This window comes from Klebsiella sp. CN_Kp097, assembly GCF_040064495.1.
Lineage (GTDB): Bacteria > Pseudomonadota > Gammaproteobacteria > Enterobacterales > Enterobacteriaceae > Klebsiella > Klebsiella aerogenes.
In genome coordinates this window covers 57672-115342 of the sequence record NZ_JBEAIL010000033.1, presented here as the reverse complement: position 1 = coordinate 115342, position 57671 = coordinate 57672, and the positions used below count along the sequence as shown (strand labels likewise).

At 58.3% G+C, this 57671-nt stretch carries 55 protein-coding genes (2 of these 55 cut by a window edge); 29 read left to right on the top strand and 26 right to left on the bottom strand.

The window, feature by feature from the left end; all coding sequences use genetic code 11:
* Positions 1-47, bottom strand: partial view of a lytic murein transglycosylase B gene (mltB, locus tag ABLV07_RS24240; protein WP_020078114.1) — the start only. 1033 nt of this gene lie to the left of the window's left edge; 47 of the gene's 1080 nt are visible here — the first part of the coding sequence; it begins with the start codon at positions 45-47; the stop codon falls past the left edge of the window.
* Between the two features lie 276 nt (positions 48-323).
* On the opposite strand from mltB, the gene ABLV07_RS24235 reads away from it, so the two are divergent.
* From ABLV07_RS24235 to gutQ, 7 genes are all read left to right on the top strand, one after another.
* Entirely contained in the window at positions 324-887 is a 564-nt protein-coding gene (locus ABLV07_RS24235; protein ID WP_020078113.1) for a PTS glucitol/sorbitol transporter subunit IIC, read from the top strand.
* Positions 884-1855, top strand: coding sequence for a PTS glucitol/sorbitol transporter subunit IIB (locus ABLV07_RS24230; protein WP_108684098.1), 972 nt, complete (start codon positions 884-886; stop codon positions 1853-1855). Before ABLV07_RS24235 ends, ABLV07_RS24230 begins: the two co-directional genes overlap by 4 nt.
* 13 nt (positions 1856-1868) lie before the next feature.
* Positions 1869-2231, top strand: a complete 363-nt coding sequence (gene srlB / locus ABLV07_RS24225; RefSeq protein ID WP_108684097.1) for a PTS glucitol/sorbitol transporter subunit IIA — start codon at positions 1869-1871, stop codon at positions 2229-2231.
* 12 nt (positions 2232-2243) lie between these two features.
* Positions 2244-3023, top strand: coding sequence for a sorbitol-6-phosphate dehydrogenase (srlD, locus tag ABLV07_RS24220; RefSeq protein WP_157195206.1), 780 nt, complete (start codon positions 2244-2246; stop codon positions 3021-3023).
* Between the two features lie 124 nt (positions 3024-3147).
* Entirely contained in the window at positions 3148-3507 is a 360-nt protein-coding gene (gene gutM / locus ABLV07_RS24215) for a transcriptional regulator GutM (protein WP_157195205.1), read from the top strand.
* A gap of 67 nt (positions 3508-3574) precedes the next feature.
* Entirely contained in the window at positions 3575-4348 is a 774-nt protein-coding gene (locus ABLV07_RS24210; RefSeq protein WP_015370044.1) for a DNA-binding transcriptional repressor, read from the top strand.
* Positions 4341-5306, top strand: a complete 966-nt coding sequence (gene gutQ, locus ABLV07_RS24205) for an arabinose-5-phosphate isomerase GutQ (protein ID WP_020078109.1) — start codon at positions 4341-4343, stop codon at positions 5304-5306. Before ABLV07_RS24210 ends, gutQ begins: the two co-directional genes overlap by 8 nt.
* Here gutQ and norR read toward each other — a convergent pair.
* Positions 5269-6819, bottom strand: coding sequence for a nitric oxide reductase transcriptional regulator NorR (gene norR, locus ABLV07_RS24200; RefSeq protein WP_032708959.1), 1551 nt, complete (start codon positions 6817-6819; stop codon positions 5269-5271). The two genes, gutQ and norR, sit on opposite strands and share 38 nt — an antisense overlap.
* A 187-nt stretch (positions 6820-7006) precedes the next feature.
* Here norR and norV point away from each other — a divergent pair, with 187 nt between their 5' ends.
* A complete protein-coding gene (gene norV / locus ABLV07_RS24195; RefSeq protein ID WP_045361350.1) occupies positions 7007-8455 on the top strand; it encodes an anaerobic nitric oxide reductase flavorubredoxin in 1449 nt (482 codons plus the stop codon).
* A complete protein-coding gene (gene norW, locus ABLV07_RS24190; RefSeq protein ID WP_032712394.1) occupies positions 8452-9585 on the top strand; it encodes an NADH:flavorubredoxin reductase NorW in 1134 nt (377 codons plus the stop codon). The genes norV and norW overlap by 4 nt, the downstream gene beginning before the upstream one ends.
* Positions 9586-9681: 96 nt before the next feature.
* On the opposite strand, the gene ABLV07_RS24185 is transcribed toward norW, so the two are convergent.
* The 4 genes from ABLV07_RS24185 to ABLV07_RS24170 form a co-directional block, all read right to left on the bottom strand.
* Positions 9682-10695, bottom strand: a complete 1014-nt coding sequence (locus ABLV07_RS24185) for a HoxN/HupN/NixA family nickel/cobalt transporter (RefSeq protein ID WP_046883390.1) — start codon at positions 10693-10695, stop codon at positions 9682-9684.
* Position 10696: 1 nt separating this feature from the next.
* The gene (gene hypF / locus ABLV07_RS24180) at positions 10697-12925 is read right to left on the bottom strand and encodes a carbamoyltransferase HypF (protein WP_348853861.1); all 2229 of its coding nucleotides are present in this window, start codon (positions 12923-12925) and stop codon (positions 10697-10699) included.
* Positions 12926-12933: 8 nt separating this feature from the next.
* On the bottom strand, positions 12934-13461 hold the full coding sequence (gene hydN, locus ABLV07_RS24175) for an electron transport protein HydN (RefSeq protein WP_015370036.1): 528 nt from the start codon (positions 13459-13461) through the stop codon (positions 12934-12936).
* 134 nt (positions 13462-13595) lie between these two features.
* Complete coding sequence (locus ABLV07_RS24170) at positions 13596-14609, bottom strand: LacI family DNA-binding transcriptional regulator (RefSeq protein ID WP_015703256.1); 1014 nt, start codon at positions 14607-14609, stop codon at positions 13596-13598.
* Positions 14610-14876: 267 nt separating this feature from the next.
* Here ABLV07_RS24170 and ascF point away from each other — a divergent pair, with 267 nt between their 5' ends.
* Entirely contained in the window at positions 14877-16313 is a 1437-nt protein-coding gene (gene ascF / locus ABLV07_RS24165) for a PTS cellobiose/arbutin/salicin transporter subunit IIBC (protein WP_326142047.1), read from the top strand.
* 26 nt (positions 16314-16339) lie between these two features.
* Entirely contained in the window at positions 16340-17764 is a 1425-nt protein-coding gene (locus ABLV07_RS24160; protein ID WP_348853859.1) for a 6-phospho-beta-glucosidase, read from the top strand.
* Between the two features lie 451 nt (positions 17765-18215).
* On the opposite strand, the gene hycI is transcribed toward ABLV07_RS24160, so the two are convergent.
* From hycI to hycA, 9 genes are all read right to left on the bottom strand, one after another.
* Positions 18216-18707: a hydrogenase maturation peptidase HycI gene (hycI, locus tag ABLV07_RS24155; RefSeq protein WP_020078101.1), complete on the bottom strand. Its 492-nt coding sequence runs from the start codon at positions 18705-18707 to the stop codon at positions 18216-18218.
* Positions 18700-19110, bottom strand: coding sequence for a formate hydrogenlyase maturation HycH family protein (locus ABLV07_RS24150; RefSeq protein WP_015370031.1), 411 nt, complete (start codon positions 19108-19110; stop codon positions 18700-18702). The genes hycI and ABLV07_RS24150 overlap by 8 nt, the downstream gene beginning before the upstream one ends.
* Positions 19107-19874, bottom strand: a complete 768-nt coding sequence (locus ABLV07_RS24145; protein WP_015703259.1) for an NADH-quinone oxidoreductase subunit B family protein — start codon at positions 19872-19874, stop codon at positions 19107-19109. Before ABLV07_RS24145 ends, ABLV07_RS24150 begins: the two co-directional genes overlap by 4 nt.
* Positions 19874-20416: a formate hydrogenlyase complex iron-sulfur subunit gene (locus ABLV07_RS24140; RefSeq protein ID WP_015370029.1), complete on the bottom strand. Its 543-nt coding sequence runs from the start codon at positions 20414-20416 to the stop codon at positions 19874-19876. The genes ABLV07_RS24145 and ABLV07_RS24140 overlap by 1 nt, the downstream gene beginning before the upstream one ends.
* Before the next feature lie 9 nt (positions 20417-20425).
* Complete coding sequence (gene hycE / locus ABLV07_RS24135; protein WP_015370028.1) at positions 20426-22135, bottom strand: formate hydrogenlyase subunit HycE; 1710 nt, start codon at positions 22133-22135, stop codon at positions 20426-20428.
* A gap of 16 nt (positions 22136-22151) precedes the next feature.
* Positions 22152-23075, bottom strand: coding sequence for a respiratory chain complex I subunit 1 family protein (locus tag ABLV07_RS24130; protein ID WP_032708971.1), 924 nt, complete (start codon positions 23073-23075; stop codon positions 22152-22154).
* Between the two features lie 2 nt (positions 23076-23077).
* Positions 23078-24904: a formate hydrogenlyase subunit 3 gene (gene hycC, locus ABLV07_RS24125; RefSeq protein ID WP_032712401.1), complete on the bottom strand. Its 1827-nt coding sequence runs from the start codon at positions 24902-24904 to the stop codon at positions 23078-23080.
* Positions 24901-25509 carry a 4Fe-4S dicluster domain-containing protein gene (locus tag ABLV07_RS24120; protein WP_015370025.1) on the bottom strand — a complete coding sequence of 203 codons (609 nt, stop codon included), beginning with the start codon at positions 25507-25509 and terminating at the stop codon, positions 24901-24903. The genes hycC and ABLV07_RS24120 overlap by 4 nt, the downstream gene beginning before the upstream one ends.
* Before the next feature lie 82 nt (positions 25510-25591).
* Positions 25592-26041, bottom strand: coding sequence for a formate hydrogenlyase regulator HycA (gene hycA / locus ABLV07_RS24115; protein WP_015703262.1), 450 nt, complete (start codon positions 26039-26041; stop codon positions 25592-25594).
* 212 nt (positions 26042-26253) lie between these two features.
* Between hycA and hypA the strand changes: the two genes are divergently transcribed.
* The 10 genes from hypA to ABLV07_RS24065 all read left to right on the top strand — a co-directional run bounded on the left by hypA (position 26254) and on the right by ABLV07_RS24065 (position 35813).
* Positions 26254-26598 carry a hydrogenase maturation nickel metallochaperone HypA gene (gene hypA, locus ABLV07_RS24110; protein WP_015370023.1) on the top strand — a complete coding sequence of 115 codons (345 nt, stop codon included), beginning with the start codon at positions 26254-26256 and terminating at the stop codon, positions 26596-26598.
* A gap of 6 nt (positions 26599-26604) precedes the next feature.
* Entirely contained in the window at positions 26605-27477 is an 873-nt protein-coding gene (gene hypB, locus ABLV07_RS24105) for a hydrogenase nickel incorporation protein HypB (protein WP_015370022.1), read from the top strand.
* Positions 27468-27740, top strand: coding sequence for a HypC/HybG/HupF family hydrogenase formation chaperone (locus ABLV07_RS24100; RefSeq protein WP_015370021.1), 273 nt, complete (start codon positions 27468-27470; stop codon positions 27738-27740). The genes hypB and ABLV07_RS24100 overlap by 10 nt, the downstream gene beginning before the upstream one ends.
* Positions 27740-28861 (top strand): hydrogenase formation protein HypD, encoded by a 1122-nt coding sequence (hypD, locus tag ABLV07_RS24095; protein ID WP_015703265.1) that lies wholly within the window; start codon positions 27740-27742, stop codon positions 28859-28861. The genes ABLV07_RS24100 and hypD overlap by 1 nt, the downstream gene beginning before the upstream one ends.
* Positions 28858-29868 carry a hydrogenase expression/formation protein HypE gene (gene hypE, locus ABLV07_RS24090; protein WP_032715700.1) on the top strand — a complete coding sequence of 337 codons (1011 nt, stop codon included), beginning with the start codon at positions 28858-28860 and terminating at the stop codon, positions 29866-29868. The genes hypD and hypE overlap by 4 nt, the downstream gene beginning before the upstream one ends.
* Positions 29869-30006: 138 nt before the next feature.
* On the top strand, positions 30007-32079 hold the full coding sequence (gene flhA / locus ABLV07_RS24085; RefSeq protein WP_348853856.1) for a formate hydrogenlyase transcriptional activator FlhA: 2073 nt from the start codon (positions 30007-30009) through the stop codon (positions 32077-32079).
* A 305-nt stretch (positions 32080-32384) separates the two neighbouring features.
* Entirely contained in the window at positions 32385-33302 is a 918-nt protein-coding gene (locus tag ABLV07_RS24080; protein WP_015370017.1) for a metal ABC transporter substrate-binding protein, read from the top strand.
* Positions 33299-34120, top strand: a complete 822-nt coding sequence (locus ABLV07_RS24075) for a manganese/iron ABC transporter ATP-binding protein (RefSeq protein WP_047740375.1) — start codon at positions 33299-33301, stop codon at positions 34118-34120. Before ABLV07_RS24080 ends, ABLV07_RS24075 begins: the two co-directional genes overlap by 4 nt.
* Positions 34117-34965, top strand: a complete 849-nt coding sequence (gene sitC, locus ABLV07_RS24070) for an iron/manganese ABC transporter permease subunit SitC (RefSeq protein WP_015370015.1) — start codon at positions 34117-34119, stop codon at positions 34963-34965. The genes ABLV07_RS24075 and sitC overlap by 4 nt, the downstream gene beginning before the upstream one ends.
* A complete protein-coding gene (locus tag ABLV07_RS24065; protein ID WP_020078092.1) occupies positions 34959-35813 on the top strand; it encodes a metal ABC transporter permease in 855 nt (284 codons plus the stop codon). The genes sitC and ABLV07_RS24065 overlap by 7 nt, the downstream gene beginning before the upstream one ends.
* A 490-nt stretch (positions 35814-36303) precedes the next feature.
* On the opposite strand, the gene ABLV07_RS24060 is transcribed toward ABLV07_RS24065, so the two are convergent.
* Positions 36304-36645, bottom strand: a complete 342-nt coding sequence (locus tag ABLV07_RS24060) for a nitrous oxide-stimulated promoter family protein (protein ID WP_015370013.1) — start codon at positions 36643-36645, stop codon at positions 36304-36306.
* Between the two features lie 60 nt (positions 36646-36705).
* The gene (locus tag ABLV07_RS24055) at positions 36706-37593 is read right to left on the bottom strand and encodes a LysR family transcriptional regulator (RefSeq protein WP_116326755.1); all 888 of its coding nucleotides are present in this window, start codon (positions 37591-37593) and stop codon (positions 36706-36708) included.
* Between the two features lie 183 nt (positions 37594-37776).
* Here ABLV07_RS24055 and ABLV07_RS24050 point away from each other — a divergent pair, with 183 nt between their 5' ends.
* Both ABLV07_RS24050 and ABLV07_RS24045 read left to right on the top strand, forming a co-directional pair.
* Positions 37777-38718 (top strand): AEC family transporter, encoded by a 942-nt coding sequence (locus tag ABLV07_RS24050; RefSeq protein ID WP_230250039.1) that lies wholly within the window; start codon positions 37777-37779, stop codon positions 38716-38718.
* Positions 38719-38753: 35 nt separating this feature from the next.
* On the top strand, positions 38754-40463 hold the full coding sequence (locus tag ABLV07_RS24045) for a thiamine pyrophosphate-requiring protein (protein WP_348853854.1): 1710 nt from the start codon (positions 38754-38756) through the stop codon (positions 40461-40463).
* A 15-nt stretch (positions 40464-40478) separates the two neighbouring features.
* On the opposite strand, the gene ABLV07_RS24040 is transcribed toward ABLV07_RS24045, so the two are convergent.
* Positions 40479-40772, bottom strand: coding sequence for a SelT/SelW/SelH family protein (locus ABLV07_RS24040; RefSeq protein WP_015703275.1), 294 nt, complete (start codon positions 40770-40772; stop codon positions 40479-40481).
* A gap of 323 nt (positions 40773-41095) precedes the next feature.
* Here ABLV07_RS24040 and ABLV07_RS24035 point away from each other — a divergent pair, with 323 nt between their 5' ends.
* The 6 genes from ABLV07_RS24035 (at position 41096) to mutS (ending at position 49876) form a co-directional block, all read left to right on the top strand.
* A complete protein-coding gene (locus ABLV07_RS24035; protein ID WP_230250031.1) occupies positions 41096-43447 on the top strand; it encodes a TonB-dependent receptor in 2352 nt (783 codons plus the stop codon).
* A 73-nt stretch (positions 43448-43520) separates the two neighbouring features.
* Entirely contained in the window at positions 43521-44552 is a 1032-nt protein-coding gene (locus ABLV07_RS24030) for a hemin-degrading factor (RefSeq protein ID WP_015370007.1), read from the top strand.
* Positions 44549-45367, top strand: coding sequence for a hemin ABC transporter substrate-binding protein (locus tag ABLV07_RS24025; RefSeq protein WP_042895296.1), 819 nt, complete (start codon positions 44549-44551; stop codon positions 45365-45367). The genes ABLV07_RS24030 and ABLV07_RS24025 overlap by 4 nt, the downstream gene beginning before the upstream one ends.
* Complete coding sequence (locus ABLV07_RS24020; protein WP_047053751.1) at positions 45367-46362, top strand: iron ABC transporter permease; 996 nt, start codon at positions 45367-45369, stop codon at positions 46360-46362. Before ABLV07_RS24025 ends, ABLV07_RS24020 begins: the two co-directional genes overlap by 1 nt.
* Positions 46355-47134, top strand: coding sequence for a heme ABC transporter ATP-binding protein (locus tag ABLV07_RS24015; RefSeq protein ID WP_126027811.1), 780 nt, complete (start codon positions 46355-46357; stop codon positions 47132-47134). The genes ABLV07_RS24020 and ABLV07_RS24015 overlap by 8 nt, the downstream gene beginning before the upstream one ends.
* A gap of 180 nt (positions 47135-47314) precedes the next feature.
* On the top strand, positions 47315-49876 hold the full coding sequence (gene mutS / locus ABLV07_RS24010) for a DNA mismatch repair protein MutS (RefSeq protein WP_348853853.1): 2562 nt from the start codon (positions 47315-47317) through the stop codon (positions 49874-49876).
* 56 nt (positions 49877-49932) lie between these two features.
* On the opposite strand, the gene ABLV07_RS24005 is transcribed toward mutS, so the two are convergent.
* The 8 genes from ABLV07_RS24005 to ABLV07_RS23970 form a co-directional block, all read right to left on the bottom strand.
* Positions 49933-51075, bottom strand: a complete 1143-nt coding sequence (locus tag ABLV07_RS24005) for a type 1 fimbrial protein (protein ID WP_015703282.1) — start codon at positions 51073-51075, stop codon at positions 49933-49935.
* Positions 51076-51096: 21 nt separating this feature from the next.
* A complete protein-coding gene (locus ABLV07_RS24000; RefSeq protein WP_015370001.1) occupies positions 51097-51648 on the bottom strand; it encodes a fimbrial protein in 552 nt (183 codons plus the stop codon).
* Between the two features lie 23 nt (positions 51649-51671).
* On the bottom strand, positions 51672-52223 hold the full coding sequence (locus ABLV07_RS23995; protein WP_015703284.1) for a fimbrial protein: 552 nt from the start codon (positions 52221-52223) through the stop codon (positions 51672-51674).
* The gene (locus ABLV07_RS23990) at positions 52223-54814 is read right to left on the bottom strand and encodes a fimbria/pilus outer membrane usher protein (RefSeq protein WP_348853851.1); all 2592 of its coding nucleotides are present in this window, start codon (positions 54812-54814) and stop codon (positions 52223-52225) included. The genes ABLV07_RS23995 and ABLV07_RS23990 overlap by 1 nt, the downstream gene beginning before the upstream one ends.
* A 38-nt stretch (positions 54815-54852) precedes the next feature.
* Positions 54853-55539 (bottom strand): fimbria/pilus periplasmic chaperone, encoded by a 687-nt coding sequence (locus ABLV07_RS23985; protein ID WP_063446408.1) that lies wholly within the window; start codon positions 55537-55539, stop codon positions 54853-54855.
* Between the two features lie 49 nt (positions 55540-55588).
* Positions 55589-56125, bottom strand: coding sequence for a hypothetical protein (locus tag ABLV07_RS23980; RefSeq protein WP_015703287.1), 537 nt, complete (start codon positions 56123-56125; stop codon positions 55589-55591).
* A gap of 413 nt (positions 56126-56538) precedes the next feature.
* Complete coding sequence (locus tag ABLV07_RS23975; protein ID WP_032715717.1) at positions 56539-56775, bottom strand: non-oxidative hydroxyarylic acid decarboxylases subunit D; 237 nt, start codon at positions 56773-56775, stop codon at positions 56539-56541.
* A 10-nt stretch (positions 56776-56785) separates the two neighbouring features.
* Positions 56786-57671 carry the 3' portion of a non-oxidative hydroxyarylic acid decarboxylases subunit C gene (locus tag ABLV07_RS23970; RefSeq protein ID WP_042895308.1) on the bottom strand. It continues 542 nt past the right edge of the window, so only the last 886 of its 1428 coding nucleotides appear in the window; the start codon falls outside the window, past its right edge — the gene reads right to left on this strand; the stop codon is at positions 56786-56788.

Here is a 57671-nt window from a genome sequence, read left to right as displayed (position 1 = left end):
AGAAGTGCACATAAAGGGAGTAAAGCCAGATAGCGACGCTTCAACATGGGAATTCCATTTAACAAAATCGGCAAAGGGTAATTATGGTAAAGCATGCGCCCGCCAACAAGGAAGCGGCAATACATTTGCAGACAAAATAGTTCTTTTTTTGCACGTTCTCCGCATTCGATCCGCACGTTAATTTTTTCACTCATCGCGCACAAACTTTCAAAATAAAATATTTATCTTTCATTTTGCGATCAATTTAACACTTTTAAACCTTTCAAAGTGATTAAAATCAGCCTCCAGTTAGCAAGAAAAATAACACGCTGAAGGAGAGAACAATGATTGAAATCGTTACCCACGGCGCTGAGTGGTTCATCGGCCTGTTTCAGAAAGGCGGCGAGGTGTTTACCGGTATGGTGACCGGGATCCTGCCGCTGCTGATAAGCCTGCTGGTGATCATGAACGCGCTGATCAACTTTATCGGCCAACAGCGGATCGAAAAGCTGGCGCAGCGCTGCGCCGGCAACCCGCTTACCCGTTACCTGCTGTTGCCCTGCATCGGTACCTTTGTCTTCTGCAACCCCATGACCTTAAGCCTTGGCCGCTTTATGCCGGAGAAATACAAACCGAGCTACTACGCGGCGGCCTCCTATAGCTGTCATTCGATGAACGGGCTGTTTCCGCACATCAACCCCGGCGAGCTGTTTGTCTATCTCGGTATCGCCAACGGCCTCACCACGCTGGGCCTGCCGCTTGGCCCGCTGGCGGTGAGCTACCTGCTGGTTGGCCTGGTAACCAACTTCTTCCGCGGCTGGGTCACCGACCTGACCACCTCTATTTTCGAAAGAAAAATGGCGATTCAACTTGACCAGAAAGTGCATCTGTCAGGAGCGACATCATGACCCGTATTCATATTGAAAAAGGAACCGGCGGTTGGGGCGGCCCGCTTGAACTCGACGTTGTTGAGGGCAAAAAGATTGTCTATATCACCGCAGGCACCCGCCCGGCGATCGTCGATACGCTCGCCAGCCTGACCGGCTGGCAGGCGGTTGATGGATTTAAAGAAGGTGAACCGGCGGAAAGCGAAATTGGCATCGCTATTATTGACTGCGGCGGCACCCTGCGCTGCGGCCTCTACCCGAAGCGCCGTATTCCGACCATCAACATCCACGCCACCGGTAAATCCGGGCCGCTGGCGCAGTATATCGTCGAAGATATTTACGTCTCCGGAGTAAAAGAAGAGAACATCAAACTGCTGGAAGATAGCGGCGAGACGGCAGTGCAACCACTCCCCGCCGCGGGCCGCGATTACGATGCTAGCAAGAAGATTACCGAACAGAGCGACGGCCTGCTGGCTAAGGTCGGGATGGGGATGGGTTCGGTGGTCGCGGTGCTGTTCCAGGCCGGGCGCGACACCATTGATACGGTGCTGAAAACCATTCTGCCGTTTATGGCCTTCGTCTCGGCGCTGATCGGCATCATCATGGCCTCCGGCATCGGCGACTGGATTGCCCACGGCCTGGCGCCGCTCGCCAGCCATCCGCTGGGGCTGGTGACGCTGGCGCTGATCTGCTCCTTTCCGTTGTTATCGCCGTTTCTCGGCCCCGGCGCGGTGATAGCCCAGGTGATCGGCGTGCTGATTGGCGTCCAGATCGGCCTTGGCAACATTCCACCGCATCTCGCCCTGCCCGCGCTGTTTGCCATTAATGCCCAGGCCGCCTGCGATTTTATCCCGGTAGGCCTGTCGCTGGCCGAAGCCCGTCAGGATACCGTACGCGTCGGCGTGCCGTCGGTGCTGGTCAGCCGCTTCCTCACCGGCGCGCCAACCGTGCTGATCGCGTGGTTCGTTTCCGGATTTATTTACCAATAAGAGGTTCCTGAAGATGACCGTCATTTACCACACCACTATTACCCGTATCGGCGCCAGCGCGGCGACAGCGCTGGAAGAACAGATGCTCATTACCTTCCGCGAGGGCGCCCCGGCGGATATCGAAGAGTATTGCTTTATTCACAGCCACGGCGAGCTGTGCGGCGAGCTGCGCCCGGGCGCAGAGCTACAGCTCGGCGACAGGCGTTATCCGGTGACCGCCGTCGGCGAGGTCGCCGAGCAAAACCTGCGCGAGCTGGGCCACATCACCCTGCGCTTTGACGGCCATCGTCAGGCGGAGTTTCCCGGAACCGTTCACGTCGCGGGCCCGGTACCGGACGCCATCGCGACCGGCTGTGTACTGAAATTTGTTGCTTAGAAGGAGAGAAAGATGAATCAGGTTGCTGTTGTCATTGGTGGCGGACAAACCTTAGGAGAGTTTCTGTGCCGCGGTCTGGCCGCCGAGGGCTACCGCGTGGCGGTGGTCGATATCCAAAGTGAAAAAGCCAGCCGCGTCGCCCAGGAGATCAACGCTGAATATGGCGAAGGTACGGCATACGGCTTCGGCGCCGACGCCACCAGCGAAGCCAGCGTCACGGCGCTGGCTCACGGCGTGGATGTGATTTTCACGCGCGTCGATCTCCTGGTCTACAGCGCCGGTATCGCTAAGGCCGCCTTTATTAGCGACTTCGCGCTGGGCGATTTTGACCGCTCGCTGCAGGTCAACCTGGTGGGCTATTTCCTCTGCGCCCGCGAGTTCTCACGGCTGATGATCCGCGATGGCATTAAAGGTCGCATCATTCAGATCAACTCGAAATCCGGCAAAGTCGGCAGTAAGCATAACTCAGGCTATAGCGCGGCGAAGTTCGGCGGCGTCGGGCTGACCCAGTCGCTGGCGCTGGATCTGGCGGAATACGGCATTACCGTGCATTCGCTGATGCTCGGCAATCTGTTGAAATCACCGATGTTCCAGTCGCTGCTGCCGCAGTACGCCACCAAGCTCGGCATTGATGAGAGCGAAGTCGAGCAGTACTACATCGATAAGGTGCCGTTGAAACGCGGCTGCGATTACCAGGATGTGCTGAACGTGTTGATGTTCTACGCCAGCCCGCAGGCATCGTACTGCACCGGGCAGTCGATTAACGTCACCGGCGGCCAGGTGATGTTTTAAAAGGTTCCCGGATGGCGCTGCGCTTATCCGGGCAACAAAACTGTAGGTCGGGTAAGGCGTTAGCCGCCACCCGACAAAAAACGGTACCCGGGTTGTACCCGGCATCACACCTTCAGGAGACATTATGGTTACCGCACTCATTACCGTCGCCGCTATTGCCTGGCTTTGCCAACTGGCGTTCGGCGGCTGGCAGATCCGCCGCTTCAATCACGCCTTTGATAGCCTTTGCCAGCAGGGCCGCGTCGGCGTCGGCCGCTCCTCCGGGCGCTTTAAACCGCGCGCGATTGTCGCTATCGCCGTCGATGAAAACGATCGTATTTGCGATACGCTGTTGATGAAGGGACTCACCGTCTTCGCCAGTCCGCAAAAAATCCCCACGCTTAGCGGTAAACATCTCGAGGAATTGCAGCCTGATGTGATCTTTCCCAATGATCCGCTCTGTCAGAATGCACTATCATTAGCGCTTAATCCGAAACATGCATAATTTCGTTGTGAAAGTTAATATCTTGCGAAATTATCACTTCGAAACTTAAACGCAGGATACAACGCCTATGAAACCACGTCAGCGCCAGGCAGCCATTCTCGAGTACCTGCAATCGCAGGGCAAATGCTCGGTCGAAGAGCTGGCGCAACACTTCGACACCACCGGCACCACAATCCGCAAGGATCTGGTGATTCTGGAGAATGCCGGGACCGTCATCCGCACCTACGGCGGCGTAGTGTTAAATAAAGACGAGGCCGACCCGCCTATCGACCACAAGACGCTGATCAACACCCACAAGAAAGCGCAGATTGCCGAGGCCGCCGTGCGATACATCCACGATGGCGATTCACTTATCCTCGACGCCGGCAGCACCGTGCTGCAGATGGTGCCGTTGCTGAGCCGCTTCAATAACATCACGGTGATGACCAACAGCCTGCATATCGTCAACGCGCTTTCCGAGCTCGATAACGAGCAGACCATCCTGATGCCGGGCGGCACCTTCCGTAAAAAATCGGCCTCTTTTCACGGCCAACTGGCGGAAAACGCCTTCGAACAATTCAGCTTCGACAAGCTGTTTATGGGCACCGACGGCATTGATCTGGTCGCGGGCGTCACCACCTTTAACGAGGTCTATACCGTAAGTAAGGCGATGTGCAACGCCGCCCGCGAAGTGATCCTGATGGCCGACTCATCCAAGTTTGGCCGTAAAAGTCCCAACATTGTCTGCGGTCTTGAACGCGTGGATAAATTGATTACCGATGCCGATATTGACCCTGAATTCCAGCGGGCGCTGGAAGCCAAAGGTATTGAAGTCATTATTACTGGAGAACATCATGAGTAACTTTTTGTTAGAGGCCGGACGCCAGACCCTGATGCTTGAGCTGCAGGAGGCGAGCCGCCTGCCGGAACGCCTGGGCGACGACTTCATCCGCGCGGCGGAAACCATCATCCACTGCGAGGGCAAACTGATTGTCTCCGGTATCGGTAAATCCGGCCACATCGGTAAAAAGCTGGCGGCAACCTTCGCCAGCACCGGCACCCCGGCCTTTTTCGTCCATCCGGCGGAAGCTCTGCATGGCGATCTCGGCATGCTCGATAGCCGCGACGTGATGCTGTTTATCTCCTACTCCGGTAGCGCGAAAGAGCTGGATCTCATCGTGCCGCGGCTGGAAGAGAAATCCATTCCGCTGCTGGCGATGACCGGCAAATCCACCTCGCCGCTGGCGCTGGCGGCGAAAGCGGTGCTGGATATCGCCGTGGAGCGCGAAGCCTGCCCGATGCATCTGGCGCCGACCTCCAGCACCGTCAACACGCTGATGCTGGGCGACGCGCTGGCGATGGCGGTGATGCAGGCGCGCGGTTTCAATGAAGAAGATTTCGCCCGTTCCCACCCGGCGGGCGCCCTCGGCGCGCGTCTGCTGAACAAAGTGCATCACCTGATGCGCCGCGACGAAGAAGTGCCGCGGGTCAATGCCGAGGCCAACGTCATGGACGCCATGCTTGAACTAAGCCGAACCGGGCTCGGCCTGGTGGCGGTATGTGATGAAACCAACCGCGTGCAGGGCGTTTTCACCGACGGCGACCTGCGCCGCTGGCTGGTTGCTGGCGGTACGCTCAACGATAGCGTCACTCGGGCGATGACCCGCAACGGCGTAACGCTGCAGGCGGAAAGCCGCGCGGTGGAAGCCAAAGAGCGGCTGATGAAACACAAAATCAGCGCCGCGCCGGTCGTGGATGAAAACGGCCAACTGGTCGGCGCCATCAACCTGCAGAACTTTTACCAGGCAGGGATCCTTTAAGCCCCAGACGTTTCGCCAGCCGATGCAGGTTGGCGACGTCCAGTTCCAGCGCACGGGCGGTCGCCGCCCAGTTGCGCTGGTTCGCCTCCAGCGCGCGGCTAATCGCTTCTCGCTGAAAAGAGTCAGTCGCCTCGCGCAAATTGACGTTTTCCGTCGCCGGCGCCGCTGCCGCCGTCTCATTCGGCAACATCGGCGCCGTCACAGCAAACTGGAAATGCTGCGGCTCCAGTACCACTTCATCACCGGCCTGGGTGGCCCGCGCCAGCACCACCGCCCGGTGAATAGCATGCTCCAGTTCGCGCACGTTGCCCGGCCAGGACCACTGCTGCAGCCTGTTTCGCGCCGCCTCAGCCAAAATGACCCGCGCCAGCCCCATCCGCAGGCGGCACTGCTCACAGAAATAGCCCGCCAGCAGCACCACATCGTTTTCCCGTTCGCGTAGCGCCGGAACCGACAGCGGGAAGACGCTCAGCCGATGGTACAGATCGGCGCGAAAGCGCCCTTCCACCACCTCCTGGCGCAGATCGCGGTTCGTCGCCGCCAGCACCCGCACATCGACCCGCAGGCTGCGGTCATCGCCGACGCGCTGAATATCGCCATACTGCAACACGCGCAGCAGCTTCGCCTGCAACGCCAGCGACAGTTCGCCGATTTCATCAAGGAACAGGGTGCCGTTATCAGCCATCTCAAATTTACCGCTGCGGTTGCTGATAGCCCCGGTAAATGCCCCTTTCACATGGCCGAACAGCTCGCTCTCCGCCACGCTTTCCGGCAGCGCCGCGCAGTTGAGATAGACCAGCGGATTGGCGGCTCGCGGCGATCCCTGGTGCACCGCCTTCGCCACCAGCTCTTTACCGGTGCCGGTTTCGCCGCTTATCAGCACGTTTAAATCCGAGGCGGCGACGATATCGATCTCTTTTTTCAGCTGCAGCATGGGCGCCGACAGGCCGATAATCTCCTGACGCTCAGGCTGCGCGTCATTCACCGGTTGCACCGGCAACACATTTTGCGCCTCAAGGCGGGCGATGAGCAGCGCGTTATTCAAGGCGCCAGCCACCAGCGCGGCAATCAGCCGCAGCTCTTCATCGCTGAAACTATCGAAACGATCGGCATCCATACCATCAAGGGTCAGCGCGCCAATCAGCGTCTGCCCGGCGAACAGCGGCAGGCCAACGCAGGCGTGAACCTTCAGGCTCTCATGACCGGGGATCAGCCCGTCATAGGGGTCGGGTAAATCGCTATCCGCCGGGAAGCGCACCACATCCCCGGCACGCGCAATCGCCTCAAGCCGCGGGTGTCCTTCCAGGGCAAAGCGCCGACCAAGCACATCCTGCGCCAGGCCATCGATCGCCAGCGGCACAAACTGATGCGCCTCATAGCGCAGCAGCGCCGAGGCATCACAGCCGAGGATCTGCCGCAGGGTAGTAATCAGGCGCGAAAAACGGTCGGCATGACCGATATCGCTTTGTAAATCAATGGCGATTCTCGCCAACTCGTCGACGGAAAAACTCATTGCCGCTCCATTGTCATTTTGACAATACACATTGTCATAACGACTATTTTAATCATTGTCATTTTGACAGCAACTAAAATCAGAAAAAATTAAAAATAGCTAATTATCAATGAATTAAAAAGTTGGCACGCAACTTGATATAAGCCAATCAACTGAGTTTAAACACACTGTATTGATTGAGGTTGCTATGTCTATTGCGGTTAAAAATAACATTCTTTGGGTTGGCCAACGCGATTGGGAAGTGCGTGATTTCCACGGCACCGAATATAAAACGCTGCGCGGCAGCAGCTACAACAGCTATCTCATTCGCGAGGAGAAAAACGTGCTGATCGATACCGTCGATCATAAATTCAGCCGCGAGTTCGTGCAAAACCTGCGCAGCGAAATCGATCTGGCTGACCTCGACTATATCGTCATTAACCACGCCGAAGAGGACCATGCCGGTGCGCTGACCGAACTGATGATGCAGATCCCGGATACGCCGATTTACTGCACCGCCAACGCCATCGACTCGATCAACGGCCACCATCATCATCCTGAGTGGAACTTCCACGTGGTGAAAACCGGCGATACTCTCGATATCGGTAATGGTAAACAGCTGATCTTCGTGGAAACGCCGATGCTGCACTGGCCTGACAGCATGATGACCTACCTGACCGGCGACGCGGTGCTGTTCAGCAACGACGCCTTCGGCCAGCACTACTGCGACGAACACCTGTTCAACGATGAAGTGGACCAGATTGAACTGTACGAACAGTGCCAGCGCTACTACGCCAACATCCTGACGCCCTTCAGCCGCCTGGTGACGCCGAAAATTACCGAAATCCTCGGCTTCAACCTGCCGGTGGATATGATTGCCACCTCCCACGGCGTGGTCTGGCGCGATAACCCGACGCAAATCGTCGAGAAATATCTCGAGTGGGCGGCGGATTACCAGGAAGATCGCATCACCCTCTTCTACGACACCATGTCCAATAACACCCGCATGATGGCGGACGCCATCGCTCAGGGGATCACTGAAGTCGACCCACGGGTAGCGGTAAAAATCTTCAACGTCGCCCGCAGCGACAAAAACGACATTCTCACCAATGTTTTCCGCTCGAAAGGCGTGCTGGTGGGCACCTCCACCATGAACAACGTGATGATGCCGAAAATCGCCGGGCTGGTGGAAGAGATGACCGGGCTGCGTTTTCGCAATAAACGCGCCAGCGCCTTTGGCTCACACGGCTGGAGCGGCGGCGCGGTAGACCGCCTGTCCACCCGCCTGCAGGATGCCGGCTTTGAGATGTCGCTGAGCCTGAAAGCTAAATGGCGCCCGGATATCGACGCGCTGGAATTGTGCCGCCAACACGGTCGTGACATCGCCCGCCAGTGGGCCCTCTCTCCGCTGCCGGTTGCTGAAGCCGCGACAACGCCGGAACCACAGGATTGCGTCTGCGCCGCCGCCGCGGCCGCCGATCTCGGTCCCATGATGCAGTGCAGCGTGTGCCAGTGGGTCTATGACCCGGCGAAAGGCGAACCTAACCAGGATGTACAGCCGGGTACGCCGTGGAGTGAAGTGCCGGACAATTTCCTCTGCCCTGAGTGTTCTCTTGGCAAAGATGTCTTTGACGTACTGGCGACGGAGGCAAAATGAGTGATGGCATTGTCATCATCGGCTCGGGCTTCGCGGCCCGCCAGCTGGTGAAAAATATCCGTAAGCAAGATACGCAAATCCCGCTGACGTTAATCGCCGCCGATAGCATGGATGAGTACAACAAACCGGACCTCAGCCATGTCATCAGCCGCGGGCAGAAGGCCGACGATCTGACCCTGCAAAGCGCCGGCGAGTTCGCCGAGCAGTACAATCTGCGTCTGTTTCCCCATACCTGGGTAAGCGATATCGACGCCGAAAACCGGTTAGTGAAGAGCCAGGATAACCAGTGGCGCTACGACAAACTGGTGCTGGCCACCGGCGCGACGCCGTTTATCCCGCCGGTGCCGGGACGCGAGCTGATGCTGACGCTGAACAGCCAGCGCGAATATGGCGCGGCGCAGAGCCAGCTGCACGACGCGAAGCGCGTGCTGATCGTCGGCGGCGGCCTGATTGGCTGTGAACTGGCGATGGATTTCTGCCGTGCCGGTAAAGCGGTAACGGTAGTCGACAATTCAGCCAGCGTGCTGGCGGCGCTGATGCCGCCGGAGGCCAGCAGCCGCCTGCAGCATCGGCTTACCGAGATGGGCGTACATCTGATGCTCAAGGCGCAGCTTGAGGGGTTAGAGCAAACCGCCGACGGCATTCGCGTCAGTCTCGATCGCCAGCGCGCGATAACCGTCGATGCGGTGGTGGCCGCCGCCGGCCTGCGCCCGGAAACGTCGCTGGCGCGCCATGCCGGATTGCAGATTAACCGCGGCGTGGTGGTCAATAATCAACTGCAAACCAGCGACCCGGCGATTTATGCGCTCGGCGACTGTGCGGAAATCAACGGTACGGTACTGCCGTTCCTGCAGCCGATTTTACTCAGCGCCATGTGCCTGAGTAAAAACCTGCTGGCGCAAACGGGCGAGCTCACCTTGCCGCCAATGCTGGTGAAAGTGAAAACGCCGGATCTGCCGCTGCATCTGGCCGGCGACACCCGCCGCGACGATCTGACGTGGAATATCGTGGCCGCCAAAGAGGGGCTGGTGGCGAAAGGCGTGGATGCCGAAAACCAGCTGCGGGCCTTTGTGGTGAGTGAAGACAAAATGAAGGAAGCCTTTGCGCTGCTCAAGCAACTGGTGAGGTGATGGTTTTCCCGGCTTGCGGCGTAAACGCCTTAGCCGGGCTACGGTATTGTCCTGGTAGCCCGGCTAAGCGCAGCGCAAGCCGGGAAAATATCCCGGCTAGCGCGCCAGATTATCGTAGCCGCGCCAGCGATAATTAAGCACCGACAGCGCCCAACAACCGACGAACAGCCCCACCACCACAAACCCGGCATCGCCGAGGTTATCGTTTAACGCCCCTACCCAGCGCCACACCCCGCCGCTTAGGGCGAACTTATCCATTAACAGCCCCAGCGCTTCCAGGCCGCCGATAAACAGCGCCACCACCACCGAGGTGCCGGTGATGGTCATATTGTAATAGAGCTTGCGCTGCGGCTTGCTGAACGCCCAGCCGTAGGCGCCGACCATCAACACATTATCAAGCGTATCCACCAGCGCCATGCCGCTGGCGAACAGCGCCGGGAAGACCATTATCGACCAAATCGAAATGCCGCTCGACGCGCCGGCGGCGGAAATACCCAGCACGCCGATTTCGGTGGCGGTATCAAAACCGAGACCGAACAAAAAGCCCACCAGATACATCTGCCAGCTGCGGCTTATCAGCCGGAAGGTCTTGCCAAACAGCCAGCTCATCATGCCGCCGCCGCTGACGATTTCGTCGCTGACCTTTTCACCGCGCTTCCATGCCTGGAAGCTGCGCCATACGCTGCGCAAAATCACCAGATTGACCAGCGCCATTGCCAGCAGAAACAGCGCCGATACCGCAGTGCCAATCACGCTGCCGGTTTCGTGTAGCCAGCTCATCTGCTGGCTGAAGGCGGTGGCCGTCGCGGCGATCGCCGCCGACGCCAGCACCACGATCGACGAATGCCCGAGCGAGAACCACGCCCCGACGCCAAACGGCCGCCGCCCCTGCTGCATCATTTTGCGGGTGACGTTATCAATCGCCGCAATATGGTCGGCGTCGACCGCATGGCGCAGGCCGTAACCCCAGGCCAGCAGACTGGCGGCCATCAATGCCCCGCTGTCGCCAAACGCCTGAAACGCCCATAGCCAGGCCAGGGCGTTCGCGGCGATAAGTCCCAGTACCAGCGCCGCCGCACGCGGCTGTTGGCGTAAAATCATCGTTATCATCTTAAATCCTTTGAGACTGCCAGCGGGCAGCGGCCACCACCGCCTGACCGTAGGCGATCGCGCCATCGCCAGCAGGAAGCTGCTGCGGCAAAAGCAAAGTAAAGTCAGAGAGGTAATCGCTGAGGCGGGCGGCGAGCAGCTGATTATGCAACACGCCGCCGCTACAAACGATCGTCGCGATCCCGCGGGAAGCGGCGCGGTCGCGCGCCAGCGCTGCCAGCCCGCAGGCCAGCGCATCATGAAAGGCCCAGGCTTTCTGCGCGGGCGTCGCCTGCCAGCGCAACCACTGTTGCCAGAAGGTGGCTAAATCCAGTTCGCCGCCACGACAGGGCAGCGTGACCGGATGGCTGACGCCCGGACAGCTGGCTGCCAGCGCCTCCAGCCGACAGGCAGCCTCGCCTTCGTAGCTCAGGGTTTCCGGCGCGCAATCCAGCGCGCAGGCGACGGCATCAAACAGCCGTCCGCAGGAAGAGGCGCGCGGCGAATTAATGCCGCGTTCGATGGCCTGCGCCAACAGCGGCCAGTTTCGCTGCCCCAGCGCGGCGGTTTGCGGGTATGACTGCCAGTCGGGAATAAATGCCAGGCACTGGGCCAACAAATTTCGCCACGGCTGGCGCGCCGCCAGATCGCCGCCCGGCAGCGCGACGGCCGGGAGGCCGCCAAGATGTTCGCATTCGCGGTAGTTCACCCGCAGGCATTCGCCGCCCCACAGCGCGCCGTTTTCCCCCATCCCGATGCCATCAAGGGTCAGGGCAATCACATCGCCGCCGTCGAGCGGCCAGCGGTGTTCCGCCAGGCAAGCCGCCGCGTGGGCATGGTGATGCAGTACCGGCTCGACCGGTAACGACATTGACGCCGCCCACCGCGTTGAGCGATAGCCGGGATGGGCGTCAACCGCCACCCGCTGCGGCGCAAACGCATAAATGCTCTGCATTAACCGCAGCGCACTGCGCCACTGTTGCTCGACGCCCTCCTCGCCGAGATCGCCAAAATGCTGGCTCAGCACCGCCTCGTCGCCGCGCGCCAGACAGAAGGTATTTTTCATATCCGCCCCCAGCGCCAGCAGCGGCGGAATATTATCCAGGCCCGGCGGCAGCGGCAGCGCATCCGGCACGTAGCCACGGGCGCGGCGCAGCATCTCACCGCTTGAGCGCACCAGCGAATCGTCCATACGCTGCACGATATCGCGATTATGTAGCAAAAAACCGTCGGCGATATCGGCTAAGTCGGTGAGCGCTTCGTGATTACTCAAAGCCGGAGGGCGGCCGCTGAGGTTGCCGGAGGTCATCACTATCGGGCGCGCCAGCGCCTGCAGAAGTAAATGCTGCAGCGGATTAGACGGCAGCATCACCCCGACTTCCGCAAGCCCTGGCGCAATCTCGTCACACAGGCCGGGAACCTGCGCTTTAGCCAGCAATACAATCGGCGCGGCGGGCGAGCGCAGCAGCGTTGCCGCCGCGGCGGGTAACCCCGTTGCCGTCGGCAGCATTACCGCCAGCGGTTTTGCCGGGCGCCGTTTACGCGCGCGCAGCGCTGCCACCGCCACGCTATTGCCGGCATCGCAGGTCAGATGAAAACCGCCAATCCCTTTTATCGCCACAATATCGCCTGCCGCCAGCCGCGCGATGGCCGCCTGCAGCGCCGCTTCAGCGAATAGCGTTAGCGTTCCCGCCCGCCACTCCAGCTGTGGGCCGCAATCGGCACAAGCCACCGGCTGGGCGTGAAAACGGCGATCGGCAGGCTGCCGATACTCGGCAGCGCAACGCGGACACAGCGGGAACGGCGCCATCGCGGTAAAGGGACGATCGTATGGCATGGCGCGAATGATGGTGAAACGCGGCCCGCAGTGGGTACAGTTGATAAAGGGGTAGCGGTAGCGGCGTTCTTGCGGATCGTTCATCTCCGCCAGGCACGCCGGGCAGGTTGCGGCATCGGGAACAATCTGCGTGCGCATACTGCCGCCGCCGCTGTGGCGAATGGTGAAATCCTGAGGAAGCCTGGGCCAGTGAAACGGGGTGCAGTCGGTGCTGTCAATACGCGCCAGCGGCGGGCAGTGACGAGCCAACGCGGCAGAAAAGCCACCATCGTCGCCGATCAGCCTGACCAGCACGCCGTCGCCGTCGTTACAGACATCGCCGCCGCGCGCCATTTGCCGCGCCAGTTGCCAGACGAAGGGGCGGAAACCCACCCCCTGCACTTTGCCGCGAATGCGGATTTGCACCCCGTTCATGCGGCGTATTACCAGGCCAGCGCCGTACGGCGACGTTTTTCGAGGTTCATCTGCTCAAGCTTGTTGCGGTCGACGCAAACCAGCGCGTGGGTCGGGCAGGCTTCAATGCAGGCCGGACCGCTATCGCGCTGGTGGCACAGGTCGCACTTGTTGGCTTCGGCTTTTTCCGCCATGACGTTCAACCCGGCGCCGCTGTGGCGAACGACCGGGCGCACCACCACTTCCATCGCCCCATACGGGCAGGCCACGACGCAGGTTTTACAGCCGATGCAGCGCTCCTGCATCACGTGGACAAAACCTTTATCACGGCTGATGGCGCCGTTCGGGCAGACGTTGGCGCATGGCGCGTCTTCACATTGACGACAGGCCGTCGCCGTCGACACATTGACGCCTTTGATCACGTGAATACGCGGCAAGAACGACTGCGGTGTCAGCGCGGCGCAATCCTGATTTTCCTGATGAGAGACCACGCAGGCCACTTCACAGGTGCGGCAGCCGATGCATTTGCTCGCATCGGCGATAATGAAACGGTTCATCCATTTCTCCAGCGGAAAGAAGTTAACGCGCCGGATTATGCATAATACGTTCCAACTTTTATTTTATTGAAATATAAGAGAATTAAATTAAACTCCGCTGTCATCGTCACAACTGACGATGACAGATGACGACATCAGGCATGCGGGCCGCGCGCCAACGACTCGCGTTCAATCAGCTCGCCGGGGAAAGTTTGCTGATATTTAAATTCGCCGCCGTCGAGCATAAAGATCAGCCTGTTGATGCTCTCTTTCATCATTTCGGTGACCGGAATTTTAACGCTGGAGAGCGAAGGGATCACATACGGCGCCAGCGCGATGTCATCGAAACCGATCACCGATACCTGCTGCGGCACCGCGATCCCCTGCTGGTGCAGTTGCTTAATCGCGCCGATCGCCATGTCGTCATTACTGGCGACCAGCGCGCTGAAACTGACGCCGCGTTGGCAGAGCGCTTCGACAGCGGCAGCTCCGGTTTGTGGCGTCCAGCGCCCTTCAACGATCAGTTCTTGCCGCACGGGAAGCCCCAGTCCTGCCAGCGCGTCTTTATAACCAGAGAGACGCTCAACCCCGGTAGGCGAATCCAGCGAACCGGTGATAAACGCAATGTCGCGATGACCGCTGGTAATTAACTTTTCAACCGCCATCCGCGCCGAGGCTTTGTGATCGGACCATACGCAGTGGCTGGCGTGGCGGCGCAGGCGACGGTTCAGCACCACGATCGGCTGCTCATGATTGTCGATTATCTCATCCATCTCATCGACGCTAAGAAAGCGCGGATAGATGATGATCGCATCACAGCGCATATCGAGCAGATACTGAATCGCCTCGCGCTCCTCTTGCGCGCTGTGTTTGCCGTCGGCCAGGATCAACTGCCGCCCCTGATCTTCCGTCAGCCTCGCCACGTGAAACAGCAGCTCGCTGAAATAAACGCCGTGATAAAGGGTGTTGGTTACCACCAGTCCGATAGTCTGGCTTTTTTTGGTCGCCAGATTACGCGCCAGCAGATTCGGCCGATAACCGCTTTCGGCAATTGCCTGAAACACCCGGTCTTTGGTTTCCTGGCTGACATAGCCGTTGCCCGACAGCACCCGCGACACGGTCGCCTTTGATACTCCCGCGCGCTTCGCAACCTCCAGCATCGTTGCCATGGGGTTCTTCCTGTAACTTAAGTTGCCTGCAGTGTACTGCACGTCTCGCTGTTTTTCAGCAGCCGACATCACCGGGATGCTTTCCAGCCGCTGCCTACAAAGCGATCAAAATCACAAATTTGCAAAGTGATTTTTTTAATTCTTGTATGACTCAATGAAACTCATCATGATTTTGTGGAACCGGTTTCCTATGCATATACCGCGCATAGCCGCCGTCAGGCGCTGGCGTGTAATCAGTACCCTATTGATAAAACAGGATAAAATCCGATGTCTAAAAATTATGCAGCCCTGGCGAACCAGATCCTGACGGCGCTCGGCGGCGCAGATAATGTCGTTGCCGTGACCCACTGCATGACCCGCCTGCGCTTCGTGGTGAAAGATAACCAACGCGTGGACGCCCCGGCGCTGAAAGCGCTGCAAGGGGTACTTGGCGTCGTGCGTAGCGATAACCAGTGTCAGGTGATCATCGGCAATACCGTCTCGCAGGCGTATCGCGAGGTGCTGAATCTGCTGCCCGGCGAGTTGCGCCCGGCGGAGCCGCAAGGGAAACCGCCGCTGACCTTAAAACGCGTCGGCGCCGGGATCCTTGATGCGCTGATCGGCACCATGTCGCCGCTGATCCCGGCGATTATCGGCGGATCGATGGTCAAACTGCTGGCGATGATCCTGGAGATGAGCGGCGCGTTGCCAAAAGGCTCTCCGACGCTGACCATTCTGACGCTTATCGGCGACGGCGCGTTCTTCTTCCTGCCGCTGATGGTTGCCGCTTCCGCGGCGGTTAAATTCAAAACCAATATGTCGCTGGCTATCGCTATCGCCGGGGTGCTGGTGCATCCGGGATTCATCGAATTAATGGCTAAAGCCGCGCAGGGAGAACACGTTGAGTTCGCCTTCATTCCGGTTACCGCGGTGAAATACACCTACACGGTGATCCCGGCGCTGGTGATGACCTGGTGTCTCTCTTATATCGAACGCTGGGTCGATCGCATCACCCCGGCGGTGACGAAAAACTTCCTTAAACCGATGCTGATCGTGCTGATTGCCGCGCCGCTGGCGATCCTGCTGATTGGCCCGCTCGGTATCTGGATCGGCAGCGCGATCTCCGCGCTGGTGTACACGATCCATAGCTATCTCGGCTGGCTGTCGGTAGCGATCATGGGCGGACTCTGGCCGCTGCTGGTGATGACCGGGATGCACCGCGTCTTTACGCCAACCATCATTCAAACCATCGCCGAAACCGGCAAAGAGGGGATGGTGATGCCATCGGAAATCGGCGCCAACCTGTCGCTGGGCGGATCGTCGCTGGCGGTGGCGTGGAAAACCAAAAACCCGGAGCTACGCCAGACCGCATTAGCGGCGGCGGCATCGGCGATTCTGGCCGGGATTTCCGAACCGGCGCTGTACGGCGTGGCGGTACGTCTGAAACGCCCGCTGGTCGCCAGCTTAATCAGCGGCTTTATTTGCGGCGCGATGGCGGGAATCGCCGGGCTGGCCAGCCATTCGATGGCGGCACCGGGGCTGTTCACCAGCGTCCAGTTCTTCGATCCGGCCAATCCGATGACTATCGTTTGGGTCTTTGGCGTGATGGCGCTGTCGGTGGTGCTCTCCTTTGTGCTGACGCTGCTGCTCGGTTTTGAAGATATCCCGGTAGAAAATGCCGCCGCCGACGCCAGACAGCGCCAGGGCGCGGCCACTCACGCCTGAACACTTTTTTGAACGCGAGGTAACGCATGTCGAGTTTTCCACACGGATTTTTATGGGGCGGTGCTCTGGCCGCCAACCAGTCTGAAGGCGCTTATCTTGAGGGCGGCAAAGGGCTGACGACCGTTGATACTATTCCGCACGGCGCCCATCGCCTGGCGGTGAAGCTGGGACAGGAGAAGCGCTTTACGCTTCGCGAAGATGAATTCTACCCAAGCCACGTGGCGATCGATTTTTACCATCGCTATAAAGAGGATATCGCCCTGATGGCGGAGATGGGGTTTAGCGTCTTCCGCACCTCTATCGCCTGGAGCCGACTGTTCCCGCGCGGCGATGAACAACAGCCAAACCCGGAAGGTATCGCCTTCTATCGTGCGATGTTTGAAGAGTGCAGAAAGTATGGGATCGAACCGCTGGTCACCCTGTGCCACTTTGATGTACCGATGCATCTGGTGACGGAATATGGCTCCTGGCGTAACCGGAAGATGGTCGATTTTTTCAGCCACTATGCGCACACCTGTTTTGAAGCGTTTGACGGACTGGTGAAATACTGGCTCACCTTCAATGAAATCAACATTATGCTGCATAGTCCCTACTCCGGCGCCGGTCTGGTATTTGAGGAGGGAGAAAATCAGGAACAGGTGAAATACCAGGCCGCGCATCACGAGCTGGTGGCCAGCGCGCTGGCGACAAAAATTGCCCATCAGGTTAACCCGCAAAACCAGGTCGGCTGCATGCTGGCGGGCGGTAATTTCTACCCCTATTCCTGTAAGCCGGAAGATGTCTGGATGGCGCTGGAAAAAGATCGTGAAAACCTGTTCTTTATCGATGTGCAGGCACGCGGCGCGTATCCGGTGTGGGCCGCGCGGGTATTCCGCGAGAAAGGCGTCACTATTGCCAAACAGCCGGGCGACGACGAAATCCTCAAAAACACCGTTGATTTTGTCTCCTTTAGCTATTACGCCTCGCGCTGCGCGTCAGCGGAGATGAACGCCAGCAACACCAACGCCGCCAATATCGTCAAGTCGCTGAAGAATCCGTACATTGCGGCCAGCGAATGGGGCTGGGGCATCGATCCGCTCGGCCTGCGCATCACCATAAACATGATGTATGACCGCTATCAGAAACCGCTATTCCTCGTGGAAAACGGGCTCGGCGCGCGCGATGAGATCGACGCCAACGGCGAAATCAACGACGACTACCGCATTAGCTATCTGCGCGAGCATATCAAGGCGATGCGCGACGCCATCGATGACGGCATTCCGGTCATCGGCTATACCAGCTGGGGCTGTATCGATTTGGTCTCCGCCTCCACCGGCGAGATGAGCAAGCGCTACGGTTTCGTGTATGTCGATCGCGACGATGCCGGTAACGGCACGCTTGCGCGCAAGCGTAAGAAATCGTTCTGGTGGTATAAGAAGGTCATCGCCAGCAACGGGGCGGATCTGGAATAGCCGGTATTGCCGGGTGGCGGCTTACGCCCTTACCCGGCCTACGGTCCGTACGGCCTGCCGTTATTTTATTCACCACGCTGGCTGAAACTGCCGGTGTTGGTGGCCTCAAAATCGCTGAGACGTTCCCGGCAGGCTGGGGCAGCCCGCATGGATGCGGGCTGAGGGCCGTGATTTGCATGGACGCAGCCTCGGCCCGACCCGAAGCCTGCCGGGATAAGTCGAAGGCACCACGAAGTGGCGATTTTGGCGGCCAAAGCCCGGGGGTACAGGGGGCGGCGGCGACTGGCCGCCCCCTGTGCGCTCCCTGCGCCATGAGAGCCATAACGCAGAAAAAATATCGGGAGCGCAATGTGCTCTGAATTAACACAAAACACGTGTTTTTCCCGGACCCAAACGGTTGCAAAACGATAACAATATCAACGGTCCGTACCATTTATAGCCCGGCGAAGCATTAGCACAAGCCGGGGAACGCCTGCTCCTCGGCCGCTTCCAGCGCGGCAAAACCGCCCTGCTCCTGCCAGCCATCAAGCCGCGCGTATACCGTCGCGACGGCGTCTTTCACAGGCTGAGTCATCGGGTAATAGAAACCGACTATATCGGGCTGAATGCCCACAAAAATCACCTCGCCAACATCCTCTTTTAACTGATCGATAAGATAGTTAAGCGGCATATTGTGAGTGGTCATCATAAACATGTCGGCGATATCGTCCGGATCGACAATGCGGATTTCGCCGGGGTTGAGCCCCATATCGGTCGCGTCGACGATCAGCAACCGGGTCGGGCGCAGCTCGCGGATGGCGACGATATCGTTTTCCGGCGCGCTACCGCCGTCAATCACCACCCAGCCGCCGATCGGATTGGCCGCGCACATTTCCGCCAGCAGCGGGCCTGCGCCGTCATCGCCCATCATGCTGTTGCCGACACACAGTAAAACGTCAGTCACGTAGTCTCCTCACCATCAGATAGATGGCGCTTTCCTGGTGAATATCGTGCAGCATGCTGAGCAGGGTTTTACTCCACGCCTGCTGCTGCGGGGTCTGCGCGGACTGCGCTTTATCAAAGGCGTTAGCCAGCATCGCCACGTGATTGCTGTCGATAACGATCTCGCCATACTTCGGCACGCCCTCCATTTTGCGCCGCGCGGCGCTGCCCGCTTCCAGCGTACCGATCCACGCCAGATAGTCCTCCCAGGGGCAGCTTAACGCCGCCTCCAGGCAGTCAATGACGCCGAGGTGGTGGCCAATCGCCAGGCTGTAATAGACCACCTGCTGCGCCTGATCCGGCGTCGCGTCGTTCTCATCAATAAATTTACGGCTCAGCTGACTGAACACCACCGTCTCGCTCATCGGATACGCGCCCCCTCGACCACCTGATTCAGGTGCGTGACGATCTCGGTCAGACGCGGATCTTTCTCCGCCTCCAGCCAGCGCAGTACCTGGTTATCGCCCTGCCCCAGTAGACGCATATAGTCGTCGGCGATCTGGCGGCCATAGCGATAGCCGGCCAGACGGCGCGCTTCGCGATCGATACGCACCCGCAGCGGCTGCACCATGTTGGGATGCAGCAATTCGGTTGGCTGGTCGTCAAGCTCGCCCGGCTGGCGAGCATGGATTTTTTGCTCCAGCAGACCAAGCGCCATCGCAAAACCGTACAGCGTGGCGGCAGGCGTCGGCGGACAGCCCGGAATATAGACATCGACCGGCACGATTTTGTCGGTGCCGCCCCATACGCAATACAGATCGTGGAAGATACCGCCGCTGTTGCCGCAGGCGCCGTAAGAGATGCAGATTTTCGGATCCGGCGCCGATTGCCAGGCGCGCAGCGCCGGCGAACGCATCGCGCGGGTCACCGCGCCGGTAAACAGCAGAATATCGGCATGGCGCGGCGACGGCACTACTTTAATCCCGAAGCGTTCGGCATCGAAAAGCGGCGAAAGGGTGGCGAAAATCTCGATTTCGCAGCCGTTACAGCCGCCGCAGTCGACGCGGTAAACGTAGGCGGAACGTTTGATTTTTTTCAGCAGCGAGGCCTTCATGCTGGCGATGGATTCATCCACCGACATCGGCAGCGGAATGCCGTTTTCATCGCGCGGGCCTAATAAATTGCTCATCAGCTGGCCTCCCTCATGTGGCGAGTCAGTTCAATACGATCGGATGGCACCAGGCATTTCTGACGCTTGCATTCCGGGCAGGTCTCAAAACTTTCGCGGTGCAGTTCGGCGCGGGTATCGCCGTTGTGCTTAAGCAGCGCGATAGCGTAGTCGATCTCTTTTTGTACCGCGAAAGGCCGTTCGCAGACCCGACAGTGACAGATGGCAAAGCGCGACTGCTGGAGGAAATCCTCTTTTTTCCACACCGCCAGTTCATACTCCTGCGACAGCTTAATCGCCGCCGTCGGGCAAACTTCTTCACAGCGGCCGCAGAAAATGCAGCGCCCGAGGTTGAACTGCCACGCCAGCTGGTTAGTCGCCAGATCGGTCTCTACCGTCAGGGCGTTAGACGGACAGGCATTCACGCAGGCCGCACAGCCGATGCACTGCTGCGGATTGTGTTCCGGTTTGCCGCGGAAGTTTTTATCCACCGGCATCGGCTCCAGCGGATAGGAGTGGGTCGCGGTGCCGGTCTTGATGACTTTTTTGATAAAGGTAAACATGGCGATTCCTTATTTCAGCGGCGAGTTTTTACGCTCGATGCTGTAGCGCTCCAGCTCTTTGTACGGCACCACTTTGCTTTTCTTCTTACGTACATCGACCACCGTCATACGGTCGGTACAGGAGTAGCAAGGGTCGAGGCTGCCAATAATCAGTGGCGCATCGGAGACGGTGTTGCCGCGCAGCATATAGCGCAGGGTCGGCCAGTTGGCGTAGGTCGCCGCACGGCAGCGCCAGCGGTACAGTTTTTGGTTGTCGCCGGTCATGCTCCAGTGGATATCGTCGCCGCGCGGCGCTTCCGAGAAGCCCAGCGCGAAGCGGTGCGGAATATAGGTGAAGCCATCCACCATCAGCGGGCCGCCGGGCAGATTGTCGAGACCGAAATCAATCATATTCAGCGCGGTATAAACTTCGTTGATACGCACCTTGAGGCGGGAAATCACGTCGCAGCCCTGCTCGCTGTGAACTTCCATCGGCAGCAGACCGTAACCAACGAACGGGTGATCGGCGCGAGTATCGCGGGCGTGGCCGCTGGCGCGGACCATCGGGCCGACGTTACTGAAGTCGCGGGCGATTTCTGGATCCAGACGGCCAATACCGACGGTGCGCTGTTCCATGTTCGGCGTGCTGAGCAACATATCCACCAGCTCCTGCACATCGCGGCGCATCTGCTGCGCCAGCTGGCGGGTCTGGATCATGTCCTCTTTCAGCAGATCGCGGCGAATCCCGCCGATCAGGTTCATACCGTAGGTTTTACGCGCGCCGGTGAGGATCTCCGCCATCTTCATTGAGGTTTCGCGTACGCGGAAGAACTGCATAAAACCGGAGTCAAAACCGGTGAAGTGGCAGGCCAGGCCAAGGTTCAGCAGGTGCGAGTGCAGGCGTTCCACTTCCAGCAGAATGGCGCGGATCATCTGCGCGCGCTCCGGCACCACGATGCCCATCGCGTTTTCCACCGAGGTGGTATAGGCGGTACTGTGGGCGAAGCCGCAGATGCCGCATACCCGGTCCGACAGGAACGTCACTTCGTTGTAGCCCATGCGGGTTTCCGCCAGTTTTTCCATGCCGCGATGGACATAGAACAGGCGGTAATCGGCGTCGATAATGTTCTCGCCGTCGACAAACAGACGGAAGTGTCCAGGCTCATCGGAGGTGACGTGCAGCGGGCCAATCGGCACCACGTTGTTTTTCTTACTACCGAGCTCGTTAATGAACTCGTAGGTCTCCGCGTCGGTGGTCGGCGCCGGGCGCTGGCGGTAGTCCATGCTGTCTTTACGCAGCGGATAGAGTTCATCCGGCCAGTCGTCCGGCAGCACCAGGCGGCGCTCGTCCGGCAAGCCCACCGGCACCAGACCGTACATATCGCGTACTTCGCGTTCACCCCATACCGCCGCCGGCACGCGCGGGGTCACCGACGGATATTCCGGTTTATTAGCGTCGACTTCCACGCGCACGGTGATCCAGCACTTAGTGCCCTGCTCCATCGACAGCACATAGTAAACCGCGTAGTGGCCGTTCAACTTACGTTCGTCGTTGCCGAACAGTACCGACAGCCAGCCCCCCTGCTTGTAGTACAGGAACTCGACCACTTCCGGCAGGTAGTTAACCTTCACGGTGACGGTAAGCTGATCTTTGGTCTGCCAGGCTTCATCCAGCACCACGCCAGGAAAGGCCTGATGCAGCGCCGCAAGATAGTGTTGACCGATTTTTTCTTCAGACATGCTCAAATTCTCTTAATCACGCCACCAGCAAGGAGACGAAAGCTAAAAAGGCGAAACCAAACCCGGCCCAGGTAACGCGGGAGGTGGCACAAAAGCGCAGACGCGCCATGCTGTTTTCGAATAGCGCGATAATCAGCACCCCCGCCACCAGCTTGACGACGGCGACCACCAGCGCCAGCAGCAGGCCTGGCGCGCTAAAACTGGTCATCTGTCCCCACGGGATAAATACGCCGACGAACATCTGCAGCACCACCAGCTGTTTCAGGCTGATGCCCCACTTCAGCACCGCGAAACCGCTGCCGCTGTATTCGGAAAGCGGCCCTTCCTGCAGTTCCTGTTCGGCCTCGGCTAAATCGAACGGCAGCTTGCCCATTTCGATAAAGGTGGCGAAAGCGCAGGCGCACAGCGCCAGGATCAGCGGGATGCTGCGCGCGGCGGGCCAGTGGTAAACGGTATCGGTAATCGCGCTAATATGGGTGGAGCCGGCAACCTGCGCCGCGACCCACAGCCCAAGCAGCAGGATCGGTTCGACCAGCACGCCGAGCATCGCTTCACGACTGCTGCCGATGGCGGTGAACGGACTGCCGGTATCCAGGCCGGAAATGGCGAAGAAGAAGCGGGCGATGGCGAACAGATAGATAAGCGTAATCAGGTCGCCCAGCCCCGGCAGCGGTGAATCTACGGTCACCACCGGCAGCGCGGCGGCGATGGTTAGCATCACGCCAACCATCACAAACGGCGTCAGGCGGAATACCCAGCCGGAAGCGTCCGGGCCCACGCTCTGGCGACCCAGCAGTTTCAGGATATCCCGATACTCCTGCAGTACCCCCGGCCCGCGGCGGTTATGCAGGCGCGCGCGGGCAACGCGGGTCAGGCCGGACAGCAGCGGCGCGACGGCAAACAGTACCAGCGCCTGTATTAATGCAACGAATAGGTTCACTCTCAGGCTCCTCGCGAAATCACAATCACCACCAGTACCGCCAGTTCGATCAGCGCCACGCTGCGCAGCAAGGCGGGCGCGGCGGCGTTCTGCCAGCCGGGCACCAGCCGTACCGGATTCAACCAGTGACGCAGCTTCAGCAGCGGCGCAAAGGCTTCTTTCACCGGCATGGCGAAGCCGTGGGCGGTGACCACCATCGCTTGTTCATGGTCGTAGCCGCAGACCCACGCCGCGCCGCGCGAGCGCGCCGGCAGGCGGTCGCCTTTGAAGAAGATCATCAGCAGGAACGGCAGCAGCGGACAGGCAATCAGCAGAATGGCGATCAGCGGCTGCGACACGACGCTTGTAGCCTGCGCAGGAACCGGAATAACGTGGCCGACCAGCGGCAACAACCATGGCGCCGCCACGCCGCCGATGACACAGCACGCGGCGGCCAGCACCACGCTTAAGGTCATCAGCCAGGGCGCGCAGGTGGCGTTTTCCGCCTCTTTACTGCGCGGCGCGCCGAGGAAGGTGACGCCGTAGACTTTGGCCATACACATCACCGCCAGCGCCCCGGTAATCGCCAGGCCAACCGCCAGCAGCGGCCCCAGCAGACGGCCGATAAACACCTCGCCGGTGCTCAGCTTGAAGAAAGATTGATAGATAACCCATTCACCGGCAAAGCCGTTCAGCGGCGGCAGCGCGGCCATCGCCATCAGCCCCACCAGCATGGCGAGTGAAATCAGCGGCATTTTTTTACCGATGCCGCCCAGCTTCTCGATATCGCGATGACCGGTACGGAACCACACCGCCCCCGCACCAAGGAACAGCGTGGTTTTGAACAGGCTGTGGTTGATCAGATGGTACATGCCGCCGATAAAGCCCAGCACCATCAGCGCATTATTGCCGGTAGCAATACCGGTGACGAACGCGCCGAGGCCAAGCAGAATAATGCCGATGTTTTCCAGGGTGTGGTAAGCCAGCAGGCGCTGGATATTATGTTCCATCAGCGCGTACAGCCCGCCGATAAAGGCGGTAATCATTCCCAACACCAGCAGCAGCACGCCCCACCACAGCGGTGGCACGCTACCGGCCAGCGACACGGTCAGGATGCCGTACAGACCGACCTTCATCACCACTGTAGAAAACAGCGCGGCGGCCGGGGCGCTGGCGCCCGCATGCGCCTGCGGCGCCCAGCCGTGCAGCGGGATCACCCCGGCGAGCAGGGCAAAACCGAGCAGACCCGGCAGCCACAGCGCCATGTTCTGCGGCGCGCCAGCGGCCAACTGACTAATCGCCGCCAGATCGAGAGTGCCGTAGAACGACCACACCAGCCAGCAGGTCCACGCCAGCAGCAGGGTACCGAGACGCCCCAGCGCAAACCACAGTTTGCCGGACTGCGCGCAGCCGGTAAGGAACGCGGCGCACAGCGCCATGATTTCCGCCATCACCACCAGGCTGCCGAAGTTAGTCACCACCACCGCGCAGGTGGCGGCAGCCAGCAGCAGGTTAACCAGCAGGCCGTTGGATTTGACCTGCGGATGACGATGCCAGGAAATGTTAAACAGCGAAATCGGCAGCGCCGACAGGCCGATAGCCAACAGCCACAGAGCGTTAATCCCGCCCACCCGCATCGCCAGATGCAGATACTGCAGCATGCCGCCGTTGATCCGCTCCGGCGCGATCAGCGCCGAGAAGCCGGCGACGATTAACATCGCGCTGGCGACCGCGCCGCCGATCCCGGCAATCGCGCCGCTCAGCGGTTTACGCAAACTAAATAAAAACGCCAGCACCGCGCTGGCGGCATACCAGGCAACCGCCTGATTCACTAATGCAACCACGCTCATTTCACGCCCCCTTGTTGCGCCTGAAACAGCGACAAATCGCCGAGGTCGGTATTAAAGGTCAGTTCGCGCTTACGCTTGCTGGACTTAGCAATGTCGCGAATATCCACCAGCACTAAGGCTTTGGTCGGACAGGTCCGCACGCACGCCGGGCCCTGCTCATCAAAGTGGCAGAGGTCGCATTTCACGGCGATAGCGCGAACGCCAGGCACCCAATCGAGCAGCGAGCTGACGCGGGCCGGAGCCGGCGGCGCGGCGGGCGCCATCGGCGTGTTAGCGTTGGCGGGAATATCCAACGGGCGGCTGCCGGAGAATTCAATCGCGCCGAACGGGCAGGCGATGCCGCACAGTTTGCAGCTCACGCACAGGCTTTCATTCAGCTGTACCGCGCCGTCAACGCGAGTAATGGCGTTGACCGGGCACACCGCGGCGCAAGGCGCGTCTTCACAGTGGTGGCACATCTGCGGCGCAGACTCTTTTTCATTACGCATGACCTGCAGGCGCGGCATACTTTGCAGGCCATACTGGCGGTGCGTCTCGGAACAGGCGGCTTCGCAGGTGCGGCAGCCGATACAGACGCTGGAATCAGCAATTACAAAACGGTTCACCGGGTCATCCTCGGGTGAAAGTCACTTTTGACGAAATCAGGCCGCGCAGGTGTCGGTTTCGACACTTGTCGACACTTCATAATTAATGGACCTGCGCCAGATGGTTTAAATCCACCGGCTGGTCACGCTCCATGGCCTCATACAGGCGGTCATAGACGGTGGCGATGATCGCCAGGTAGTGTTCCAGCACCGCTTCGCGGGAACGGTTACTGATGCGACCGTCAATTACGCCTTCCGCATCCAGAGTCGCCTGGGCGATCAGCCGTTTGTCATCGCCATTTTTGCTTTCTACGTAGTATTCGATGGTGTGGCTGTTAAAGCCTTCCGCCAGCGCGACATATACCTGAAAGTGGCCGAACAGCACGAAGCACAGCTCTTTGTCCGGCGCGCAGCTCATCGCGTGATGCAGACGCGCTTTCGACAGGGTGATGCCCTGAACCAGCGAGTTGCAGTAGGTGTGCCACTGCTCCTGATGCTGGCGGTGACGATCGGCGATGTAGTCCGCCTTTTCACTTAATTCCCAAATTGTCATCCCGGATCCTCCCGTTACATGAGATGCACCGGTTAAGCATTTTCCATGCCAAAATTTATTTATTTGAATTTAAAGGAATTATTAAAAACTCGCGCGCCATCACGACATGTCGATGACAGCCGCACGTCGTCGTCATCGACAGTTCCCCCGCCGTTTATGGTCTCCTGGCATCGTTATTGCATATAGCCGCCATAGTATTAACGGAGGCCAACATGCACGAAATCACGCTAAGCCAGCGGGCGCTGGAAATCATTGAGCAACAGGCGCGGCAAAACGGCGCGCGCCGGGTCACCGGCGTGTGGCTGAAGGTCGGCGCGTTTTCCTGCGTGGAGGCCAGCGCCCTCACCTTCTGTTTTGAACTGGTGTGCCGCGGCACGCTGGCGGAAGGCTGCGCGCTGCACATTGCCGAGCAACAGGCTGAATGCTGGTGTGAACGCTGTCAGCAGTATGTGCATCTTGTCTCTCAGCACGTCCGCCGCTGCCCGCACTGCGATAACGACCAGTTGCAGATCGTGGCGGATGATGGCTTACAGATTCAGCGTTTAGAATTGGAGTAAAAGATTATGTGTACGACATGCGGCTGCGGAGAAGGCAACCTTTATATCGAAGGCGATGAACATAACCCGCACTCGGCGTTTCGCAGCGCCCCCTTCGCCCCCGCCCCGCGCCAGACCATGACCATCACCGGCGTGAAAACCGATAACTTCTCCCCGACCCGCAGCGCGCAAGGCGATCTGCATTACGGCCACGGCGAAGCCGGCACCCACGCGCCGGGCCAGAGCCAGCGGCGGATGCTGGAAGTCGAAATCGACGTGCTGGATAAAAACAACCGCCTGGCGGCGCGCAACCGCGCGCGCTTCGCGGCGAATAACCAACTGGTGCTAAATCTGGTCTCCAGTCCCGGCTCCGGTAAAACCACCCTGCTCACCGAAACCCTGACCCGCCTGAAAGGCATCGTCGACTGCGCGGTCATTGAAGGCGATCAGCAGACGGTCAACGATGCCGCGCGCATCCGCGCCACCGGCACGCCGGCGATTCAGGTCAATACCGGCAAGGGCTGCCATCTCGATGCGCAAATGATTGCCGACGCCTCTGCGCGCCTGCCGGCTGGCGATAACGGCATTCTGTTTATCGAAAACGTCGGTAACCTGGTCTGCCCGGCCAGCTTCGATCTTGGCGAACGCCATAAAGTGGCGGTGCTGTCGGTCACCGAAGGAGAAGATAAACCGCTGAAGTATCCGCATATGTTTGCCGCCGCCAGCCTGATGCTGCTCAACAAAGTCGACCTGCTGCCGTACCTCAACTTTGACGTTGAGAAATGCCTCGCCTGCGCGCGGGAAGTGAATCCGCATATCGAGATTATTTTGCTCTCCGCCACCAGCGGCGAAGGCATGGACCAGTGGCTTAACTGGCTGGAGACGCAGCGATGTGCATAGGCATTCCGGGGCAAATTCGCACGATTGACGGGGTGATGGCGAAGGTGGAAGTGTGCGGCATTCAGCGCGAAGTCGATCTGACCCTGGTCGGCGCCGTCGATGAACAGGGCCAGCCGCGCATCGGCCAGTGGGTGCTGGTCCACGTCGGGTTCGCCATGAGCGTGATTAACGAAGCCGAAGCGCGCGATACCCTCGACGCGCTGCAAAACATGTTCGAGGTTGAACCGGACGTCGGCGCGTTGCTATACGGCGAGGAGCGATAATGCGTTTTGTTGATGAATACCGCGCGCCGGAGCAGGTGCTGCAGCTGGTCGAACATCTGCAGCAGCGCGCCCGGCTGCTGGACTACAGTGAAGCCCGCCCGCTGCGGATGATGGAGGTCTGCGGCGGCCATACCCACGCCATCTTCAAATTCGGCCTCGACCAGCTATTACCGAACAATATTGAATTTATTCACGGCCCCGGCTGCCCGGTGTGCGTTCTGCCGATGGGCCGCATTGATGCGTGTATCGAGATAGCCAGCCGTCCGGGAGTGATTTTCTGCACCTTTGGCGATGCAATGCGCGTGCCGGGAAAAAACGGGTCGCTGCTGCAGGCGAAGAGTCGCGGCGCCGATGTGCGAATCGTTTACTCGCCGATGGACGCCCTGCGGCTGGCGCAGCAGAATCCGCAGCGCGAGGTGGTGTTTTTCGGTCTCGGTTTTGAAACCACCATGCCCGCCACCGCGCTGACGCTGCGTCAGGCCCGCGAGCGCAACGTCGGCAACTTCTACTTTTTCTGTCAGCACATCACCCTACTGCCAACGCTGCGCAGCCTGCTGGACCAGCCGGACAACGGTATCGATGCGTTTCTCGCCCCCGGCCACGTCAGTATGGTGATTGGCACCGACGCCTACGGTTTCATCGCCAGCGACTATCATCGGCCATTAGTCGTTGCTGGATTTGAACCAGTTGATCTACTGCAAGGCGTGATCATGCTGGTTGAGCAGAAAATAGCGCAGCGCAGTCAGGTAGAGAATCAGTACCGTCGCGTGGTGCCGGATGCCGGTAACGCGCTGGCGCAGGCGGCAATCGCCGAGGTCTTTTGCCTGAGCGGCGATAGCGAATGGCGCGGCCTGGGGACGATCAACGATTCCGGTGTTTGCCTGACGCCAGATTATCAACGCTTTGACGCCGAGGCCCATTTCCGCCCGGCGCCGCAGCGGGTTTGCGACGACCCGCGCGCCCGCTGCGGTGAAGTGCTGACCGGGCGTTGTAAACCACACCAGTGTCCGCTGTTTGGCCGCGTCTGCAACCCGCAGAGCGCCTTTGGCGCGCTGATGGTCTCCTCAGAGGGCGCCTGCGCCGCCTGGTATCAATATCGCAGTCAGGAAAATAAAGCATGAAAAGCATTCAGTTAGCTCACGGTAGCGGCGGTCAGGCGATGCAGCAACTCATTGGCGAGCTGTTTATGCAGGCCTTCGCCAACCCCTGGCTGGCCGAACAGGAAGATCAGGCGCGTTTAGATCTCGCCGGGCTTGCCGCCCAGGGCGATCGGCTGGCCTTCTCAACGGACAGCTACGTCATTGACCCACTGTTTTTCCCCGGCGGCGATATCGGCAAGCTGGCGGTCTGCGGCACCGCCAACGACGTGGCGGTCAGCGGCGCCGTGCCACGCTATCTCTCCTGCGGGTTTATCCTCGAAGAGGGGCTGGAGATGGCGACGCTGGAAGCGGTGGTGCGCAGCATGGCAACTACCGCTCAGCAGGCCGGGATTGCCATTGTGACCGGCGATACCAAAGTGGTGCCGCGCGGCGCAGCGGATAAATTATTCATCAATACCGCCGGTATTGGCGCCATCCCCGGCGATATTCACTGGGGAGCGCAGCAGATTAGCGCCGGCGATGTGCTGCTGGTCAGCGGCACGCTCGGCGATCACGGCGCCACCATTCTTAACCTGCGCGAACAGCTGGGGCTGGACGGCGCGTTATCCAGCGACTGCGCAGTGCTAACGCCGCTTATCCAGACCCTGCGAGAGATTCCGGGCATCAAAGCGCTACGCGACGCCACCCGCGGCGGCGTCAACGCGGTGGCGCACGAGTTCGCCGCCGCCAGCGGCTGCGGTATCGAACTGCATGAAGCGAAGCTGCCGGTCAACGATACGGTGCGCGGCGTCTGCGAACTGCTGGGGCTGGACGCCCTGAATTTCGCCAACGAAGGTAAACTGGTGATTGCCGTCGCCAGAGAAGCCGCGCCGCGCGTACTTGAGCATTTACGGTCTCACCCGCTCGGACAGAATGCCGCGATAATTGGCGACGTTGTCGAGCGGGCCGGCGTGCGCTCTGTCGGGTTATATGGCGTTAAACGTACGCTCGATCTTCCCCACGCCGAACCGCTGCCGAGAATTTGCTAACCACTGAACGGGTCCGGAGGGCAGCAGTCGCCATATCGGGGCGACCTTAACGGCGGCAACAATTGTTTTATTAACAGACTATTATTTGATTCATCTCTTTATTCTGCGCCGCGCTGCGGCGCTTTTTGGACTTAAGCAATGTCGTATACACCAATGGGCGATCTCGGGCAGCAGGGTCTGTTTGATATCACCCGTATTTTATTACAGCAGCCCGATCTGGCCGCGCTGAGCGAAACGCTAACCCGTCTGGTGCAGCAATCCGCGCTTGCCGACCGGGCGGCGATTATCTTGTGGAACCACGGCAACCATCGCGCCGCCAGGTACGCCTGCGACGACGCCGGGCAGCCGGCAAGCTACGAAGATGAAACCGTACTGGCGCACGGCCCGGTACGCCGCCTGCTGTCGCGCCCCGACGCGCTACATTGCGACAACGCGACCTTCGCCGAAACCTGGCCGCAGCTGGCCGCCAGCGGCATTTACCCGGAATTCGGCTACTACTGTCTGCTGCCGCTGGCGGCGGAAGGCCGCATTTTCGGCGGTTGTGAATTCATCCGCGACGACAACCGGCCATGGAGCGAAAAAGAGTACCAGCGCCTGCATACTTTCGCGCAGATTGTCGCCGTCGTCACCGAGCAGATCCAAAGCCGGGTCAGCAACAACGTCGATTACGACCTGCTGTGCCACGAGCGCGATAACTTCCGCATCCTGGTGGCCATCACCAACGCCGTCCTGTCGCGCCTCGATATTGACGAGCTGGTCAGCGAGGTGGCGAAAGAGATCCACCGCTATTTCCGCATCGACGCCATCAGCGTGGTGCTGCGCAGCAACCGCCAAGGCAAGCTCAACATCTACTCTACCCACTATCTCGACGCCAGCCATCCGGTCCACGACCAAAGCGAAGTCGATGAAGCCGGCACGCTAACCGAGCGGGTGTTTAAGAGCAAAGAGATGCTGTTACTCAATCTGCACGAACATGACTCGCTGGCGCCGTATGAAAAAATGCTCTTCGAGATGTGGGATAACCAGATCCAGACCCTGTGCCTGTTACCGCTCATGTCCGGCAATACGCTGCTCGGGGTACTTAAGCTGGCGCAGTGCGATGAGCAAGTATTTACCACCACCAACCTTAAACTGCTGCGGCAAATCGCCGAGCGCGTATCGATAGCTATCGATAACGCCCTCGCCTACCGCGAGATCCAGCGTCTGAAAGAACGGCTGGTGGATGAAAACCTGGCGCTCACTGAACAGCTCAACAACGTCGAAAGCGAGTTCGGCGAAATCATCGGTCGCAGCGAAGCGATGCACAGCGTGCTTAAACAGGTGGAGATGGTGGCGCAGAGCGACAGTACGGTGCTGATCCTCGGTGAAACCGGCACCGGTAAGGAACTGATTGCCCGCGCTATTCATAACCTGAGCGGGCGCAACGGCCGACGGATGGTGAAAATGAACTGCGCGGCGATGCCCGCGGGCCTGCTGGAAAGCGATCTGTTCGGCCACGAGCGCGGCGCTTTTACCGGCGCCAGCGCCCAGCGCATCGGCCGTTTCGAACTAGCGGACAAAAGCTCGCTGTTCCTCGATGAGGTCGGCGATATGCCGCTGGAGCTGCAGCCGAAGCTGCTGCGCGTTCTCCAGGAGCAGGAATTCGAACGCCTGGGCAGTAATAAACTGATTCAGACCGATGTACGGCTGATCGCCGCCACCAACCGCGATCTCAAACAGATGGTTATCGATCGTGAATTCCGCAGCGATCTTTACTATCGGCTCAATGTGTTCCCGATCCACCTACCGCCGCTGCGCGAACGGCCGGACGATATTCCGCTGCTGGTGAAAGCGTTCACCTTCAAAATCGCCCGCCGTCTGGGGCGCAACATCGACAGTATTCCGGCGGAGACCCTGCGTACGCTTTCGCGCATGGAGTGGCCGGGCAACGTGCGCGAGCTGGAAAACGTCGTCGAGCGCGCGGTGTTGTTAACCCGCGGCAACGTACTGCAACTGTCGCTGCCGGAAATGCATATTGAACAGGAGACGCTGGCGCCGGGAGTGCTGCCGGAGGAAGGCGAAGATGAATATCAGCTGATCGTCCGGGTACTGAAAGAGAGCAACGGCGTGGTGGCCGGGCCAAAAGGCGCCGCCCAGCGCTTGGGGCTCAAGCGCACGACGCTGCTGTCGCGAATGAAGCGTTTAGGCATTAATAAGGATCGGTTAGTCTAGCCCGGCGATATGTCTCTCATAGCGTGGAGATTCTCCCGGAGGCGGCGCATTGCGCCTTCTCCGGGCTACCAAATCGCGCGGGACCGTAGGTCGGATAAGCGTAGCGCCATCCGACAAAATAACGCGGCGCCCCATCAATTACCGGACCGAATCCGGATTACCCCTCCCTCCCCAATCCCTTCTCAGCCTAATCATTACGCCAACATCTAAATAAGAATTATTTTCATTTATAAATAGCTTGTGCTATATAACATAGCAAAGGCTATAAACGATGATTAATTAATCGCAATACCGTGAGGGATCCTATGACGCATCTGCCGCCGTTCAAGTGCCTGTTGTTCTCCGCCGCATTAGCGCTGCTTGCCATCGCCCCCGCTCAGGCGCAAGAAAAATTTAAAGTCATTACCACCTTCACCGTGATCGCCGATATGGCGCAGAACGTCGCCGGCGACGCCGCCGATGTCAGCTCAATCACCAAGCCGGGCGCGGAAATTCACGAATATCAACCGACGCCGGGCGATATCAAACGCGCGCAGGGGGCGAAGCTTATTCTCGCCAACGGTCTCAACCTCGAACTGTGGTTCGCCCGTTTTTATCAGCACCTGAACGGCGTACCGGAAGTGGTGGTCAGCAACGGTATCCAGCCGATGGGCATCAGCGATGGCCCCTACAACGGCAAACCTAATCCGCACGCCTGGATGTCGGCGGATAATGCGCTGATTTACGTCGATAACATTCGCGATGCGCTGGTGAAATACGATCCCGTCAATGCCGACACCTATCGCCGTAACGCCGAGGCCTACAAAGAGAAGATCCGCCAGACCATGGCGCCGCTGAAGGCCGAACTGGCGAAACTGCCGGCGGACAAACGCTGGCTGGTCACCAGCGAAGGCGCATTCTCCTATCTGGCGCGCGATAACGGCCTGCAGGAGCGTTATCTGTGGCCGATTAACGCCGACCAGCAGGGCACGCCGCAGCAGGTGCGTAAAACCATCGACACCATGAAGAAGGAGCATATCCCGACCATCTTCAGTGAAAGCACCATCTCCGACAAACCGGCGCGACAGGTCGCCCGTGAAGCCGGCGCCCACTATGGCGGCGTACTGTATGTTGACTCGCTAAGCGCCGCCGACGGCCCGGTGCCGACCTATCTTGACCTGCTGCGCGTCACCACCGAAACCATCGTCAAAGGGATCAACGATGGCCTGAGGAAACAGTCATGATTGCGCCGCAAGCGGGACTCATCGTCGACCAGGTCACGGTGACCTATCGCAACGGTCATACCGCCCTGCGCGATGCCTCGTTCAGCGTACCGCGCGGATCGATTGCCGCGCTGGTGGGGGTCAACGGCTCCGGTAAATCCACGTTGTTCAAAGCGCTGATGGGTTTCGTGCGCGTCGGCCACGGCGATATCGCCATTCTCGGCCAGCCGGTCAACCGCGCGCTACGGCAAAATCTTGTTGCCTACGTACCGCAATCGGAAGAGGTGGACTGGTCTTTTCCGGTGCTGGTGGAAGATGTAGTGATGATGGGCCGCTATGGTCATATGGGCTGGCTGCGGCGGGCGAAGCCCCGCGACCGGCAGATTGTCGATGCCGCGCTGGCCCGCGTAGGGATGAGCGAATACCGCAAAAGACAGATTGGCGAGCTCTCCGGCGGGCAGAAAAAGCGCGTGTTCCTCGCCCGCGCCATTGCTCAGGAAGGCAAAGTGATCCTGCTCGATGAGCCTTTTACCGGCGTCGATGTGCAGACCGAGGCGCGGATCATCACCCTGCTGCGAGAACTGCGCGACGAAGGCTGTACCATGCTGGTCTCTACCCATAACCTCGGTTCAGTCAGCGAATTTTGCGATTATACGGTGATGGTGAAAGGCACCGTGCTGGCCAGCGGCCCGACGGAGACCACCTTCACCGCCGAGAACCTGGAGCTGGCCTTCAGCGGCGTGTTGCGTCACGTCACGCTTACCGGCGCGGAAGAGCGCATTATTACCGACGATGAGCGGCCGTTTATCAGCCATCGCGCGGCGGGGGGCCAACGATGAGCTGGCTGCTGGAGCCGTTTGGCTATCAATACATGCTCAACGCGATGTGGGTCTCGGCATTAGTCGGCGGCGTCTGCGCCTTTCTCTCCTGCTACCTGATGCTCAAAGGCTGGTCGCTGATTGGCGACGCTCTCTCCCACTCGATCGTTCCCGGCGTCGCCGGCGCTTATATGCTTGGCCTGCCCTTTGCGCTGGGCGCGTTTCTCTCCGGCGGCCTGGCGGCAGGCAGCATGCTGTTTCTTAACCAGCGTTCGCGGCTTAAAGAGGACGCCATCATCGGGCTGATTTTCTCCTCGTTTTTCGGCATCGGTCTGTTTATGGTGTCGCTGAATCCGACCTCGGTGAACATTCAAACTATTATTCTCGGCAATATTCTCGCCATCGCTCCGGAGGATATTATCCAGCTGGCGGCAATTGGCTTTATTTCGATGGCGATCCTGTTGCTGAAGTGGAAAGACCTGATGGTCACCTTCTTCGATGAGAACCATGCCCGCTCGATTGGCCTTAACACCAGCGGCCTGAAGCTGCTGTTTTTCACCCTGCTGGCCGCCTGCACCGTGGCGGCGCTGCAAACCGTAGGCGCGTTTCTGGTCATCTGTCTGGTCGTGACGCCCGGCGCCACCGCCTGGCTGTTAACCGACCGCTTCCCGCGTCTGCTGGCCATTGCCGTCGCTATCGGCAGCCTGACCAGCTTCTTCGGCGCATGGCTGAGCTACTACCTTGATGGCGCCACCGGCGGCATCATCGTGGTGGCGCAGACGCTGCTGTTCTTAGCTACCTTTGTCTTCGCGCCGAAGCACGGCCTGCTGGCCAACCGCCGCCGCGCCAGGGAGGCCTCATGCTAACGATGCTGCTTGAACCATTACAGTTCCCGTTTATGGTCAACGCGATGCTGGTGGCGACGATCGTCGCCGTCCCCTGTGCGCTGCTGTCGGTATTTCTGGTATTAAAAGGCTGGGCGCTGATGGGCGATGCCATGAGCCACGCGGTGTTTCCCGGCGTGGTGGTGGCCTACATTATCGGCATCCCCTTCGCCATCGGCGCGTTTATTGCCGGCTTATTCTGCGCCGTCGCCACCGGTTTTCTCGACGATAACAGCCGCATCAAGCGCGATACCATCATGGGGATCGTCTTCTCGGGGATGTTCGGCGCCGGGCTGGTGCTGTACGTGGCGATTCAATCCGAGGTCCATCTCGACCATATTCTGTTTGGCGATATGCTGGGAATATCCGCCAGCGATATCGGGCAAACGGCGGTGATTGCGCTGGCGATTGCGCTGATTATCGGGCTAAAGTGGCGCGATTTTTTACTGCACGCCTTTGATCCCAATCAGGCCAAAGCCAGCGGCCTGCGCTGCGGGCTGCTGCATTATGGTCTGCTGTGCATGATCGCGCTGACTATCGTCGCGACGTTAAAGTCGGTGGGGATTATTCTGTCGATTTCGCTGCTGATAGCGCCCGGCGCTATCGCCCTGCTGCTGACGCGGCGCTTTGTCAGCGCATTATTGCTGGCAACGGTAATCGCCGTGGGCTGTTCGCTGGCGGGCGTCTGGCTGTCGTTTTATCTCGATAGCGCCCCGGCGCCAACCATCGTGGTGCTATTTACCGCGCTGTTCGTGCTGGCCTTTGTCGCCAGTACGGTCCGTGACGGTCAGAAACAGAGGGCGTCAGCAACGCTCCCCGGTGGCGGTTAACGCCAGCGCGAGCAGGGAGAATTGTCGGATGGCGCTACGCTTATCCGACCTACAGTCCGTGCGGCCTGCCTTTAATTTATTCACCATGCTGGCTGAAACTGCCGGTGTTGGTGGCCTCAAAATCGCTGAGACGTTCCCGGAAGGCCGGGGCAGCCCGCATGGATGCGGGCTGAGGGCCGTGATTTGCAAGGACGCTGCCTCGGCCCGACCCGAAGCCTGCAGGGATAAGTCGAAGGTACCACGAAGTGGCGATTTTGGCGGCCAGAGCCCGGGAGTACAGAGGGCGGCGGCGACTGGCCGCCCTCTGTGCGCTCCCTGCGCCACGGAAAACATATTGCATAAAAATCAAACGGGAGCGCAATATCCTCTGAAGCGACACTCGATAAACGTTTTTCTCAAGCGAAAAAGTTGCAAACCGATAGCAGTATCTACGATCCTTCAACCGCGATCCCGGTGCCGACGAAGCGCAGCGCAAACCGTGGAAAGGCCGCTATTTTTTCGGCCGGTATTTTTCCGGCAGCTCCGGCACCGGCCGCCTGTCGTCAATCAGGTGACGAATGGTCAGAATTGGATGCCGCCAGAGCATCCGCGGCCCGGCCCAGCGCATGATCCGCTTCATCTCTTCTCGCTTCGCCGGCTGATAGCAGTGTACCGGACACTGTTTACAGGCCGGCTTCTCTTCGCCAAATACGCACTTATCCAGCCGCTTGTCGGCGTAAGCGTTAAGCGCCAGGTAATGTTCGCCGTCGTTGCGCGCATCCGGGCAGCGGCGCTGATAAAGCCTGATCATATTGCCGATAGTCTTCTTTTCGCGATCGATGCGTTTGCCCATGTCACAGCCTCAAGCCAATAAGATGCATTGATTATACACCTTTGTGTCTGTCAGGGCATCTCACTGCTTCAGATGCTGGATTAACTGCAGCGCGGCTCCGGATAACACGCCAAAATGGCTCCAGGCATAGAAATCTCGGACAAACACGCTGCCCTCCGCCTCCAGCGGGCGCAACAATCCAAGCTTCTCTTCCAGTCGATAGACGGGGGCAGGCATTGACGTTAAAAGATCGCTCTCAGCGATAAAGGATTTTATCGCCGCGGATGAAGCGCACTCGATAATAGGAACCGGACAGGGTAACTGATGCGAGCGAAAAATATCTTCAAGGATAAGCATCGGCGTGCTTAATGGCGGCGGCATGATCCACGGATAGTCGAGCATCGCCGCAAGCGACAGACGTTTTTCTTTTTGTAGCGGATGGCCTGGCCTTGAAATGATACAAATACGATCCTGCCAGTTAATTTTTCCACGAACTACGATTTTATCGTCGTGCGGTAAAGGCCCGCAGAGGGCGATATCAATTTCATGCATCAGCAGCAACTTAAACAACTCTGAGTCAATGCGGTCGAATATTTTGATGTGTATCCGGGGATGGCGTTTATGAAAGGCGGCTAATTTATCAATAAAATGGCTGGTTAACAGACTGGATACGCAGCCGATTCTCAAAATCCCCTTGCCCGCCCCGCGGATCAGCGCCATCTCCTCTCTGGCTTTATTCTCCGTGTTCAACATTGTCATGGCATAGGGTAAAAACGCGCTGCCATACTCGCTTAACGCCATTCCATGCTTATGCCGTTCAAATAAGGTGGCATTCAGATCCTCCTCCAGGGTCAGCAATAGTCGGCTGAGCCCGGATTGCGTAATCCCCATTTTCTCCGCAGCCAGGGTTAAATTTCCTTCGCTGGCGACGGTCAGAAAGGCTTGTATCTGTTTCATTTTCATAGCCATGACAATTACTCATTGAACGAATTATTTTTACATTTCCCTGACGCTTCTTTTTGCGTCAAGAATGCAGTAAGCAACGAAAAAAAAGAATAGTGCAACAGCGGCGCATTTCCGTGGGAAACACTCTCAATATTTATAGATCAACACCCTGACCCTAACGATAATTTATAATGAGAATAAATCACTATGACACAGAACAACATTCTATTAATCCTCGGCGCTATTTTACCCGTTATCATTACCGTTCTCATTGGCTATATCAGCGGTAAACGCAAAGACTTCAACTGGCAGCAGGCTGGTGATATTAATAAAATTGTGATGCTGTATGCTTTACCGCTGAGTATTTTCAGTAATATGGTCATGACGCCGCGGCATATCGTGATGAGCATGGGGCCGGTCGCTATCGCCATTATCCTGGCGCTAATTCTGAGTTTCCTTATTCCCTTAGCTATCGCCCGTTATATCTGTAAACGCTCCCTGGCGCTCAGTACCCTACAGGCTCTGGCCATCGGCTCGCCGGCCGTTCCCTTCATTGGCACCTCGGTACTGGCTTTTTTATTCGGCATCGTCAGCGCCTCACTCATTACTGTTTCCAGTATTACGCAAAATGTCTTCCAGCTCCCGCTGGTGATGATTCTGATGTCCGTTGCAACGGGGGATAAAAGCCAGAATATCTCTTTTGCCACGCGGGTCATCAACGCCATCAAGCAGCCGGTGGTATGGTCGCCGGTTGTCGCGCTGATATTAGTATTAATGGATATTCATATTCCAGAAACCGTATCAATGTCGCTAGGTCTGCTGGGTAAGGCCTCCGGCGGACTGGCGCTGTTTGCCGCAGGCATCGTGCTCTATACTCGCAGCATTGTCATCACCTCCGCCACCATTATTACCGTCATCGCCCGTAATATTCTGGTGCCCGGTGCCTGCTACCTCATTTTGTTAAAAATGGGTTTCAGCATGGAGCAAATAAAACAAGTGGTATTAACGATGGCGATTCCTGTGGGCTCGATCGCCATTATTATTGCTATGCAATATAAGTCCGGCGAGCAAGAAATGGCCTCGACCATGGCGCTAAGTATTATTACTTCCATCATTACGATGGGCGCATTTATTTTCCTGACCTTTTAATCACGGCGATAACATCGCGTTAATCCGGAGAGAATATGACTTCTATCACTGTATCGGCCGCTGAATTATTACTGCACCGGCTTCAGGCCCTCGACGTGGCCTATATTTTTATTAATTCGGGTACCGATTATCCCCCGGTTATTGAAGCGTGGGCCAAAATGCGCGCCACGGGACAACAGGTACCGGAGCTGGTGATATGTCCCCACGAGAACGCCGCTATTGGCATGGCCCATGGCTATTATCTCGGGAGCGGGAAAGTGCAGGCCGTCATGGTTCACACTAACGTAGGCCTGGCCAATGCCGCCTGCGGCGTCATCAATCTGGCCAACAGCAATATTCCGGTACTGATTTTTGGCGGACGCACGCCGATTAGCGAGCATTCACACTTTGGTTGTCGCAACACGCCGATTGGCTACGGCCAGGAGATGCGCGATCAGGCGGCGCTCATTCGCGAGTCGGTGAAATGGGACTTTGAATTACGCATTGCCGATCAGATCGGCGAGCATGTTGACAGAGCATGGGCGATAGCCCGTTCATTGCCAAAGGGGCCGGTGTATTTGAGCCTGCCGCGCGAGCCGCTATGCGAAACGTTCACGATCGATGAACAAGCGCTCTATGCCTCCCCCACCCAGCAGCCGGTACGCTACGCGCCAACGCGGGCGGATATTGCCAGCGCCGCCGATGCGATAGCCAATGCCAGACAGCCGGTCATCTTCGCCCAGCGTGGCGCGAGAACGGCTGGAGGCTTTGCGCGGCTCAATACCCTGGTTAAGGAGTGGGCTATTCCGGTGGTGGAATACTGGGGTACTGAAGTCACCCTTAGCAGCGACAATCCTATGCTGACCGGCAGCGATCCCGAAGGCTGGCTTTCTGCCGCCGACGTCATCATCGTTATCGACTCACAGGCCCCGTGGATCATCGAAGAAAGCCGCTGCAACGACAGCTGTAAGGTGATCCAGATCGGCCCCGATCCGCTTTTTTCCCGCTACCCCGTCCGCGGTTATCGCGCCGATATTAACCTGGCCGGAGAAACCGACGAGGTATTCGAACTTTTACAAGAGGCGCTCCAGCCGCATGTGGCGGCGAAGCAACGGCAGGTGGCTGAACGAGAAAAGCATGTGCTTAACCTGATACAACACGCGAAGAACCAACGTGAAGCCCTCCTCCACGCCAACCAAAAAGGGGCGATTGGCAAACCCTGGATGAGTTACTGTCTGGGTCAGCTTGCCAATCAACATCAGGGGAAGATCGTCTCTGAACTGACAACAATGCCGCAGTTTGCCGGCCTGACTCAGGCGGACAGTTATTATCAGGAAGCGCTGGCGGGCGGTCTGGGTGAAGCGTTGCCCATCGCCTTAGGGCTGCAGCTCGCCCGGCGGGGTGAGCTTATCATCGCCGCCGTTGGCGACGGCTCCTATCTCTTTGCCAATCCGGCGGTGTGTCATCACATCGCGGAAGTGATGAAGCTTCCCGTGCTGGTGGTGGTCGGCAACAATGGCGGCTGGGGAGCGGTGGCGGGCGGCACCCGGGCGCTCTATCCCGACGGCTATGCTGCTAAAATGGACGCGATCCCGGCCACCGCGTTCTCGTCGTCGCCAGATTTCGCCGCGCTCGCCGCCTCCAGCCGCGCGGCTGCGCTGACGGTTTCGCTGGCGGAAGATCTCCCCGGGGTACTGGAAGAGGCGGTCGCTATTATTCGCACTCGCCGACAAAGCGTACTGGTCAACGTTGAACTAGGACGTTAATCGCAGCCAGCCGTTTTAGATCTGCTTCCCGGCATTATCCACGTGCCCCAGCGCTTTTTCCGGGAAGCAGACGTCCCTCACCCGCCGTTTCAGTTCAGCCGCATCCGGAAAACCGCCGTCCTGCTTACGCTCCCAGATTTGTACCCCGTCAACGGTTACCACAAAAATGCCGCCGGTACCGGGCACCAGCGTGACCGAAGCGATATCGGTACTAAAGGTATGCAGCAGCTCCTGGGCCATCCAGCTGGCGCGCAGCATCCAGTTGCATTGGGAACAGTAGTGAATGGTAATCATCGCTTTATGGCTCATGTTGGCTTGCTCCCGTCCGCACGAATGTAAACAAAATGCAGAATATACCCGTCATACTTCAAGTTGCATGTGCGTTGGCTTCCTCGCTCACCCCAGTCACTTACTTGAGTAAGCTCCTGGGGATTCTCTGCGTCGCCGCCTGCCTGCAACTCGAATTATTTAGGGTATAGGTAAATATTTTGTTGCAAACGATAATACCTATCATTACCATTCGCAATTACTAAATCAGGAATACCACTGTCCGCCAGGGAAAACACGGACCAACCTGCACTCTGGAAGTAACGCGTGAGCCGATACTAATAATTATCAAGGCGTGGCTACAAATGTACAAATCGACTCAATCAGCAGCATGGTGTAAGAAAAGCCTGCTGGCGACTTCTCTGCTCGCAGCAATCGCGCAGAATGCCGCTATCGCGGCCGTGACCCAGGATAACACGACGGATAGCGCGGAACAGATGGTGGTGACCGCCCCGGCCCCACAGCTGAAAGCCGGCAGCGAGCATTCGGTGAGCGCGCAGGAACTGCAGGACAAAGGCGCCAACGACTTCGGCTCAATCATGCGTTATGAACCCCTCATCAGCGCCACCGGCTCCAGCGGCGGTTCCGGCAACGGTAAAAGCGGTTTCGATCGCGGCGGCTATACCGGCTACAACATCCGCGGCCTCGAAAGCAACCGTGTCGGCATCGATGTTGACGGCATTGCCCAGCCAAACGCCACCGGCCGCGGCTACGTTGGCCGTTCCGGCCTCAACACCTTTGGCATTGGCCGCGATTATATCGACCCCTATATGTACGGCAGCGTGGATATTCAGTCGGGCGCCACCTCAACCGAGACCGCTAACAGCTCAATCGGCGGCAACGTCTCCTTCCGCCCGAAATCGGCGGATGACTATCTGCGCCCGGGCAAAACCAGCGCCTTTGGCTACCAGAGCGGCTACGACTCTTCCGACCGCAGCTGGCATAACGGCGTCACCGTCGCCGGCGGCGATGAAACGCTGCGCGGCATTTTCGTCTACAGCCGCCGTGATGGCCAGGAAACCGAGAACAACAGCGGTAGCGTCGACGCTTACCCGGCAAACTGGCACTCTGACGCGTTTATGGCCTCCGGTATCTGGCAGCCGAATGATGAACATAAGTTCACCAGCACCTTCGACTACTATCACAAGACCAACCACAGCCACTTCGATTCGTGGGACTCCAGCGGTAACAGCGTGATCGGCACCGCCAACCAAACCAACCAGACGCGGCGCTGGGGGCTGAGCCTGAAAGACGACTGGACGCCGATGAACGATTACATCGACAGCGTCTCGACCAAGGTTTACTACCAGCATACCGAGGCTCACGACTGGACCTGGATGCCGGATAGCGTCACCCGCAAAATGCAGACGGTCAATTCCGACTACGATACCGATACCTGGGGCCTGCAGACCGCGCTCGCGAAAAGCATCGGCCGCCACGACCTGAGCGCCGGTTTTAACGCCAGCACGACCAAAACCCAGCGGCCATTTAGCCAGTCGCCGATCCCCAGCGTCTACAGCGAAATTATGCAGCCGGAAGCGGACAGCCGTAGCTACACCCTCGGCGGTTACGTGCAGGATCAGATCAACTTCGATCTCGATAGCCACAACTTCGCGATTATTCCCGGCGTACGCGTGACGCATCAGTCCACTAAACCGGAAGATCTGTCCGATCTTAGCGCCAACAGCAGCGTGCTCACCGAATCGTCGGTGGCGAATCTGTATGGTAAAAACAGCGACACCCAGGTGCTGCCGTCACTGACGTTCCAGTACGACATTACGCCGCGGCTGATGACCTATCTGCAGTACCAGCGCGGCGCGCAGTTCCCGAATGCCAGCCAGCTGTATGGTTCGTGGAACCTGGGCTCCAGCTATGCCGGCAGCCAGCAGTACGCGCTAATCGGTAACAACGATCTGAAAACCGAGACCAGCGACAATATTGAATGGGGTATCAAGGGCGAAGTCACCGAAGGCATCACCGTGCGTACCGCGCTGTTCTACAACAGCTATAAGAACTTTATCGCCTATACGCGTTATTCGCGCGCCAACAATCCGGGTAAATTCACTAACGTCCCGTCGAATATTTACACCATTTATCAAGCGGAAAACCGCGATAAGGCCTATATCTACGGCGGCGAGATCAGCACTAAATTTAACTTCGGCACCTGGTTTGAGCAGGTGGATGGCCTGAGCGCCACCCTCGCCTGGGGCTATAGCGAAGGGAAATCGAAATCCAGCTACTACGGCGATAAATACGTCGACCTCGACAGCGTCGCGCCGATGAAAGCGATCGTCGGCGTGGCGTGGGACGATCCAGCTAAGCGCTACGGTACGGCGCTGACCGCCACCTTTGTTAAGGGCAAACAGGCCACCGCCACCAGCCGCGAGAGCTACAACAACACCGGCTCCGCCATCGCCGATTCCAGCACCGAATATATGCGCGTGCCGGGCTACGGCATGCTGGACTGGACCGCTTACTGGCAGGTGGCGAAGAACGTTCGCCTCAACGGCGGGGTTTACAACATTACCGACCGTAAATACTGGGACTACCTGAGCAGCCGCAACATCGAGACCAGTACCAATCAGGATGCCAACGATAAAGCGCTGGCTGTGATGCCCGGAAGGACCTGGCAACTGGGCGTGAATATCGATTTCTGATCGCCCGAATAATAACAAACCTGCCCCCCGGCCCGCGGGCCGGGGAAATTCATCGTAGAGAAGGATGTGAATTATGCAAAACGCACACGACGATCTGTGGCAGCGCTACCAGGCCACCAAAGCCCGCTCCACCGCCAAATATGCCCGCGACATCGCCGCAGAGATGGGAATTAGCGAAGCCGAATTAACCGCCGCGCGCGTCGGTCACGATGCCGTGCGTCTGCACGACGACGTACGGGCGATTATCGCCGCCCTGGAGAGCGTCGGCGAAACCAAATGCATCTGCCGCAACGAATACGCGGTGCACGAGCAGGTCGGCGAATTTACCCATCAGCACCTGAGCGGCCACGCCGGGCTGGTGCTCAACCCGCGGGCGCTCGACCTGCGTCTGTTCCTCAGCCAGTGGTCGAGCGTGTTCCACCTCAACGATAACGGCCGCCAGAGCATTCAGTTCTTCGACCCGCACGGCGATGCGCTGCTAAAGGTTTACGCCACCGGGAAAACCGATATGGCGGCATGGCAAACGCTGGTAGCCAAATTCAGCGAGACGGCGCCCGGCGCGCTGACGATTCGCCCGGCCGACCGCGTAAAGTACGCCGACTCCGCCGACGCCGCGGCGCTGGAAAAGGAGTGGCGCGCGATGACCGATGTGCACCAGTTCTTCGGTCTGCTGCGTAAACACAATCTTTCCCGTCAGCAGGCCTTCCGCCTGGTGAGCGACGATCTAGCCTGCCGCATCGACAATAATGCGCTGCCGGGACTGCTGGAAACGGTGCGCCAGGACGGCAATGAAATCATGATCTTCGTCGGCAACCGCGGCTGCGTGCAGATCTTCACCGGCGCGCTGGAAAAGCTGGCGCCGATGCGCGGCTGGATCAACATCTTCAACAGCGCCTTTACCCTGCATCTGCGTGAAGACAGCGTGGATGAAATCTGGGTCACCCGTAAACCGACCTCCGATGGCCACGTCACCAGCGTCGAACTGTTTGCCAAAGACGGTACGCAAATCGCCCAGCTGTACGGCCAGCGCAGCGAAGGCCACCCGGAGCAACAACAGTGGCGCGCGCAGGTGGCGCGTCTGTGCGCGGAAGGGCAGCCGGCATGAAACGTTGGTTAATACTGCTTGCCGCACTGCCGCTGTTCGCCAGCGCGGCCGCCGAACGAGTAATTTCCCTCGGCGGCGACGTTACCGAAATTGTCTACGCGCTGAACGCCGGGCAGCAGCTGGTGGCGAAAGACAGCACCAGCACCTGGCCTGCCGCCGCGCATAAGCTGCCGGATGTCGGCTATCTACGGCAGTTAAACGCCGAGGGGATCCTCTCCTTACGCCCGCAGCTGGTGCTGGCCAGCGCGCAGGCGCAGCCGTCGCTGGTGCTGCAGAAAGTGCAGGACAGCAAGGTGACGGTCGTCAACGTGCCGGGCGGCGATAACCTTGCCGCCATCGATAACAAAATCGCCGTTATTGCCAAAGCATTAGGTAAAACTCCGGCAGGCGACGTGCTGCGCCAGCAGGTCAAGCAGCGGATAGCCGCCATTCCCTCACGGCCTATCGCCAAACGGGTGCTGTTTATCCTCAGCCACGGCGGGATGAATACCATGGTGGCCGGACAGCACACCGCCGCCGATGGCGCGATCCGCGCCGCCGGGCTGCAAAACGCAATGCAGGGCTTTGACCATTATCGCGCGATGTCGCAGGAAGGCGTGGCCGCAAGCCAGGCGGATCTGGTGGTGATTTCCGCCGATGGTCTCAAGGGGATGGGCGGCGAAAGCGGGTTATGGAAATTGCCCGGTCTGGCGCAAACACCCGCTGGCCGCCATAAACAACTACTGGCGATCGACGATATGGCCCTGCTTGGCTTCGGCCCGCGTACGCCGCAGGCGATCCTCGAACTGCGGAAAAAAGCGGAGCAGTTGCCCTGATGCGCCCTGCCCTCGTTCGCCATTTGCTGTTGATGACGCTGCTGCTGGTCGCCTTGACCCTTTACGCCACCACCCTCGGCGCAATGCGATTGCCATTGGTCAACCTGCTGCCCTCCGGCGATGAAATCCTGCGCCATATCTGGCTGACGATCCGTCTGCCGCGGGTGCTGCTGGCGCTGCTGGTCGGCGCCGCGCTGGCCCTGTCCGGCTGCGTGATGCAGGGGCTGTTTCGCAACCCGCTCGCCGACCCGGGGCTGCTGGGCATCAGCAGCGGCGCGGCGCTGGCGGTGGCCTGCTGGCTGGTGTTGCCGCTCAGCGTGCCGGCGCTGTTAGCTCTGTATATGCCGATGCTGGCGGCGTTTATCGGCAGCCTGGCGGTGATGGCAATGATTTTTATCCTCAGCCGCGCAGGTGACGGTTCGCTGTCGCGGCTGCTGCTGGTGGGGATCGCCATCAACGCCTTATGCGGCGCGCTGGTCGGCGTGCTGGCCTGGCTAAGCAACGATGCTCAGCTACGCCAGCTGTCGCTGTGGGGAATGGGTAGCCTGGGTCAGGCCGAATGGCCGACGCTGCTGGTGGCGGCCAGCTTGATTATTCCGGCGTCAATAGCGGTGTGGCGGATGGCAACACGCCTTAATCTGCTGCAACTCGGCGATGAAGAGGCACACTATCTCGGCGTTAACGTGCGGGCGATACAGCGGCTGCTGTTGTTATGCAGCGCGGTGCTGGTTGCCGCGGCGGTGGCGATAAGCGGCGTCATCGGCTTTATCGGCCTGGTGGTGCCGCATCTGATGCGAATGTGGCTGGGGGCGGACCACCGCGGACTTATCCCCGGATCGCTGCTGGCGGGCGCGATTCTGCTGCTGATTGCCGATACCCTGGCGCGCACCGTCGCCGCGCCGGCGGAGATGCCAGTGGGGCTGCTAACCAGCCTGTTGGGCGCGCCGTGGTTCCTGTGGCTGATATTTCGTCGGGAGAAACCAATCCATGGATAAAGACTATCGGGCGCAAAGTCTGTCGCTGCGGCTCGGCCAACGACAGGTGATTGACCAGGTTTCGCTGACGCTTCGCGGCGGCGAGATGACCGCGCTGATCGGCCCGAACGGCGCGGGCAAATCCACCCTGCTGCGGCTGCTAACCGGCTTCCTTACCCCGGATAGCGGCGAACGCATGATGGACGGCAAAGCGCTGGAGCGTTGGTCGCCGCAGGCGCTATCGCGCCGCCGGGCGGTGATGTTGCAGCGCACTCAACTCCATGCCGACTGGACGGTGGAAACGGTTATCGCCATGGGGCGCTCGCCGTGGGAAGGGACCGCCAGTCCGCAGACCCTGCACGATATTATGGCGGAAACCGGCTGCGATCATTTGCGCGGCAGGCGCTATCCGTCGCTTTCCGGCGGCGAGCAGCAGCGGGTACAGCTGGCCCGCTGTCTCGCGCAGCTGTGGCAAAACGGCGCGCCGCAGGGATGGCTGTTTCTGGATGAACCCACCTCGGCGCTGGATCTCTATTACCAGCAGCATCTGTTACGCCTGCTCAAGCGGCTGACCGCTTCCGGCCAGCTACATGTCTGCGTGGTGCTGCACGATCTCAACCTCGCCGCCCTGTGGGCCGACCAGATTCTGCTGCTGCACCAGGGACAGGTGGTGGCGCAGGGCACGCCGCATCAGGTTATCCAGCAGGAAATCATTAGCCGCTGGTACGGCGCGGACGTGCGCCTCGGCCAGCATCCGGAAAAAGCGATTCCACAGGTTTATCTGGCGCCCTGAACGTCACGCGCGGCCAGCTTAGCGATGGCCGCGCGTTCGCGAAGTGGAATCAGGATCGCTGCATCTACTTCGTCACTTTCCCTCAAATGCCTATCTCCGTTATCATGTCTTCCTCATGCGATAACGACGACAATAATAAAATCGCACTCTATTAAAAATCAGGGACCTGGATAACACCCTATGAGCACAATCGACAATTTAGACGCCCATACCCCAATGATGCAGCAGTATCTGAAGCTGAAGGCTCAGCATCCGGAGATCCTGCTGTTTTACCGGATGGGCGACTTTTACGAGCTGTTTTATGACGACGCCAAACGCGCCTCGCAGCTGCTCGATATCTCGCTGACCAAACGCGGCGCTTCCGCGGGCGAACCGATTCCCATGGCCGGCATTCCCCACCACGCGGTGGAAAACTATCTCGCAAAGTTGGTAAACCATGGCGAGTCGGTCGCGATTTGCGAACAGATTGGCGATCCGGCCACCACCAAAGGGCCGGTTGAACGCAAAGTGGTACGCATCGTCACGCCGGGCACCATCAGCGATGAAGCGCTGCTGCAGGAGCGCCAGGACAACCTGCTGGCCGCCATCTGGCAGGACAGCAAGGGCTTCGGCTACGCGACGCTGGATATCAGCTCCGGGCGCTTTCGCCTGAGCGAACCGGCCGACCGCGAGACCATGGCGGCGGAACTACAACGTACCAATCCGGCGGAACTGCTATATGCGGAAGATTTTGCCGAATCGTCACTGATTGAAGGCCGCCGCGGCCTGCGCCGTCGCCCGCTATGGGAGTTCGAAATCGATACCGCGCGCCAGCAGCTCAACCTGCAGTTCGGCACCCGCGATCTGGTGGGCTTCGGCGTCGAAAACGCCCCGCGCGGGCTGTGCGCCGCCGGTTGCCTGTTGCAATACGTCAAAGATACCCAGCGCACCTCGCTGCCGCATATCCGCTCCATCACTATGGAACGCCAGCAGGACAGCATCATTATGGATGCCGCCACCCGTCGCAATCTGGAGATCACCCAGAATCTCGCCGGCGGCGTTGATAACACCCTTGCCTCGGTACTCGACTGCACGGTCACGCCGATGGGCAGCCGCATGCTCAAACGCTGGCTGCATATGCCGGTACGCGATACCGCGGTGCTGGTTGAACGCCAACAAACGATTGGCGCCTTACAGGAACGCTATACCGAGCTGCAGCCGGTGCTGCGTCAGGTCGGCGATCTCGAACGTATTCTGGCGCGTCTGGCGCTGCGTACCGCCCGCCCGCGCGATTTAGCCCGCATGCGCCATGCCTTCCAGCAGCTGCCGCTGCTGCGCGAGCTGCTGGCCGACGTTGACTGTCAGCCGGTGCAACAGCTGCGCGAGAAAATGGGCGAGTTCGCCGAACTACGTGAACTGCTGGAACGCGCGATCATCGATGCGCCGCCGGTGCTGGTACGTGACGGCGGCGTTATTGCTCCGGGTTATAATGAAGAGCTGGATGAGTGGCGGGCGCTGGCCGATGGCGCGACCGATTATCTCGACAAACTGGAAATCCGCGAACGCGAGCGGCTGGGCCTTGATACCCTGAAGGTCGGCTACAATGCCGTTCACGGTTACTACATCCAGATCAGCCGCGGCCAGAGCCAGCACGCGCCGATCCACTACGTGCGCCGCCAGACGCTGAAAAACGCCGAGCGCTACATTATTCCGGAACTGAAGGAATACGAAGATAAGGTCCTGACTTCAAAAGGCAAGGCGCTGGCGCTGGAAAAACAGCTCTATGACGACCTGTTCGAAAAGCTGCTGCCGCATCTGGCCGACTTACAAACCAGCGCCAGCGCGCTGGCCGAGCTGGACGTACTGGTGAACCTCGCGGAACGCGCGGAGACCCTGAACTACTGCTGCCCGACCTTTATCGATAAACCCGGTATTCGCATTACCGAAGGCCGCCACCCGGTGGTGGAGCAGGTGCTGAAAGAGCCGTTTATCGCCAACCCGCTGCAGCTGGCGCCGCAGCGCCGCATGCTGATCATCACCGGCCCGAACATGGGCGGTAAAAGCACCTATATGCGCCAGACCGCGCTGATTGCGCTGCTGGCCTATATCGGCAGCTACGTGCCGGCGCAGAAGGTAGAAATTGGCCCGATCGACCGCATCTTTACCCGCGTCGGCGCGGCGGATGACCTGGCGAGCGGCCGTTCCACCTTCATGGTGGAGATGACCGAAACCGCCAATATTCTGCACAACGCCACCGAACACAGCCTGGTGCTGATGGACGAGATTGGTCGCGGCACGTCTACCTACGACGGTCTGTCGCTGGCGTGGGCCTGCGCCGAGAATCTGGCGAATAAGATCAAAGCGTTGACCTTGTTCGCGACCCACTACTTCGAGCTCACCCAGTTGCCGGAAAAAATGGAAGGCGTGGCCAACGTGCACCTCGATGCGCTGGAGCACGGCGATACCATCGCCTTTATGCACAGCGTGCAGGACGGCGCGGCCAGCAAAAGCTATGGCCTCGCGGTCGCCGCGCTGGCGGGGGTGCCGAAAGAGGTGATCAAGCGCGCGCGGCAGAAACTGCGCGAGCTGGAGAGCATTTCGCCAAATGCCGCCGCCACGCAGGTTGATGGTACGCAGATGTCGCTGCTCTCCGCGCCGGAAGAGACCTCACCGGCGCTGGAAGCGCTGGAGAATCTTGACCCGGATTCGCTGAGCCCGCGTCAGGCGCTGGAGTGGATCTACCGCCTGAAAAGCCTGGCGTAATTAAGCGTTAAATAACAAAAAGCCTGGCGTCATCGTCAGGCTTTTTGTTTTTAGCATCAGTTATATTGCAGGGTGATCGTCCCGGTGGCATTGGCGGTACCGGGGGTCACCGCCGAACCGGTTTTGTAGTAATCCGCCCGGAAGCGGATCGCTTCACTTGCCCCTGCCCCTCCCCTATTCGCATCATCGCTATAAGTCGTTGCGGAGCCAATATCGGAAATGGCATTGCCATCGGCATCCTGTCCGCTATTTGCCGCCGCCGCCGCGTCACGATCGGAGCTAAAGACGCCAAACGTCTGGCCAATAGGTAGAGAAATAAAAGATTGTCGATTCGGATTATAGGTTAGGATTTTCACGCCAACGCCGGTCGCTACGCCGTCAGAGCCGGCGTCGGTCAGTGCGAAGACCGAACCGTTGTCATTGTCTCCCGACGCCACCGCGCCACTAAATTTCAGCGTTACGTTAGTTCCCGGTTCGCATGAAAGCCCCACGCTCTGTTCAGGTCCTTCTACCGTTTGCTGGTTATCAAACGAAGAGACATCGACACTCCCCATATCAAAAAGCAAAGAAGAGACTGAAGCCGTACAGCCCATCGCATGTACTTCAACCGTGGTGGTCGACAGCGTCAGCGTGGAGGCGATGTCGCCATCGCTGCTATCAATACTCTGTGTTTCGCGATAATCGACCCGCGCCAGCGGGCTCGGTACGTTAAACGTGCCGCTGGTTATCGGCCCGCCGGTGGCGATAATCTGCACCCGATAAGCGGAGTTATTGAGGGTGTGGTCGGAGCCTGCCCCGGCATCGTGTTCCTGCCAGCTGTTATCGATCGCCCGTTCGTCATCAAACGGGCCCGCCTGATTAATGGTATAGACGCGAATACCGAGCCCGGTGGCGGTTGAACCATTGGTCAACGGATAGACATTATCCTGCAGCGGGCTGGCGGTGGTTAACGCGCCGGCGTAGTGAAAGCCGACGTAATAGGTCCCCGCACAGTTCTTGATGGTTGTCGTGCCGCCGGACATATATCCGGAGTCATACAGGATCTCGCCCGGCGCATAATTTTTACTGGAGACCAGTAGCTGCTGCGGCATCGCAACATAAGATTGCGACGGGGTGTCGTCGGTACGATGACAAACCGCCTGGGCCGCCAGCGGAAATAGCCCCAGCAATAACAGGGTGGCATATAAAAATTTTAACACGTTGTTTGCCTTAAATCGGGGTTAGTTATAGGTCACGTTCAACGTGACCGCGGAGCTGAATTTACCCGCCGTTGGGGCGCCATGAGGGGTGTACATGCGGGCAATAAATTTCAATGCGCCCGCGCCATTTTCAATGGGTACCGGATAACTCACCCCATTGGCCAGCGCCACGTGGATAGCTGGATAATCGAACAACTGCAATCCAACATCGGTAGCGCCATCGGCATCAGGCGTCACCTGATTGGCATAAATGACCGAGCCATAGGTCGGGTCTTCGGAATAGGGCGTGCCGGTGAAGGTGACGGTGGCCTGGCTGATTTCAGCAGTACAGCTGTCAAAACTGATGGTGACTGGAACATTACCGGTGTTACCGCCGGCAACAGAAAAGTCTCCTTTATAGTATTTCCCCAGATCTACGGTTTCAGGATTGGTGACATTACAGGTTCCTGCGGCAATCCTGCCGTGAAAGGTAATATCACGTGTCTCCCGGAGATTATTATCCCCAGCCAGAGCTGACATTGCGCTAACCAGCATCCCCGCGAAAAACAGAACAGCATATAAAAATTTTGACATGTCTCCTGCCTTTTATCAGGTAACTAGTTATAAACAACGTTCAGGGTGACGACGCTCTGGAACTCCCCGGTACCGGGGTTGTGGCCTGGGGTTGCCATTCTTGCGATAAAAATGATTTCACCGGCATGGCTGTCTGACTCGAGAGTGACGTCATGACTCTGCCCGTTAGACATTTGCCAGTGATCCGCATCGGTTAATAATTCCAGTGCAACATCGGTTGCGCCGCCCCCCTCTGCCGTAATCCCGTTGGCAAAATAGAATGGCTGGGTTCCATCTACGGCACCGGTAAACGCTACCGTCGCTTTAGTCAGCGAGGGAGAACAGTTAGTGAAAGAGACAGTGAACGGGACATTGTCCGTGCTATCGCCTTCATTAATAAAATCCGTTGGCAGATAGGTTCCCAGTTCAACGGTCGCGGGATAACTAACATTACAGCTGCCTGCCACAATATTCCCCGTGACGCTGAAGTTAATGACATCCTGTGTGTTGTACGCCAGCGCAGACGGCAGCCCGGCAACGAAAAGCAGGCTCGTCGCCGCCATGCGTCGGACGGTAGCAAAATGAAAGCGTGACATCAGTGAGCCCCTTGGACGGGATGGCATATCCCGTTGATAAACAGAATATCGGCCTGCGACTTCGCACCCGCCAGTGAGTAGTCAACGGCACACTGTTTGTTCGCCCCGTCGCCCCACCTGACCATCAGTTGCCCTTTATCGGCGAGACCAACCAGGTATACTTCGCCACTGTCGCCGACGATGCTGCTGCGGGTGTCGTCCGAATCATCGCTGGTTTGCGTAACTACCGCGCCGAACGGCACCGGCTTACCGTTGAAGATCAACGTCATCATCGCCTTCCGGCCAATCCAGGTGTTGTACTTCACGCGGACCACCGCGCCTTTGGTCGGCACCACGGTTTTGGCGACGTTATCAATGGCCGCGGTGGCATCGCTGGCCTCCACGGTATTGAGGGAAATCTGGTTACTGTGGTACGGACGCACGTACGGCACAATCGCATTACCAAAGTAGTCGGTATGGACGTTAGTCTGGCCATTGATCGGCACCCCGGAGACGCCCGGCGTTTCCACCAGCGCTACGCTGTCATTCAACTGACGGGCCAGGGTAATACCGCCGCTGTGAACCACCATTCCGCCGCGTAGGCTATAGTTCAGACGACGGCTGTAGTCGTCGTAGCTGTAGCCTGCGGACACATCGGCATACGAGCTCTGGTAGCCGACGGTAACGTTGCCGTTGGTCGCTTCTGCATCGGCGTTATAGCCTTCCGACACCTGCCAGTTGAGCTGGTTTTGCTGCATTGCGGTGCCGGAAATACCGATGTTATGCGTGGTATCGCCGTGTTTGCTGCTGTTCATCGAGTAGTTAGCCGAAATCGACTGCGCCGCTTCACTATTGCTGAAGGCGCTGAACGGTACGCTAAAGTTAAGCGAGAAGACGTTATCGTCATCGTATTCATCGGAATCGTTGCCATAACCGCCATCAACGTTTTTCGTGTGCGCATAGTTTAGCGAGTACGATACCGGCCCCAGCGTGCTGCTGAAGCCGAGGTTCAGCGAGTCGGCGTGCTGGCTATTCCAGTAGGAGGCGTCATACATGGTCAGGGACAACGTCCCGAAAGGCAGCGTCTGTGAGATAGTCACGTCGAAACGATTACGTTCGCGACCGTTATCGATGGCGCTGTTGCCCGGGTCCCAGTCATTGAGGAAATCCTGGAACGACAGATAACCGCGGGTTGAGAATTTGTAGCCAGCCACCGCAATATCGGTGTTGGTCTGCTGCAGCGTCTTGCTGTAGCGCACGCGGTACGACTGGCCGCTATGGTGTTCCATCTGCCGTGTATTGTCCGGCTGCGGGACATCCGCCCACGACTGTGAAATATCAAAAGAGAGCGCCCCGGCGCTGCCGAGGTTAAAACCGGTACCGGCAATCAGGTTGGAGTATTTGTCTTCCGCCTGAATATAGCCGCCGTACAAGGTCACACCTTTGCCGACGCCCCAGGCCGCCGATCCCTGGACAAAGTTAAAGTCTTCCGCCCGCGAATCCGATCCGTCCTGGCGGGTTTTACCCGCCACCAGGCCATACTGCACCTGTCCTTCACGCTGTAGCACCGGCAATGTGGCGTAAGGGACGATGAAGCTACTTTGCGAACCATCAGACTCCTTGATCACCACTTTCAGGTCGCCGGAGCTACCGGTCGGGTACATATCGCTGAATTCGAATGGCCCCGGCGGCACCGTGGCCTTATAGATGCTGTGTCCGTTCTGGTACACCGTGACCTCGGCGTTGCTGCGGGCGATACCGCGGATCACCGGCGCGAAGCCCTGCATGCTGTCCGGCTTCATATCATTATCGGAATACATCTGTACCCCGGTAAAACCCACGCTATCAAACACGCCGCCGCGGGTGGTGCCCTGCCCGAGAACCAGTTGGCTTTTCAGGGATTTAATATCGCGGGAAGCGTAGGTGTACACCGAATCCCACTCACTTTCGGATTCAGAGTGGCTGTAGGTGGAATAGTTACGCAAACGCCACGCTCCCAGGTTCAGTCCCGGCTGTAGGCTGACGAACTGGTTGCTACTGTCCACGCCATTACGGTGGTGCAAATCCTGCTGACCAGAGACGCTGTAGTTAAGCAAACCGGCGGCAATACCTTCATCCCATCGCTCTGGCGAAACGTAGCCACGGGCGGTGTTGAGCAGGGCAACCTGCGGGATAGTGAGATCAAAGCGCTGATTCGCCAGATCCATTTTCTGTTCCAGACCCGGAATAGCCTGCAGGCTGGCGCACTCGCTGGTTTTGTCCTGTTCGCTAAAGTAGTTATCGACCCGCACATTCCAGGCTTTCAGCTCAGACACGCTCAGGCACGCCCCCACAACCTGTCCGGCAGTGGTGTTCTTGTCGTCCGACAGCTTGCGAAAGGAAATGGTTTTAGTATCCACCAGGCTACCGTTGATATAAATATCGACGTTATAGTCACCAGGCGGTACCTCATCTTTGGCAAACAGACTGAGATCCATCATTGGCGTCTCTGTACTATCCGTTTCCAAAAGACGAGGGTTAAAATGTTCCTGAGCAATGGCGCTGAAAGAACTGAAGGCAATACTGAGCCCCAGCCCTAAAGAAAGGACATAGGTATGCTTAACTTTTTCCATTATTACCCTGTATCCGTACGGGATACGTACCGTGCCGATTAATATGAAGAGACTTTGTCCTGACCTTTCACGCCGTAATCATTAATCAGCGACCAGGTCACTTTGCCGTGGGAGGGGATCTTCCTTTCGGAAATATTCAGCGTGGAGAACGGCGCGACAAAATATTGGCCGCTGAGCGCATGATTATTAATTTCTATGCTGGAGAAGTTCATATAAAACGGCGTCGGATTATTGACCTGCACACCGCCGGCAGCCGGCTTCCATACCACTTTATTTGCACTGCTTTCCGGCGACTGGCCTTTGAGCGCAACCGGGCGATAGATCAGCTTAATTTTCGAATTGATGGCAATCTGCATGGTATTTTTGCCAGCAGAACTATCATCCGTAGCGGGAATACCTTTTACGTTTAGCCACAATAATGATTCGCGATCTTCCGGAACCGGCATCCCTGAACGAACAATCCGGATTGACGCTTTTTTCCCGGCTTCGAGGCGAAACAGCGGCGGCGTAATAATCATAGTTTCTTTTTTCAGCGCGCTACCTTCGGCGGGACTGACCCAGGATTGCACCAGATTGGTAACTTTGTCCGAGTTTTCCACGGATAACGAGGCGGCCTGATGGGAGCCGTCAAAAATCACCCGCGTTCCGCCGGTAACGATACTGGCAGACGCATTCAGACTGGCAACGGCGGCCACACAAAAAACAAAAGCTGCGATGGGTTTCATTATGCAATGCACTCACAGAAATATAAGGAGGGTTTCCCCTCCTTCAGGATTAGTTATAACGGACGTTATAGGTCACAACGGACTGAACCGTACCAGCAACAGCCTGATCAACAGCAATCATCGATGCGGTGTAGGTCTCGGTAGCAGAACCAGAGTCCAGGGTAATAGGATCGTTGTCTGCATTGTTCTTCACGATGGTGCCATTAGAACCGCCTTGCTTCAGTTGAACGGCAACGTTTTGTGCAGCAGTGACGCCAACCCCAGAGGCAGTATTCGCGAAGTACGAGTCATCACCAGCCACCGGGTCAACCGGCGCAGAGAAGACAATATTGACATTGGACGCAGTCGGGCACTGGTCCAGATTAAAAACGAACTGTTTCGGCGCGCCGAGGTCACCTTTTGCTACCAAATCAGTTGCTGCCACGCTGCCCAGTTCAACGGTTGCATCCGGAGTACCGCCATCAACAGTGATGTTGCAACCCGTCTCCAGCACTTCACCGTTAAAGGTAATGGTGTTAGATGCCATCGCTGCCGCGCTCATGCCAAAAGTCAGAACCAGAGCTGCGCCGATTTTAGTAAGTTTCATTCTTTAATATCCCAATAAAAATAATAAACATCGCAATTATTAATTGTTGTCAAAATGACAACCGAAAAGCATTATCAACAAACGCCCATTAAATAATGCACGTTCAGTGATAATGTTTATTAACTCGTTTAGAAAAAATGGACGTCAATATGTATTTTAAAATACCCCATCGAGTCCATATTTAGACTACAAGATATTTACAGACTGATTCAAATTGGATGCATTTAATTAAAAACTTATGGAGGGTTGACTGTTTAAAAAACACCCAGAGAGAAGCAGAAATGAGTAATGATAGCTGACAAGATGTGAATTATAATCCTTAATGATTAAGTCACTAGTTATAATCTAATTGAAAATAGTTGTCACGCCCTTTAATTCTAAATAAAAAGGCCCGGAATATCCGGGCCAGTGATTTAACGCTTATCTTCCGCCAACAGCGGTGGAATATGCGGCACCTGTGGCGCTTCATCAATATCTTTCTGCGTCATGCGGAACGCTTCCGGATAATGTTCGCGGCTGGTACGACGCAGCGGTTCGGTATTACGCCAGGTATAGAGGCAGTGCTGACACTGGTAAACGATCCACACCCCTTTTACCGGCGACGTCGCCATCACTTCAATCTGTTCATCAGCACAACGTGGACAAATCATCTTCTTCTCCTTATTTACGGTTGGCCAACATGGCGGTCAGTTTTTCAGCCCAGGCTTTGGTTTCCGGTAAATCCTGAACCGGCTGGCTGTAGTGACCGCGAAGGTCAGGCGCAACCGGGGTGGTGGCGTCGATAATCAGTTTGTCGGTGATCCCCGCCGGACTGGAACCAGGGTCAAGCTCCAGCACCGACATGTTCGGCAACTGCACCAGGTCGCCCGCCGGGTTGACCTTCGAGGAGAGCGCCCACATCACCTGCGGCAGGTTGAACGGATCGACATCTTCATCGACCATAATCACCATTTTCACGTAACCGAGGCCGTGCGGGGTAGTCATCGCCCGTAATCCCACCGCGCGGGCAAAACCGCCGTAGCGTTTTTTGGTGGAGATAATCGCCAGCAGGCCATGGGTGTACATGGCGTTGACCGCCTGCACCTCCGGGAACTCCGCCTTCAGCTGCTGGTACAGCGGCACGCAGGTCGCCGGGCCCATCAGATAGTCGATTTCGGTCCACGGCATACCGAGATATAACGATTCAAAAATCGGTTTTGTGCGATAAGAGACTTTATCGATACGTACCACCGTCATATTGCGGCCGCCTGAGTAGTGGCCGGTGAACTCGCCGAACGGCCCTTCGATTTCACGCTTGCGCCCTTCAATCACCCCTTCAAGGATAACCTCTGAGCCCCAGGGAACATCAAAGCCGGTCAGCGGCGCGGTGGCGATGGGATACGGGCTTTCGCGCAGCGCGCCCGCCATCTCATATTCTGACTGATCATATTTCAGCGGCGTGGCGCCCATCAGGGTAATAATCGGATCGTTACCCAGGGTGATGGCAATGGGCAGATCCTCACCGCGCTCTTCCGCTTTATGCAGATGCAGCGCGATATCGTGCATC

Excerpts from the sequence above, each read along its gene's own strand:
- hycE (WP_015370028.1), bottom strand. The coding sequence starts at position 22,135 with ATGTCTGAAGAAAAAATCGGTCAACACTATCTTGCGGCGCTGCATCAG.
- hypD (WP_015703265.1), top strand. The coding sequence starts at position 27,740 with ATGCGTTTTGTTGATGAATACCGCGCGCCGGAGCAGGTGCTGCAGCTG.
- ABLV07_RS24045 (WP_348853854.1), top strand. The coding sequence starts at position 38,754 with ATGACTTCTATCACTGTATCGGCCGCTGAATTATTACTGCACCGGCTT.
- hycC (WP_032712401.1), bottom strand. The coding sequence starts at position 24,904 with ATGAGCGTGGTTGCATTAGTGAATCAGGCGGTTGCCTGGTATGCCGCC.
- hypB (WP_015370022.1), top strand. The coding sequence starts at position 26,605 with ATGTGTACGACATGCGGCTGCGGAGAAGGCAACCTTTATATCGAAGGC.
- mutS (WP_348853853.1), top strand. The coding sequence starts at position 47,315 with ATGAGCACAATCGACAATTTAGACGCCCATACCCCAATGATGCAGCAG.
- ABLV07_RS24020 (WP_047053751.1), top strand. The coding sequence starts at position 45,367 with ATGCGCCCTGCCCTCGTTCGCCATTTGCTGTTGATGACGCTGCTGCTG.
- ABLV07_RS23995 (WP_015703284.1), bottom strand. The coding sequence starts at position 52,223 with ATGTCACGCTTTCATTTTGCTACCGTCCGACGCATGGCGGCGACGAGC.
- ABLV07_RS23975 (WP_032715717.1), bottom strand. The coding sequence starts at position 56,775 with ATGATTTGTCCACGTTGTGCTGATGAACAGATTGAAGTGATGGCGACG.
- ABLV07_RS24150 (WP_015370031.1), bottom strand. The coding sequence starts at position 19,110 with ATGAGCGAGACGGTGGTGTTCAGTCAGCTGAGCCGTAAATTTATTGAT.
- ABLV07_RS24235 (WP_020078113.1), top strand. The coding sequence starts at position 324 with ATGATTGAAATCGTTACCCACGGCGCTGAGTGGTTCATCGGCCTGTTT.
- ABLV07_RS24075 (WP_047740375.1), top strand. The coding sequence starts at position 33,299 with ATGATTGCGCCGCAAGCGGGACTCATCGTCGACCAGGTCACGGTGACC.
- norR (WP_032708959.1), bottom strand. The coding sequence starts at position 6,819 with ATGAGTTTTTCCGTCGACGAGTTGGCGAGAATCGCCATTGATTTACAA.
- flhA (WP_348853856.1), top strand. The coding sequence starts at position 30,007 with ATGTCGTATACACCAATGGGCGATCTCGGGCAGCAGGGTCTGTTTGAT.
- ABLV07_RS24210 (WP_015370044.1), top strand. The coding sequence starts at position 3,575 with ATGAAACCACGTCAGCGCCAGGCAGCCATTCTCGAGTACCTGCAATCG.
- hypA (WP_015370023.1), top strand. The coding sequence starts at position 26,254 with ATGCACGAAATCACGCTAAGCCAGCGGGCGCTGGAAATCATTGAGCAA.
- hypF (WP_348853861.1), bottom strand. The coding sequence starts at position 12,925 with ATGAACGGGGTGCAAATCCGCATTCGCGGCAAAGTGCAGGGGGTGGGT.
- ABLV07_RS24170 (WP_015703256.1), bottom strand. The coding sequence starts at position 14,609 with ATGGCAACGATGCTGGAGGTTGCGAAGCGCGCGGGAGTATCAAAGGCG.
- ABLV07_RS24100 (WP_015370021.1), top strand. The coding sequence starts at position 27,468 with ATGTGCATAGGCATTCCGGGGCAAATTCGCACGATTGACGGGGTGATG.
- ABLV07_RS24050 (WP_230250039.1), top strand. The coding sequence starts at position 37,777 with ATGACACAGAACAACATTCTATTAATCCTCGGCGCTATTTTACCCGTT.
- ABLV07_RS24060 (WP_015370013.1), bottom strand. The coding sequence starts at position 36,645 with ATGGGCAAACGCATCGATCGCGAAAAGAAGACTATCGGCAATATGATC.
- norW (WP_032712394.1), top strand. The coding sequence starts at position 8,452 with ATGAGTGATGGCATTGTCATCATCGGCTCGGGCTTCGCGGCCCGCCAG.
- ABLV07_RS24185 (WP_046883390.1), bottom strand. The coding sequence starts at position 10,695 with ATGATAACGATGATTTTACGCCAACAGCCGCGTGCGGCGGCGCTGGTA.
- ABLV07_RS24065 (WP_020078092.1), top strand. The coding sequence starts at position 34,959 with ATGCTAACGATGCTGCTTGAACCATTACAGTTCCCGTTTATGGTCAAC.
- hycA (WP_015703262.1), bottom strand. The coding sequence starts at position 26,041 with ATGACAATTTGGGAATTAAGTGAAAAGGCGGACTACATCGCCGATCGT.
- srlD (WP_157195206.1), top strand. The coding sequence starts at position 2,244 with ATGAATCAGGTTGCTGTTGTCATTGGTGGCGGACAAACCTTAGGAGAG.
- ABLV07_RS23990 (WP_348853851.1), bottom strand. The coding sequence starts at position 54,814 with ATGGAAAAAGTTAAGCATACCTATGTCCTTTCTTTAGGGCTGGGGCTC.
- ABLV07_RS24035 (WP_230250031.1), top strand. The coding sequence starts at position 41,096 with ATGTACAAATCGACTCAATCAGCAGCATGGTGTAAGAAAAGCCTGCTG.
- ABLV07_RS24015 (WP_126027811.1), top strand. The coding sequence starts at position 46,355 with ATGGATAAAGACTATCGGGCGCAAAGTCTGTCGCTGCGGCTCGGCCAA.
- ABLV07_RS24040 (WP_015703275.1), bottom strand. The coding sequence starts at position 40,772 with ATGAGCCATAAAGCGATGATTACCATTCACTACTGTTCCCAATGCAAC.
- srlB (WP_108684097.1), top strand. The coding sequence starts at position 1,869 with ATGACCGTCATTTACCACACCACTATTACCCGTATCGGCGCCAGCGCG.
- gutM (WP_157195205.1), top strand. The coding sequence starts at position 3,148 with ATGGTTACCGCACTCATTACCGTCGCCGCTATTGCCTGGCTTTGCCAA.
- ABLV07_RS24160 (WP_348853859.1), top strand. The coding sequence starts at position 16,340 with ATGTCGAGTTTTCCACACGGATTTTTATGGGGCGGTGCTCTGGCCGCC.
- gutQ (WP_020078109.1), top strand. The coding sequence starts at position 4,341 with ATGAGTAACTTTTTGTTAGAGGCCGGACGCCAGACCCTGATGCTTGAG.
- ABLV07_RS24000 (WP_015370001.1), bottom strand. The coding sequence starts at position 51,648 with ATGTCAAAATTTTTATATGCTGTTCTGTTTTTCGCGGGGATGCTGGTT.
- norV (WP_045361350.1), top strand. The coding sequence starts at position 7,007 with ATGTCTATTGCGGTTAAAAATAACATTCTTTGGGTTGGCCAACGCGAT.
- ABLV07_RS24145 (WP_015703259.1), bottom strand. The coding sequence starts at position 19,874 with ATGAGCAATTTATTAGGCCCGCGCGATGAAAACGGCATTCCGCTGCCG.
- hypE (WP_032715700.1), top strand. The coding sequence starts at position 28,858 with ATGAAAAGCATTCAGTTAGCTCACGGTAGCGGCGGTCAGGCGATGCAG.
- ascF (WP_326142047.1), top strand. The coding sequence starts at position 14,877 with ATGTCTAAAAATTATGCAGCCCTGGCGAACCAGATCCTGACGGCGCTC.
- sitC (WP_015370015.1), top strand. The coding sequence starts at position 34,117 with ATGAGCTGGCTGCTGGAGCCGTTTGGCTATCAATACATGCTCAACGCG.
- ABLV07_RS23980 (WP_015703287.1), bottom strand. The coding sequence starts at position 56,125 with ATGAAACTTACTAAAATCGGCGCAGCTCTGGTTCTGACTTTTGGCATG.
- ABLV07_RS24230 (WP_108684098.1), top strand. The coding sequence starts at position 884 with ATGACCCGTATTCATATTGAAAAAGGAACCGGCGGTTGGGGCGGCCCG.
- ABLV07_RS24025 (WP_042895296.1), top strand. The coding sequence starts at position 44,549 with ATGAAACGTTGGTTAATACTGCTTGCCGCACTGCCGCTGTTCGCCAGC.
- hydN (WP_015370036.1), bottom strand. The coding sequence starts at position 13,461 with ATGAACCGTTTCATTATCGCCGATGCGAGCAAATGCATCGGCTGCCGC.
- ABLV07_RS24055 (WP_116326755.1), bottom strand. The coding sequence starts at position 37,593 with ATGGCTATGAAAATGAAACAGATACAAGCCTTTCTGACCGTCGCCAGC.
- ABLV07_RS24080 (WP_015370017.1), top strand. The coding sequence starts at position 32,385 with ATGACGCATCTGCCGCCGTTCAAGTGCCTGTTGTTCTCCGCCGCATTA.
- ABLV07_RS24030 (WP_015370007.1), top strand. The coding sequence starts at position 43,521 with ATGCAAAACGCACACGACGATCTGTGGCAGCGCTACCAGGCCACCAAA.
- ABLV07_RS23985 (WP_063446408.1), bottom strand. The coding sequence starts at position 55,539 with ATGAAACCCATCGCAGCTTTTGTTTTTTGTGTGGCCGCCGTTGCCAGT.
- ABLV07_RS24140 (WP_015370029.1), bottom strand. The coding sequence starts at position 20,416 with ATGTTTACCTTTATCAAAAAAGTCATCAAGACCGGCACCGCGACCCAC.